The organism is Collinsella aerofaciens (assembly GCF_028207065.1).
In the GTDB taxonomy this organism is placed as follows: Bacteria; Actinomycetota; Coriobacteriia; order Coriobacteriales; family Coriobacteriaceae; genus Collinsella; species Collinsella aerofaciens_AR.
The window spans coordinates 1-41,765 of sequence record NZ_JAQLFP010000023.1; the positions used below are offsets into that span (position 1 = coordinate 1).

33 protein-coding genes are annotated in these 41,765 nt (G+C 59.0%); 5 read left to right on the top strand and 28 right to left on the bottom strand.

The window, feature by feature from the left end:
* Positions 1 to 193, top strand: a 193-nt coding sequence (locus PMX72_RS07385; RefSeq protein ID WP_271746195.1) for a hypothetical protein, incomplete at its 5' end; no start/stop codon positions are given.
* Positions 194 to 312: 119 nt separating this feature from the next.
* Here PMX72_RS07385 and PMX72_RS07390 read toward each other — a convergent pair.
* The 25 genes from PMX72_RS07390 to uvrA form a co-directional block, all read right to left on the bottom strand.
* Positions 313 to 1,341 (bottom strand): ABC transporter ATP-binding protein, encoded by a 1,029-nt coding sequence (locus PMX72_RS07390; protein ID WP_006236139.1) that lies wholly within the window; start codon positions 1,339 to 1,341, stop codon positions 313 to 315.
* A complete protein-coding gene (locus PMX72_RS07395; protein ID WP_117564867.1) occupies positions 1,342 to 2,433 on the bottom strand; it encodes an ABC transporter ATP-binding protein in 1,092 nt (363 codons plus the stop codon).
* 2 nt (positions 2,434 to 2,435) lie between these two features.
* Complete coding sequence (locus tag PMX72_RS07400; RefSeq protein WP_089572954.1) at positions 2,436 to 3,371, bottom strand: ABC transporter permease; 936 nt, start codon at positions 3,369 to 3,371, stop codon at positions 2,436 to 2,438.
* A gap of 14 nt (positions 3,372 to 3,385) precedes the next feature.
* The gene (locus tag PMX72_RS07405; protein WP_089572952.1) at positions 3,386 to 4,423 is read right to left on the bottom strand and encodes an ABC transporter permease; all 1,038 of its coding nucleotides are present in this window, start codon (positions 4,421 to 4,423) and stop codon (positions 3,386 to 3,388) included.
* Between the two features lie 156 nt (positions 4,424 to 4,579).
* Entirely contained in the window at positions 4,580 to 6,256 is a 1,677-nt protein-coding gene (locus PMX72_RS07410; RefSeq protein WP_117564868.1) for a peptide ABC transporter substrate-binding protein, read from the bottom strand.
* Between the two features lie 290 nt (positions 6,257 to 6,546).
* Positions 6,547 to 6,801, bottom strand: coding sequence for a preprotein translocase subunit SecG (secG, locus tag PMX72_RS07415; RefSeq protein ID WP_006236144.1), 255 nt, complete (start codon positions 6,799 to 6,801; stop codon positions 6,547 to 6,549).
* Positions 6,802 to 6,965: 164 nt separating this feature from the next.
* Positions 6,966 to 8,519, bottom strand: a complete 1,554-nt coding sequence (gpmI, locus tag PMX72_RS07420) for a 2,3-bisphosphoglycerate-independent phosphoglycerate mutase (protein WP_117564869.1) — start codon at positions 8,517 to 8,519, stop codon at positions 6,966 to 6,968.
* A 5-nt stretch (positions 8,520 to 8,524) separates the two neighbouring features.
* Positions 8,525 to 9,292: a triose-phosphate isomerase gene (gene tpiA, locus PMX72_RS07425; protein ID WP_022094882.1), complete on the bottom strand. Its 768-nt coding sequence runs from the start codon at positions 9,290 to 9,292 to the stop codon at positions 8,525 to 8,527.
* The gene (locus PMX72_RS07430) at positions 9,285 to 10,475 is read right to left on the bottom strand and encodes a phosphoglycerate kinase (protein ID WP_117564871.1); all 1,191 of its coding nucleotides are present in this window, start codon (positions 10,473 to 10,475) and stop codon (positions 9,285 to 9,287) included. The genes tpiA and PMX72_RS07430 overlap by 8 nt, the downstream gene beginning before the upstream one ends.
* Before the next feature lie 141 nt (positions 10,476 to 10,616).
* Entirely contained in the window at positions 10,617 to 11,642 is a 1,026-nt protein-coding gene (gap, locus tag PMX72_RS07435; protein ID WP_099431436.1) for a type I glyceraldehyde-3-phosphate dehydrogenase, read from the bottom strand.
* Between the two features lie 193 nt (positions 11,643 to 11,835).
* Entirely contained in the window at positions 11,836 to 12,765 is a 930-nt protein-coding gene (whiA, locus tag PMX72_RS07440; protein WP_099431435.1) for a DNA-binding protein WhiA, read from the bottom strand.
* 6 nt (positions 12,766 to 12,771) lie between these two features.
* Positions 12,772 to 13,692, bottom strand: a complete 921-nt coding sequence (gene rapZ / locus PMX72_RS07445) for an RNase adapter RapZ (protein WP_118227153.1) — start codon at positions 13,690 to 13,692, stop codon at positions 12,772 to 12,774.
* A gap of 101 nt (positions 13,693 to 13,793) precedes the next feature.
* Positions 13,794 to 14,480, bottom strand: coding sequence for an N-acetylmannosamine-6-phosphate 2-epimerase (locus PMX72_RS07450; RefSeq protein ID WP_022094877.1), 687 nt, complete (start codon positions 14,478 to 14,480; stop codon positions 13,794 to 13,796).
* Positions 14,481 to 14,550: 70 nt separating this feature from the next.
* Positions 14,551 to 15,516, bottom strand: a complete 966-nt coding sequence (locus PMX72_RS07455) for an ROK family protein (RefSeq protein ID WP_118227155.1) — start codon at positions 15,514 to 15,516, stop codon at positions 14,551 to 14,553.
* Between the two features lie 172 nt (positions 15,517 to 15,688).
* Complete coding sequence (locus PMX72_RS07460) at positions 15,689 to 16,609, bottom strand: dihydrodipicolinate synthase family protein (protein WP_117647503.1); 921 nt, start codon at positions 16,607 to 16,609, stop codon at positions 15,689 to 15,691.
* A 68-nt stretch (positions 16,610 to 16,677) separates the two neighbouring features.
* Entirely contained in the window at positions 16,678 to 17,529 is an 852-nt protein-coding gene (locus tag PMX72_RS07465) for an acetylxylan esterase (RefSeq protein WP_117776107.1), read from the bottom strand.
* A complete protein-coding gene (locus PMX72_RS07470) occupies positions 17,522 to 18,499 on the bottom strand; it encodes an acetylxylan esterase (RefSeq protein WP_118227157.1) in 978 nt (325 codons plus the stop codon). The genes PMX72_RS07465 and PMX72_RS07470 overlap by 8 nt, the downstream gene beginning before the upstream one ends.
* 80 nt (positions 18,500 to 18,579) lie before the next feature.
* A complete protein-coding gene (locus tag PMX72_RS07475) occupies positions 18,580 to 19,407 on the bottom strand; it encodes an ABC transporter ATP-binding protein (RefSeq protein WP_006236159.1) in 828 nt (275 codons plus the stop codon).
* The gene (locus PMX72_RS07480) at positions 19,408 to 21,423 is read right to left on the bottom strand and encodes a dipeptide/oligopeptide/nickel ABC transporter permease/ATP-binding protein (RefSeq protein ID WP_035138893.1); all 2,016 of its coding nucleotides are present in this window, start codon (positions 21,421 to 21,423) and stop codon (positions 19,408 to 19,410) included. It lies immediately after the preceding gene.
* A 3-nt stretch (positions 21,424 to 21,426) separates the two neighbouring features.
* A complete protein-coding gene (locus tag PMX72_RS07485) occupies positions 21,427 to 22,383 on the bottom strand; it encodes an ABC transporter permease (RefSeq protein ID WP_055251823.1) in 957 nt (318 codons plus the stop codon).
* A gap of 157 nt (positions 22,384 to 22,540) precedes the next feature.
* Complete coding sequence (locus PMX72_RS07490) at positions 22,541 to 24,154, bottom strand: ABC transporter substrate-binding protein (RefSeq protein ID WP_117655648.1); 1,614 nt, start codon at positions 24,152 to 24,154, stop codon at positions 22,541 to 22,543.
* A 365-nt stretch (positions 24,155 to 24,519) separates the two neighbouring features.
* Positions 24,520 to 26,460 carry an excinuclease ABC subunit UvrC gene (gene uvrC / locus PMX72_RS07495; protein WP_311774759.1) on the bottom strand — a complete coding sequence of 647 codons (1,941 nt, stop codon included), beginning with the start codon at positions 26,458 to 26,460 and terminating at the stop codon, positions 24,520 to 24,522.
* 6 nt (positions 26,461 to 26,466) lie between these two features.
* On the bottom strand, positions 26,467 to 28,047 hold the full coding sequence (gene murJ / locus PMX72_RS07500; RefSeq protein ID WP_117655647.1) for a murein biosynthesis integral membrane protein MurJ: 1,581 nt from the start codon (positions 28,045 to 28,047) through the stop codon (positions 26,467 to 26,469).
* A gap of 105 nt (positions 28,048 to 28,152) precedes the next feature.
* Entirely contained in the window at positions 28,153 to 28,653 is a 501-nt protein-coding gene (gene ybaK / locus PMX72_RS07505; protein ID WP_089573609.1) for a Cys-tRNA(Pro) deacylase, read from the bottom strand.
* A gap of 132 nt (positions 28,654 to 28,785) precedes the next feature.
* A complete protein-coding gene (uvrA, locus tag PMX72_RS07510) occupies positions 28,786 to 31,665 on the bottom strand; it encodes an excinuclease ABC subunit UvrA (RefSeq protein WP_117635941.1) in 2,880 nt (959 codons plus the stop codon).
* A gap of 193 nt (positions 31,666 to 31,858) precedes the next feature.
* Between uvrA and PMX72_RS07515 the strand changes: the two genes are divergently transcribed.
* The 4 genes from PMX72_RS07515 (at position 31,859) to PMX72_RS07530 (ending at position 37,981) form a co-directional block, all read left to right on the top strand.
* Positions 31,859 to 34,012: an LTA synthase family protein gene (locus PMX72_RS07515; protein ID WP_271729583.1), complete on the top strand. Its 2,154-nt coding sequence runs from the start codon at positions 31,859 to 31,861 to the stop codon at positions 34,010 to 34,012.
* A gap of 145 nt (positions 34,013 to 34,157) precedes the next feature.
* Entirely contained in the window at positions 34,158 to 34,988 is an 831-nt protein-coding gene (locus PMX72_RS07520; RefSeq protein ID WP_022094864.1) for an Mrp/NBP35 family ATP-binding protein, read from the top strand.
* Complete coding sequence (locus PMX72_RS07525) at positions 34,989 to 36,260, top strand: NAD(P)/FAD-dependent oxidoreductase (protein ID WP_118227166.1); 1,272 nt, start codon at positions 34,989 to 34,991, stop codon at positions 36,258 to 36,260.
* An 80-nt stretch (positions 36,261 to 36,340) separates the two neighbouring features.
* Positions 36,341 to 37,981 carry an NAD(P)/FAD-dependent oxidoreductase gene (locus PMX72_RS07530; protein WP_271729584.1) on the top strand — a complete coding sequence of 547 codons (1,641 nt, stop codon included), beginning with the start codon at positions 36,341 to 36,343 and terminating at the stop codon, positions 37,979 to 37,981.
* A gap of 65 nt (positions 37,982 to 38,046) precedes the next feature.
* Here PMX72_RS07530 and uvrB read toward each other — a convergent pair whose 3' ends face one another.
* The 3 genes from uvrB to coaE are packed head-to-tail and all read right to left on the bottom strand — an operon-like array spanning position 38,047 to position 41,554.
* Entirely contained in the window at positions 38,047 to 40,287 is a 2,241-nt protein-coding gene (uvrB, locus tag PMX72_RS07535) for an excinuclease ABC subunit UvrB (protein ID WP_271729585.1), read from the bottom strand.
* A 51-nt stretch (positions 40,288 to 40,338) separates the two neighbouring features.
* A complete protein-coding gene (locus tag PMX72_RS07540; RefSeq protein ID WP_271729586.1) occupies positions 40,339 to 40,920 on the bottom strand; it encodes a lytic transglycosylase domain-containing protein in 582 nt (193 codons plus the stop codon).
* Positions 40,913 to 41,554 (bottom strand): dephospho-CoA kinase, encoded by a 642-nt coding sequence (coaE, locus tag PMX72_RS07545; RefSeq protein ID WP_271729587.1) that lies wholly within the window; start codon positions 41,552 to 41,554, stop codon positions 40,913 to 40,915. Before coaE ends, PMX72_RS07540 begins: the two co-directional genes overlap by 8 nt.
* Positions 41,555 to 41,765: the final 211 nt, after the last annotated feature.

Sequence of the window (41,765 nt, forward strand, 5' to 3'; positions counted from 1 at the left end):
CCAGGTGAGGGCGGCGTCCATATTGGGAACCAGCGAGAAGTACATCTCGATGCTGGAGAGGGGCCAAAGGGAGCTCAAGCCCATAAGGAGGGCCTACGAGGCATGGGTCGAGGCCGGACTTCCGCTCGATTGGGACAGGCGGGCCTTCGAGGCCGAGCGCAAAATGGATTCTAAAAAACACCTTGCCAAATAGGAGCGTCAGACCAGGAAACCCCCTTATCCGCAGCTCCGAAGGAGCAGGATAAGGGGGTTTCCATGGTCGAGGACGTTCTAAAAACTAAGTCCAGCACGGGCCCGGACGATAACAACCGGCTACAGGTCGATGTGCGATTCCTTGATCGGGAACGGCTCCGCGAAGTGACAGGCGCAGCAGTGGCCCGGGGCAACTTCCTTAAACTCAGGAAGCTTCTCGGAGCAGATGCCCTGCGCGATCGGGCAGCGCGTGTGGAAACGGCAGCCGGTCGGCGGATCCAGCGGCGACGGCGGGTCGCCAGCGAGGATGATGCGTTTGCGGGTCTTCTGGATATCCGGATCGGGCACCGGCACGGCAGACAGCAGCGACTGCGTGTACGGATGGTGAGGCTCGCTATAGAGCGTCTTCCAATCCGAAACCTCGACCATCTTACCCAGATACATAACGGCAACGCGATCGGAGATGTGCTGCACGACGGACAGGTCGTGGGCGATAAAGAGATACGCCGTACCAAACTTGTCCTGCAGTTCCTTAAGCAGGTTCAGAACCTGGGCCTGAATGGAAACATCCAGAGCGGATACCGGCTCGTCACAGATAATCAGCTTGGGCTTCAGCGCAAAAGCGCGGGCGATGCCGACACGCTGACGCTGGCCGCCCGAGAACTCATGCGGATAGCGGTTGATGTGCTCGGGGTTCAGACCGACGACATCCAGCAGCTCACGGACGCGCTCGATACGCTCTTCCTTGGTGCCCACACCATGAATGGTCATGGGCTCGGAGACGATCTCACCAATCGTCATACGAGGGTTGAGCGAAGCATAAGGATCCTGGAAGATAAACTGCATCTCACGACGCATATCCTTGATCTCATGCTTGCTCATCTCGGCAACATCTTTGCCCTGGAAGAACACCTTACCTGCCGTCGGCTTGGTCAGACGCATGATGGTGCGGCCCGTGGTGGACTTACCGCAACCAGACTCGCCGACCAGGCCAAAGGTCTCGCCCGGATAAATCTCGAACGAAATGTCATTCACAGCAGAGACGACACGCTTAGAGAAGCGCTTGGCGAACATGCCGGACTCTGCAGGGAACTCCTTAGAGAGGTGCTCAACCTTCAGCAGCGGAGTACGCTCATTATTGTCTGCCATTTACGCCTCGCCTCCCTTCTTGGAATCCTTGCGCGTACGGGACGTCTCAGGAGCGTTCTTGAGGAACTCGGGGTCACCGGAATAATGGCACGCAGAATAGTGGCCGGACTCGGTAACAACGCGCTCGGGGCGCTGCTTGCGGCACTTGTCCGTCGCATAGGGGCAGCGAGGAGAGAAGACGCAGCCCTCGGGCAGGTTCATGAGCGAAGGCGGGTTGCCGTGAATCGGCGTCAGCGGCTTCTTCTCATCGATGGCCTGCTCCGGGATGGAGCGAATAAGACCCCAGGTGTAGGGATGGCGGCTCTCGTAGAAGATTTCCTCAGCAGTACCGAACTCGACGGGACGGCCGGCGTACATAACCATGATTTTGTCGGCCATATCGGCGACAACGCCCAGGTCATGGGTAATCATGATAATGGCGTTGCCGTTCTTCTCCTGCATCTCCTGCATAAGCTCAATAATCTGAGCCTGAATGGTAACGTCCAGGGCAGTCGTGGGCTCGTCGGCAATCAGGATATCGGGGTCGCAGGCAAGAGCCATAGCGATCATGACACGCTGACGCATTCCGCCGGAGAACTGGTGCGGATATTCATTGACGCGCTTCTCGGGCTCGGGGATACCCACGAGGTCCAAAAGCTCGGTAGCGCGCTTGAGCGCCTCCTGCTTGGAATAGCCACGGTGCAGACGAAGGCCCTCGCCCACCTGCTTGCCGATCTTATAGACCGGGTTCAAGGAGGTCATAGGATCCTGGAAGATCATCGCGATATCGTTACCGCGAATGTGCTGCATCTCTTCCTCGGTCATTTCGAGGATAGAACGACCGCGATAGCGAACGTCGCCGCCCTCGATCTTTCCCGGAGGCATCGAAATGAGGCCCATGATGGTCATGGCGGTCACGGACTTACCGGAGCCGGACTCACCGACGACGCCCAAGGTCTCGCCGCGATCGAGCGTGTAGGAGACACCGTCGACAGCGCGAACGACGCCATCCTCGGTGTGGAAATACATCTTAAGGTCATCGACCTCGAGCAAATGCTGGCCCTCGGGAACCGGCTGGTCCTTCAGGTCCACATAGTTCTTGTTCTTCTTCATCCTTATGCGTCCTTCATCTTGACGTCGAGGGCGTCGCGCAGACCGTCACCCAGCAGGGTGAAGGCGAGCACCGTCGAGAGAATTGCCAGACCGGGCATGATCATCATCCAGGGAGCAGTCAGAAGATACTGCTGACCGTCCTGAATCATGGAGCCCCACGAAGGCGTAGGCGGGATAACGCCCATGCCGAGGAAGGACAGAGCGGACTCGGTCAAAATGGCACCACCAATGTTCATGGTCGCGTAGACCACGATGGAGGCGACGGAGTTCGGGAAGATGTGACGCACGACGATACGAGCATCGGATGCGCCCATCGCGCGCGCAGCGTCAACATAGTCGTTTTCCTTGACCGTCAGGATCGCGGATCGGAAGACGCGCGCAATCGAAGGCCAGCCGAGAATACCGATGGCGATAAAGACGTTCTGAAGACCACGGCCGATAACGGCGATCATGGCGACGACGAACAGCACGTACGGGAACGCCAGGAAGATGTCCGCGCAGCGCATGATAATCGTATCCCAGATGCCGCCATAGAAACCGGCAAGGGCGCCCATGACCAGACCGATCACCGTGGAGATGGCGGTGGCCATAATACCGACGGAAAGCGAAACACGTGCACCGTAGATAACACGAACGAGAATGTCGCGGCCAAGGGCGTCGGTGCCAAACGGGTGCTCGGCACACGGAGCCAGCAGCGACGTCTCGGCCATGGTGGTCGAGTCGGAAGCCGTCGGCGAACCGAGCCAGGGCTTAGCCCACAGATCTGCGGTCAGGGCAACCAAAACGACGACGATGATCCAGCAGACACCGATAACGGCGAGCTTGTTCTTGCGAAGACGCTTAAAAGCGTCGCCCCACAGCGTGCGGGACTTGGCGGGAGCAGATGCGGCCTTGGTGGCGGTAGCCTGCTCCTGAGACTGAGAATCAGTTTCCTGCATGAGACGTACCTCCCTTAGGCCTTATCCGACGGACCGCCAAGGCGGATGCGCGGGTCGAGGAATGCATAGCTAATGTCGACGAGCAGGTTGATCACCATGACGACGACGACGATGAGCGTAACGCCGCCCATAACGATGGGCCAGTCACGCATGCTAATGGCGCGATAGACCTCATAGCCGATACCGGGCCAGTTAAAGACCGTTTCGGTCAGGATGGCACCCGAAAGCATGCCGCCAAAGTCGACACCAATATAGGTAACGACGGGGATGAGTGCATTCTTAAGCGCATGCTTGATGATGATCGCGCGATTGGAGAGACCCTTGGCCTTTGCCGTACGGATGTAATCTTGGTTCATGACGTCAAGCAGCTGCGAACGCATAATGCGGGCAGCATAAGCGGTCGAAACCGAAGCCAGCGTAATGGTCGGAAGCACATAGTGCATCCAATCCTGATACTGAGAGCTGGAACCGCCGGCACCCGAAATCGGCATGGAGAATGCGCCGCCGGTGAGGTCCTTAAGGATGACGCCGAAGAACAGCTGCAGCAGCATGCCGAGCCAGAAGGCGGGAACGGCAACGAGGATCGACGTGGTCAGCGTTACCAAAATATCCCAGAAGGAATAACGCTTTACCGCCGAAATGATACCCGCACCGATACCCATGATCGCCTCGAGCACGATGGCGCACGCGGCGAGTTTGACCGTATACGGATACTTCTGGGCAAAGATTTCCGTAACCGGCAGCTTGCGCTGGTACGAATTACCCAGATCGCCATGAAGCAGACCGTTCATGTAATACAGATAACGGTCTACAAGCGACGTCTGAACGGGATCGCCGTTCTCGTCAAGGATCGCGTTACCGTCCTCGTCCGTCTGGACCAGGTGATAGCGTACGCGAAGCTGAAGCTCTACCTCGGGGGACAGAGCCTTGTCTCCACCGATCAGCTTGATCGGATCTCCCGGCACGATATTCTGGAGGGCGAACAGAATCAGCGTGACGCCCAAAAACACCGGGATGAACTGAAGCACACGTTTAACGATGTACTTACCCATACCACTCCCCTATCTAGGGATTAACCTAAATGGGATGCCGATCGCCAGACCGGCATCCCAAAATTACCATCAGCCAGTTTACCCCAGGTTAGGGGGAACTGTATGTTTCCCATGAGGTCTACGTAAATACTTGACCCTCACGGAAGCTGCAAACTCTTAGGCGAGCTCAGCGGTACCCAGATCGGCGTGCTTCTGCGGATCAACGTAGAGGTACTTGACGCGGTCGGAGCCAGCGATGGTGTGCGTGTAGAACATCACCGGGATGACCGGGCAGTCGGCGGCGACCATGGCGTCGGCCTCCTGCATCTTGGCGATACGCTCGTCGTCGTCAACCGTGGCACGGGCCTCGTCAACCTTGGCGTCAAAGTCGGGGTTGCTGTAACCGGAGCGGTTGTCGCCACCCAGGGAGTCGGAGTGGAACAGCGGATACAGGAAGTTGTCCATGATCGGGTAATCGGCGATCCAGCCCAGACGGCCGAACTGATAGTTGAAGTTCTGATACTGCTCGAGCAGGGCAGACCACTCAGGGGTATCGGAGACGGCGGTGACGCCCACCTTGGCGAGGTCGCCGATGATGGACTCCATGATCTCCTTGTGACCACCGTCCTGGTTGTAGGAAAGGGTCACGTTGATACCGCGGTCGCCGTTAGCGCCGGCAGGAGCGACCTTGTCGAGGTACTCATTGGCCTTATCAACGTTGTACTCGCAGAACTCCCATGCACCCTCCTTGTAGCCGGCGATTCCCGGAGGAACGATGCCGTCAGCGGGGGTACGGGTACCCTTGAAGATGGTCTTGCAGATGGCCTCACGGTTGATAGCCAAGGAAATGCCCCTGCGCAGGTCAGCGTTGTTGAACGGCTCGGCCGTGGTGTTGCACGTCAGATAGTACGTGGAAGGCTCGGAACCGAGTAGCATGCGCGCACCATCACTCATGGTGTAGCCATCCTTGGACTCGCCGCGGTCCTTCTTGGCGGCGTCGATCTGAGCAACGGGAACGTCGCAGACATCAAGGTTACCGGCCTGGAACTCCTTGTAAGCGGTCTCCACGTCCTTGATGACCTGGAAGTGGATGGCGTCGATCTTGGCCTTGTCGCCATAATAATCGTCGAACTTCTTGAGGTTGATCTCCTGACCATCCTCCCACTTACCGTCCATCATGAACGGGCCGTTGCCGACCGGGGCAAGATAGAAGCTCTTGACATCGGTCTCGGCGCACTCGGGAACCGGGGACAGAGCCGGGTGAGAGGCGACGAAGGGGAAGTCGGCGTAGGCAGAAGTCAGCTTGACGACGAGGGTCTCGTCATCCGGGCAGGTGACACCGGTCAGCTCGGTAGCCTTACCGGCAACCAGATCGTCATAGCCCTCGACCATGGAAAGGTGATAGGAGACCTCGGAAGGACCATACTCGGTAGCGATGGCCGACTTGGTGTTGACCAGGCGCTCCCAACCGAGCTTGAAGGACTTGGAGGTAACGTCGTCACCGTTATGGAACTTGGCCTTCTTGATCTTGAAGGTGAACTCGGTGGCGTCGTCGTTAGCCTCAAAGGACTCGCAAGCCAGCGGAACGATCTCGCCCTTCTCGTTATCGTACTCCGTCAGAGCGTCGAAGAGCTGGTATTCGACCTGAGTGCCCTGATCCTCCTGGACGTTGTAGGGGTCGATGCAGACCGGGTTGTTGATGTAGAAGTTCAGCGTCGAACCGGACTCAGAACCGGAAGCGTCGCCGCCCTTCTTGCCGCATGCGGCAAGAAAAGCCATGGAGCTCGCAGCGAGGGTGCCGCCAACAAAGGCGCGACGACCCATAACGGGCTGGTGGAACATAGAATCAGCCATGCCATCCTCCTTATGAGATAGGACAAAGTGAATTCGGCCGGGCAACGTCGAGACAGCCCAATCGAACCATTCAAACGCGGTCCGCTGTTATGGCTGGTTATGCAATGCGGGCCAACGTTTTGCAATACAGTAGCGCATTTTATGCACAATTTGGCGCTGATTCCGGTTAACGGTCGAGAATTTCTTTAGTTGGGCGAAGTATGTGGGGATATTTTGGCTCTGTTACAAGTCTGTAAACAAAAAGGGCCCCGCACATGCGGGACCCTTTACAAACGTATATACGCCGATGCTTAGTAGCCGACGATGCCCTGCGGGAAGAAGAACATGCACAGAACGACACACACGGCAAAAACGACGGCCATAATTACCGTCAGGCGATCGAGGTTCTGCTCCATGACGCCCGTGGCAGAGCTGGAGTTATACAGCGAGCTAGCGATCATATCCGAAACGCCGGTGCCCTTACCGGAATGCATCAGAACGAGAATCGTCAGCGCCACGGCAGAAACAGCCCAAACGACAAACAGAAGAATCTGAAACGGACCCATAGATAAGCTCCTTAATAGAACGATTCAAACTCCAGTACTGTACCACAACCTCCAACACTCCCCCACCTGCCATTTAGGGACGGGGCAGAAATGGCAGAAATACCAAAAAGGGGGTCGTCCGGTTGTGGACAACCCCCTTACTAGAAAACGGTATTTGTTTTCTATTAGGCCTCGGTGGCGAGCACGCGACCCGTCATCTCGGCGGAAGGCTCAATACCAGCCATGATGAGCATGGTCGGAGCGATATCGGAAAGACGGCCGTCCTCGATACCGGTGAGCTTGGCCTTATCATCAACGATGATGAACGGCACGCGGTTGGTGGTGTGAGCCGTAAACGGATGCTTGGAACCGTCGGAAGCAACGTCAAACATGTGATCGGCGTTGCCATGGTCGGCGGTAATCAGCGCAAAGCCGCCCTTGGCGAGAATCGCCGGGACAACCTTGGACAGAGCATCGTCAACAGCCTCGACGGCCTTAACGGCGGCGTCGAAGACACCGGTGTGACCAACCATGTCGCAATTTGCGAAGTTCACGATGTAGAAATCAGCGCGATCCTCGTTGATAGCGGCGACAAGCTTCTCGGTAACCTCGGGAGCGCTCATCTCGGGCTGCAGATCGTAGGTAGCGACCTTGGGGGAAGCGACGAGCACGCGCTCCTCGCCCTCCTTGGGCTCCTCGATGCCGCCGTTGAGGAAGAACGTCACGTGAGCGTACTTCTCGGTCTCGGCGGTGTGCAGCTGCTTCAGGCCATTGGCGGCGATAACGTCGGCCAGGACGTTCTCGGGGAACGTCTTGGGGAAGGCGACCTCGACGTCAAACGTCGGATCGTACTCGGTCATCGTCACAAAGTGCGAGAGCTTAATCTGCTCGCGCTCAAAGCCATCGAACTCCTTGTCCGTGAACACGCGGGTCATCTGACGAGCGCGGTCGGGACGGAAGTTGAAGAAGATGGCCGCGTCGCCCTCGTGGATGCCCTCGTTGTGGGCCGCGAAAGGCTCGACGAACTCGTCGCCGCGCGGATCCTTCTCGTAGTAGGCCTTGATACCGGCAACGGGGTCGGTATCGGCATCGGACGCGTTGACCATGACGTCGTAGGCGCGCTGGATGCGCTCCCAACGGTTGTCGCGGTCCATGGCCCAATAGCGGCCCGAAACGGTGGCAACGCGAGCGTCGCAACCGGTCTCCTCGGAGATCTTAGCCAGGAAAGCGCAGAACTCGCTCATGTAGCCGGCACCGGACTGCGGGTCGACGTCGCGGCCATCCATGAAGGCGTGGACGCGAACGGTCTTGACGCCATGCTGGGCAGCCATCTTGACCAGAGCCTCGACGTGGTTCATGTGAGAATGAACACCGCCAGGGCTCATAAGGCCCATGAGGTGCAGGGTCTTGCCTTCGGCCTTGACGTCGTCCATAGCTTTGACGAAAACCTCGTTCTTGGCGATGGAGCCGTCCTTGATGGCGTTGTTGATGCGCGAAAGCTCCTGGAACACGATGCGGCCGGCACCGATGTTGAGGTGGCCTACCTCGGAGTTGCCCATCTGACCGTCGGGAAGGCCCACGTCCTCGCCCGAAGCACCGAGCGTGGTGTGAGGATACTTCTCGTACAGGCTATCAAGGAAGGGCGTCTTGGCAGCGGCGACGGCGTTCTCGCCATCGGCCGGAGCAAGGCCGCAGCCATCCATGATGATCAGGAGTGCAGGAAGATGACGCTGTGCCATATGTCCTACTCGCCTGCCTTGACGACCATAGAGGCGAAGTCGGCAGCCTTGAGCGAAGCGCCGCCCACGAGGGCGCCGTCAACGTCAGGCTTAGCGACGAGCTCGGCGATGTTGCCGGGCTTGGCAGAGCCACCATAGAGAACGCGGATGCCGTTAGCGAGCTCCTCGCCAAACATCTCCTTGAGGGTCTCACGGATAGCGCCGCAGACCTCCTGGGCGTCCTCAGCGGTAGCGGTCTTGCCGGTGCCGATGGCCCAGATGGGCTCGTAGGCGACGACGACCTGCTTGGGGCAGGTGATCTCAAGACCGGCAAGGCCAGCCTTGACCTGGTTCACGACGTGCTCGACATAGGTGCCAGCCTCGCGGACCTCGAGGGACTCGCCGCAGCAGAAGACGGGAACAAGACCGGCGGCAACGAGGGCCTTGGCCTTCTTGTTCTGATCCTCGTCGGTCTCGTGGAAGTAGTCGCGACGCTCGGAGTGACCGATGATGCAGTAGGTGCAGCCAGCGGACTTGAGCATGTCGCAAGAGGACTCACCGGTGAAGGCACCCTTGGCCTCCCAGTACACGTTCTGTGCACCGAGGGCGATGGGGGCAGCCTGAATGCGGTCATGAACCGTGGTGATGTCAATGGTCGGAGGGCAGACGAGCACCTCGACGCCAGCCGGAACCTCGGGCAGAGCCTGAGCCAGCTCATCGGCGAGCTTGGCGGCCTCGGCGACGTCGTTGTTCATCTTCCAGTTACCAGCGATAAGAAGGGTGCGATTAGGCATCGAGAAGCGCCTCCACTCCGGGCAGGGCCTTACCCTCGACGAGCTCCATGGAAGCGCCACCACCGGTGGAGATCCAGCTCATCTTGTCGGCCAGGTTGAACTTGTTGACAGCCGCGACAGAGTCGCCACCGCCGATGATCGAGGTGCAGTCGGCCTCGGCGACGGCCTCGGCGATAGCCTGGGTGCCGTGAGCGAAGTTGTCGAACTCGAATACACCCATGGGGCCGTTCCAGAACACGGTCTTGGCGCCCTTGACGGCCTCGGCGTAGAGCTCCTCGGTCTTGGGGCCGATGTCCATGCCCTCACGATCGTCGGGGATAGCGTCGGAAGCGACAACCTCGGGGACAGCGTCCTCGCCAAAGTGATCGGCAACGCGGTTGTCGATGGGGAGCAGGATCTTGACGCCCTTCTCCTCGGCCTTCTTGAGCATCTCGCCGGCGCGCTCGACCCAGTCCTCTTCCTTGAGGGACTGACCGACGGTCAGGCCCTGAGCCAGGAAGAAGGTGTAGGCCATGCCGCCACCGATGATCAGGGTGTCAGCGGAGTCGATGAGGTGATCGAGAACGCCGATCTTGGAGGAAACCTTGGAACCGCCGACGATAGCAACGAAGGGGCGCTCGGGCTCGGCGAAGATGCCGGTCAGCGTGTCGACCTCCTTCTCGAGCAGGAAGCCGGCGACGGCAGGCAGGTAAGCGGCGGGACCCACGACGGAACCCTGGGCGCGGTGAGCGGTACCGAAAGCATCGAGAACGAAGACGTCACCATAGGAAGCGAGCTTCTTGGCGATCTCGGGATCGTTCTTCTTCTCGCGCTTGTCAAAACGGACGTTCTCGAGAACGAGGACCTTGCCCGGCTCGACGGCGGCAACAGCCTCAGCAGCCTTCTCGCCGTAGGTGTCGGCGACAAAGGCAACATCGAGACCAGAGAGCTCAGCGAGCTTCTTGGCGACAGGCTCAAGGGAGAGCTCGGGCTGGAAGCCGGTGCCATCGGGACGGCCGAGGTGGCTCATGAGGATGACGCGAGCGTTGTGCTCAACGAGGTAGTTGATGGTGGGCAGGGCAGCCTTGATGCGGGTGGTATCGCCAACGACGCCATCCTTGATAGGCACGTTGAAGTCAACGCGGACGAGAACGCGCTTGCCGTCGACATCGATGTCGCGGACGGTCTTCTTGGTAAAGGCCATGTTTGCTTCTACCTTTCGTACGTGTCTGCCTCCCATTACGGGCAGACGATTTCCTATAAAAAGGGCGCGACCCTAGGGTGTAAGCCCTATGAGGCCGCGCCCTTCTTTAGACGCTCAACGAGCTATTCGCTAAAAGCTAAATTAAGCAACGAACTTCTCGAAGTACTTGATGGTGCGGACCATCTGAGAGGTGTAGGAGTTCTCGTTGTCGTACCAAGAGGTGACCTGAACGAGGGTCTGGCCGTTGCCGAGGTCAGAGCACATGGTCTGAGTGGCGTCGAAGATGGAGCCGTGGGTCTCGCCGATGATGTCGGTGGAGACGATGTCGTCCTCGTTGTAACCGAAGGTCTCGGAGATGGTGGAAGCGTAGGCCTTCATAGCGGCGTTGACCTCGTCGACGGTGACCTTCTTGTCAACAACAGCGTAGAGGTTGGTGATGGAGCCGGTCGGCGTCGGGACGCGCTGGGCGGCACCGATGAGCTTACCGTTGAGCTCGGGGAGAACCAGGCCGATAGCCTTGGCAGCACCGGTGGTGTTGGGGACGATGTTGACGGCGCAGGCGCGGCTACGACGCTTGTTGCCCTTGCGCTGCGGGCCGTCGAGCGGCATCTGGTCGCCGGTCCAGGCGTGAATGGTGGTCATGATGCCGGACACGATGGGAGCGAAGTCGTTCAGACCCTTGGCCATCGGGGCGAGGCAGTTGGTGGTGCAGGAAGCAGCGGAGATGATGTTGTCCTCAGCGGTCAGCGTCTCGTGGTTGACGTTGTACACGATGGTGGGCAGATCGCTGCCGGCCGGAGCGGAGATGACGACCTTCTTGGCGCCAGCGTTGATGTGGGCCTGAGCCTTAGCCTTGCTGGTGTAGAAGCCGGTGCACTCGAGAACGACGTCGACGTCGAGGTCGCCCCAAGGCAGGTTGTTGGCGTCGGCCTCCTTGTAGATCTTGATCTCCTTGCCGTCAACGGTGATGGAATCCTCGCCAGCAACGACCTCGTGATCGCGAGCGTAGTTGCCCTGCGTGGAGTCGTACTTCAGCAGGTAAGCGAGCATATCGGGAGAGGTGAGGTCGTTGATAGCGACGATCTCGGAGCCCTCATGACCGAACATCTGACGGAAAGCCAGACGACCGATGCGACCGAAGCCGTTAATAGCAACCTTTACTGCCATTGTGTCTCCTTTCGTAAGGCCCCCGCAAGCTACAGCGCCCGCCGTTGAGGCCCACAAACTAACCACTCGCCTAATATACCTTTTTTTTGACTTGAATTTCACGAGAATGCTCGAAATTGAAAATCAAATTTACGTTAAAACGTTTTAAAGAATAAAATAGCAGCTAAATCCGTATATACGCCGATGCTTTAAACTACCTGTTTGCTTCAATGAGCTTTTCAAGCCTCAAAACTCGATGGTAGAGGGCTGACTTCGACAAGGGAGGGTCAGCCATCTCCCCCAAATCACGCAGCGACAGATCGGGATAGCGCTCGCGCAGGTCGCAAAAGACCGCCAAGGCATCCGGAAGCGCATCGCGAAGGCCACGCTGCTCGAGCTCATCGATAAGCGCAAGCTGATGTTGGGCAGCACCGGCGCTTCTGGTCTGGTTGGCGAGCTCGGCGTTCACGCGACGGTTCACATCGTTCTTAACCAACTTGACCGCGCGCGCCTCCTCAATCTCGGCAACGCTGCGCTTGGCACCAATCAGCTTTAATAAATGCTCGATTTCCTCGGCGCTCTTAATGTATACGGCATATGACCCCCGCCGTGCATTAACACGAGCATGGACCCCAATCTGCCCCAACAGGTCGCAAAGCCCCTTAGCATATTGCTCGCCCTGCACCGCGATCTCCAAATGAAAATCGCCGCGTGGATCGGCCACGAAGCCGCCCGCGATGAGCGCGCCGCGGATGTAGGCAAGCCTGCAGCAGGGACGGGCAACGATGTGTCGGGGAACACCAGCGACGAGCCCTCCCCTGCGGTCTAGAATGCCCAGCAGCACCAGAGCCTTGTCCAGGTCGGGTTGATCGGGCAGGGTAATGAGATAGTTACGGACCTTATGCAAGACCGATTTACGAACGGTGAATTCCGTTTTGAGCTTAAGGATGCGATGCGTCAGCGTGATCATCGTGCGCGCGACGGCTCCCGTCTCGGTCGCGACCGTCAAACGATACCGCCCGGAGCCGGCCAACGAAAGCGTACCGCTCACACGCGTCAGGGCGGCAAGCGTCGACAAATCGCAGTATTCACATTCGGGTTCGCAGCGCGCAAGCTCGTCGCGCACCTCAGCGGTAAACGACATGCAGGCCTATGCCTTCGTGTTGGCGCGCGACAGGTCGCGGTGGGAGATGCTCACGTGATACTGGGTGCCTTCCAGGTAACGGGCCGTGGCCTCGGCAATGGCGACGCTACGGTGCTGTCCGCCCGTGCAGCCGATGGCGATAGAAAGCTGCGGTTTACCCTCCGCGATATAGCCCGGCATCACCGTATCGAGCAGCTGTGTCCAAGCCTTCCAAAACTCCTGCGTCTTGGGATGGTCCAGAACAAAATCGGAGACCTTTTTATCGAGACCGGTCATCGTGCGCATCTCGGGATCGTAGAACGGATTGGGCAGGAAGCGGACGTCGATCATAATGTCCGCCTCGACGGGCATGCCGTGCTTAAAGCCAAACGAGAACACATGGACGTCCATGAGCTGTTGGTCGGACAGTTCGGAAAATGCCATACGTAGCTTGTTGCGCAGCGCAGAGGTGCGCAGACGGCTCGTGTCGATAATCATATCGGCTCGATCGCGCACGCCCTGCAGCTGAAGGCGCTCGCGCTGAATGGCATCGGCCGTAGTCTCCCCCGGCTTGGCAATGGGATGACGGCGGCGATTTTCGCTGTAGCGACGAATCAGCACCTCGTCAGAAGCCTCCAGGAACACGATGTCGCAGCTCATCTCGCGCTCTTCGAGCGCGGCGACCGCATCGAGCAACTCGTCAAACAGTCCCTGGCTACGCAAATCGCAGGTGACGGCGAGATGCCTGCCCACGCCCGTATTGATGCCGACGAGCTCGGCAAGCTGGGCGATGAGACGCGGAGGCAGGTTATCAATGCAAAAATAGCCCATGTCCTCGAACACGTGCATGGCCTGTGTGCGGCCCGATCCGGACATTCCGGTGATGATGACGATATCGGGGATGCGCTCCGAGCGCTCCGCCGCATCCATGGCATCTCCCTTTTGCATGTGCTGCCTCCCAAAAACAAGCGCGGGACCCAGCAACCCGGATCCCGCGCGGTCAATTGCCTATATTGAGTATACCGCCCCGAGCGGATACGAGGCCTGTCTTACGCCTCAAGCGCAGCCTTGAACCAACTCGTAATACTCGTGGGGTGCGTGATGGCGGTGCCGACGACAACGGCCCAGGCGCCAGCATCGATCGCAGCGCGAGCCTCCTCGGGCGTGTGCACGCGGCCCTCGCAGATGATGGGAAGACCGGGGAATTCCTCGGTCGCCTGACGCAGGAGTGGCAGGTCGGGGCCATCGGCCATGGTGCAGTCGATGGCGGCGACGCCGTGAGAAAGCGTGGTGGATACCAGGTCAAAGCCCATATCAACCGCACGGCGAATGTCCTCGATGGTGGCACAATCCGCCATCAGGAGCACACCCTCCTCGTGCAGCGGGCGGAAGGTATCCTCGACGGTCTTGCCATCGGGACGCGGACGATCAGTGGCGTCGATCGCCACGATATCGGCACCGGCAGCAACGCAGGCGCGAGCGTGACGCAGCGTCGGCGTGATGTAAACGCCCTCGTGTCCATCCTTCCACAGGCCGATGACGGGAACCTCACAGCGACCCTTAATGGCGGCAATGTCGGCAAGGCCCTGACAGCGAATGGCGGCGGCGCCGCCAAGCTCGCAAGCGCGAGACATTTGAGCCATGGTCTCGGGCGTACGAAGCGGCTCGCCCATATACGCCTGAACGCTCACGACGAGCTTGCCCTTCAGGGATTGAATCAAAGGATCGACGGTCATAAGGCTGCAACCTTTCTCAGAACAGCCTCCCGAGGCGTGTTGTCTCGGGAGGCTCCTACAGCAGATACGTTTACTTCAACGAGGCAAGAAGATGCTCAGCGGCACCGATGAGCGGAGCATCGCCCTCCAGAGAACCGATGAGGATCGGCGTGTCCTGAAGCGGATCGAGCGCCTGGCTGGCATAGCCCTCGTGCACCGAATCCTTCCACGTCTGCGAACGCCAATCGGGACCTTGGTGAATCACGCCGCCCGAAAGCACGATGACCTCAGGGTCCAGGATGTTAGCGAGCGAGCCCAAGCTGGCACCCAGCGCAAAGCCGGCATCATGGATGACCTCGGTCGCCTTTGCGTCGCCTGCACGGCACAGGTCGTTCACATCGCGACCGACCGAAGGACGGCTGGGGTCGACGCGGCCAAAGCGCTCATCGTACATACGACCAATGGAAGTGCCCGAAGCAACCGACTCCAGATGGCCGGAACGCCCGCAGGCGCAGGGAATGCCGGCGGCAGCCGAGCACTCGATGTGGCCCATATGGCCAGCAGCACCATGGAAGCCCTGCATCACGCGGCCGTTCTCGACATATGCGCCGCCGATACCCGTACCGATGCCAAGACACAAGACGGAGAACTTGCCCTTGCCGACACCCCAGTGGGCCTCGCCCAGAGCATGAGCCTGCACGTCGCCCACAACGGCAACGGGAAGACCAAGGTCCTCGCGCAGACGCGGCCCCAACTGAACGCCGGACCAGCCGGGCATGATCTCATTGGCATACGCAATGGCGCCCGTCTTGGGATCGACGACGCCTGCGGCGCCAATGCCGACACCAAGAACCTCGACATCGGGGTTCGCTTCGATGGCGGCCTTAATAGACGCCTCGATGCGCTGGAAAACTGCCTCGCCGCCTTCTTGGGCCTCGGTGGGAACCTCGGCTTCAAAGACCGGATGGGGCACGCTGCCATCAGCCGGGTACTCCATGATGGCAGTCGCAATTTTAGTTCCGCCGATATCGACAGAGCAGACGTACTTGTTCTCCATGTCGCTCTCCTTCGGAGATAAAAACAACTACAGGAAATGCGCCGTCAGGCTAGCCGTCACAGCGCAGTAAAGGTTTTCCAGGTGTCTGAGATCGCCGAGAAACCGTGTGGCCATTGACCTAATGGGTCATGGCCACACGGTTGAACGGCGAGGTCGGGTGCCTGGGGAAGCTTTACAGGAGACCGTTGTCCTGGAGGACCTTCCTAATCGCCTCGACGTTCTCGCCGGTCATGGCCTTCACCGGGCGCGGCATGGTCGGGCTGTCGAAGATACCCATGAGGTTCATAGCGGTCTTGAAGGCGCCGACGCCACCGGCATAGCCCTGGACGCCCGAGGTGACGTCCCAGATGTGCGAAATCTCATTGAGGCGATCCTGCTCGGCCTTGACGGTAGCCCAGTCGCCGGCCTGAGCGGCCTTCCACTGGCGCACGTAGCCCTCGGGCTCAACGTTGGCAAGGCCCGGGACAGAGCCGTCGGCGCCACCGAGGTAAGCGCCGTCGACAACGACCTCGTGACCGGTGAGGATGCTCATCGGATGGCCATTCTTCTCGTTCTCCTGAACGAGGTAGCGGAACGAGATGTCATCACCCGAGGAATCCTTGACGCCAGCAAGGACGCCCTCGGCGCCGAGCTTGGCAAGGAGCTTCCAGGGGAGCTTGGTGTGAACGCACACGGGAATGTCATAGGCAAAGATGGGCAGATCGAGCTCCTCGTGCAGAATGCGGAAGTGCTCCTCGACCTCGGTCATGCCCTGCAGGGCATAGAACGGGCAGGTGGCGACGAGGGCATCGGCACCCAGCTCCTGAGCGACCTTACCGTGCTCAATCATGCGCTCGGTCTCGGTATCGATGATGCCGACCAGAACAGGCACGCGGTGATCGACGATGCGCACGGCCTCGGCGATAATCTGGCGACGGCGCTCGTCGGTGGAGAAGACGACCTCGCCCGAGGATCCCAGGAAGAACAGGCCATCGACGCCGGCATCGATCATGCGGTTGATGCTGCGCTCAAAGGAGACAACATCGAGCTGGTGATCTTCGGTATCGGGAACAACGACGGGAGGGATAACGCCGGTGAATTTCTGAGTTGCCACAAGAATCTCCTTAGTTGTCTGGCGGGCGGCCCTATGCCACCCACTCTTCTTGGCAGTGTCCAGGCCGTCTAGGCCAAAGAACACGGGTAGAACGTTTGGTTAAAAAAGTCGATGACTTCGTTTTCGAACGCATTGATGCGCTCATGAGCGTATTTGGCATAGATGATATGCCTCCGGTCACACTCAAGACCGTTGAATACGGCAAACTGGCCCTTGGGATCGCTCACGGCATCCATGAGCGATGTGCCCATGAGCACCGATCCACGCACCCGAGACGACAACGCCTCGAGGCCACCGGGAATTGGATTGGCAACCGCCGTGCAGGCGAGGCCCCGCTCGTCCAGAGCAGAAACCGCCAGCGCGACTCCGCCGCCAAGGCCCTCGCCCCATGCAAAGATGCGGTCGGGGTCCACGCCATCAAGATTGCGCGCCACCTTCGCCATCGCGCAACCCCAACGGACGCGCTTGACAAAAGCAGGAGAGGCAATCCCCTGCTGCAGCTCGCTGGATCCAATCGCCTCATCGTCCAGCGCAAGCACGGCATATCCCATGGCGGCAAACCTCGTCATGTGATGCCATCCACGCACGGGTCGGTCGATGTCGTGAAACATCAGACAGAGCGGCACAAGCTCGGATGCCCGGGCGTGACCTAAGGGCTCAATCAAACGGCCGTGTACGACATACCCGCCGAGTTCAAAGGAAACCTCGGAGTAACGCGCGCACGGATTGACGAAATCAATCGCCGTAACAGTCAGGCCGCAAACCTCAAAGTCCGAGGCGGCTGTCTCTAATTTGGAAACATCCGCAGAAGCATCGCCGCGCCAACCCCGGAAATCAGAGAGCCTTGACGAAACCGTTCCAGGCATCCCCGCGAGCCTGGGGACAATCAGCTCGTCGACATTGCTCTCGCACTTAGACATGAGCCTCCCCTCCCTCGCAGAAAAACGGAATGATCATGTCGTCAAAGTCCTGAATCTCCTCGTGGCCAAAGCCCTCAAAGAACTCGTGTCGCTTCTCACAGGCCAGGTTGTTGTAGACCGCAAACTGCGTCGCCGGCGGGCAGACGATATCGGCTGTGCCCGCGCCAAACAGCACGGGGCATTTGACCATGGGGGCAAAGTTCTTGGAATCGAAGTACGCCAGTTTGGCATAGGCCTCTTCAATACGAGTCGAGTCCTCGTCAAACCAACGCGACCAATAACGCAGGCCCTCATAAGCGATATCGTCGGCATCCAGATCCCAAACAAGGCGGAAATCCGACAGGAAGGGATAGAGGATGGCGGCACGATTGATAAGCTCGCTATTAAGCGCGCAGGTCGCAATGCCCAAACCGCCGCCCTGTGATGCGCCGTTCACAAATACGCGGGAAAAATCGATGCCCTCGAGCTCGCGAACAATACGGCACAGAATGCGGATATCCTGGTGCAAGCGGACATAGTAGAGGTTGGCCGGGTCGCCATCGATACCGGCGACGATATGGCCCGCGACCGTTGTGCCTTCAAATCCACCAATATCCTCGGAGGGGCCACCCTGGCCGGGGCAGTCGAGGGCAATGAGCGCCATGCCCATGCCCGCAAACGACGCCTGCTCGAACCAGCTGCGGCTTGCACCCGGATAGCCGTGGAACTGTAACACCAGCGGCACGGGCTCGTCCGAAACCGGCTTGAGATACTTGGCATGCAGGCGGGCGCCGCACATGCCGGTATACCAGAGGTCAAAAAACTGGCAGGTCGCAGTATCGGCAATCGATGCCGCCTCGACCGCATAGTCGATCTTGACGGCGTCAGCCTCGGCCATGCGGTCGTTCCAAAAGAGATCGAAATCGGATGGACGGGGCATGGCGCCCCGATAACCACCAAATTGCTGTTGTAGCTCCTGAGCGCTTGGCATGGCCCGTGAACCCAACCTTTCGAAATCGCAACGGAGGTGCGCCCGGCAAGGGAACCGGGCGCACGGGAGGGAAAGCGAACCTACTCGCCGAGCTTGGGATGAAGCAGCGACGGCGCAGCGCCGAGCAGCATCTTGGTGTAGGGGTCCTGAGGGTGCTGGAAGACCTGCTTGGCCTCGCCCTGCTCGACGATCTTGCCGCCATTCATAACGATGATGTCGTCAGAGATATAGCGGACCGTCTGGATGTCATGGCTGATGAACACCATGGCCAGGCCGAGCTCCTTCTTAAGGTCGGTCAGCAGGTTCAGAATCTGCGCGCGGACCGAAACGTCCAGAGCCGAGGTGGGCTCGTCGGCGATGATGGCATCGGGGTTCAGCGACAGAGCACGGGCAATTGCGACGCGCTGGCGCTGGCCGCCCGAAAGCTGGCCGGGAAGAACCTCGGCGGCGGAGCTGGGCAGACCGGTGAGCTCCAAGAGCTCCTTGACGCGCTTCTCCTGCTCGGCCTCGGTACCCAGGTTGTGGACGCGCATGGGGTCGAGCAGCTGCTCGCGAACGACCATGCGGGGGTTGAGCGCCGTGGCCGGGTTCTGGAACACGACCGAGATGACACGGCCCATGTGGCGACGGTCCTCGGCGGTACGCTTGGTTACGTCCTTGCCCTTAAAGTAGACCTTGCCGCTCGTGGGGGCCTGCAGGCCGCACATGACGTTGGCGGTGGTGGACTTACCGCAACCGGACTCGCCGACGATGCCGATCGTCTGACCGGGCATGAGCTTAATCGTTACACCCTGGACGGCGTGAACCAGGTTAGGGTGCAGAATCGAGCCGGTACGGGTCCTAAAGGTGACGTGGACGTCATCAAGGAAGATGATCGGCTCGACGCCGTTGACTGCGGTCTCGCTCATCTACATCACCTCCGCGTGAGGGGTCAAACCATTTGCCTTGAGCACCTCGTCGGGGAGCTCGGAATAGAAGTGCTCGGTGCCGGGCACGCGCTTGAAGACCGGACGGGTGTCCAGGCCAATGCGCGGATGGCTCGAGCGGGGCGCGAAGCGATCGCCCTTGGGGAAATCGCGCGGGCTCGGAACGGCGCCGGGCACCTGGTGCAGACGACCCGAACCGCTCTCGATGGACAGAACGGAGCCCAGAAGACCGCGGGTGTACTCGTGGATCGGGTTAGTGAGCAGCTCCTTGGTGGGCGCCTGCTCGATAACCTGACCGGCGTACATAACCGTGATGTTATGGGCGACCTCGGCGACCAGCGCCAGGTCATGCGAGACGAAGATCATGGCAAAGCCGAGCTTGGCCTGAAGGTCGTTGAGCAGCTTGATGACCTGCTTCTGGACGGTAACGTCCAGAGCGGTCGTGGGCTCGTCGCAGATGACCAGCTTGGGGTCGCGGGTAAGGGCCATAGCGATCAGAACACGCTGACGCTGGCCACCGGAAAGCTCATGCGGGTAGCTCTCGAGCGTACGCTTGGGGTCGAGGCCCACGAGCTCCAGGAGTTCCTCGGCGCTGCGGGTGCCGCCGCGCTTGGTGAGCTGCTTCATCTGGGCAGAGATGAGCATGGAGGGGTTGAGCGAGGACAGGGCGTCCTGATAGACCATAGCGATATCGGTACCGCGCAGGCCGAACCACTCCTTCTTGCTCATCTTGAGCAGGTCGCGGCCCTCCCAGAGGACCTCGCCGGAAAGGTGCTCGTCATCGTCGGTCAGGCCCATGATGGCCAGCGTGGTGATGGACTTACCGCAACCGGACTCGCCCACCAGGCCCATGGTCTGACCAGGACGGACGTCAAAGTTGACATGGTCGACGACGTTGATATCACCGTGATGCTCAAACTGAATGCAGAAATCGCGGACCGAAAGGATCGGCTCAACAGACTCGTCGGGCACATGGCGATCGTCACGCTTGAGCTCGACATCGCGCAGGGCGCCAAGGCGAGCGGAGAGGGACTGGGCCTGCTCCTTGTAGGCGCGAACGGGGTCGGAGACCAGCAGGTCGGCCTCGCGACGCTTGGAGGAATCGGTCGGATCCAGGGCGGCGGAGGGAGCAGCGGCCATGGCGTCGGTAATGCCCTCGGAGAGGATGTTGAGCGCCAGGCAGGTGATCATGATGGCCAGGCCCGGGAACAGCGCCTGCCACCAACGGCCGGCGAGCACGCCGCCGCGGGCGTCGGCGAGGATGTTGCCCCAGGTAGCGGTGGGCTCCTGGATACCAGCGCCGATGAAGGTCAGCGAGGCCTCGAAGATGATGGCGTCGGCGACCAGGGTAACGGTGAAGACCATGATCGGGGCGATGCAGTTACGCAGAACATGCTTGATCAAAATCCACGGAGCCTTGGCGCCGGAAACGATGACCGCGCGGACATAGTCCTCGCCGTACTCGGACACGATGTTGGCGCGCACGATACGGGCAATCTGCGGAGTGTACATAAAGCCGATGGCGAAGATGATCGACGGCACGGAGTTGCCCAGGATGGAGACGAAGACGGCCGCGAGGGCGATGCCCGGGATGGACATGATGATGTCCAGGATACGCATGATCGTCTCGGAAACGGCCTTGCGCGAAACCGCCGCAAGGGCGCCCACGACCGAGCCGCAGACCAGAGCCATGGCAGTGGCGCCAAAGCCGATAATCAGCGAGTAACGACCACCGTAGAGCATGCGCGACAGAATGTCGCGACCCTTATCGTCGGTACCGAAGATAAATCCGTTGCCGGGAGCCTGGCGAGCCGTAAAAATCTCGACCGGGCTATAGGGGGCAAGAAGGGGCGCCAGAATCGCAGTCAGGGCGACCAGCACCAACACGACGGCGGCAATCTTAGAAGACAGCGTCATCTTCTTCCAGCCACCGAGCTTGAGCCCCTTGGAGGCAGCCTTCTCGAGCTGCTCGGTTTGCTTCTCTCGAATCTTTACCATAATCTACACCGTCCTGATGCGCGGGTTGATGAGCAGGTAGAGCATGTCAACCACGATGTTGATGATGATGAAGGCAAGAGCAACGACGATAACGACGCCCTGAACCAGGTTCGCCTCGTTGCCCTGAACGCCCTGCAGAATCGCGGTGCCCATGCCGGGGAGGTTGAAGATAACCTCGATGACGACGGCGCCGCCCATGAGGTAACCGATCTTAAGACCGAGGGTGGTGACCGGGGTGATCAGCGCATTGCGAAGAACGTTGATGCCGACGACGACCTTCTCGGGAACGCCGGCGCCGCGAGCCATACGGACATAATCCTTATCGAGCTCCTCGACCATGGCGGTACGCACGATACGAGTCATCTGGCCCGTCAGCGGAAATGCCAAGGCGATAGCGGGCATGATCATACGTCCCAGATAGCCAGCCGGATTCGTGGTGAAGTGAGGCAGAGCACCCGATGCCGGAAGCACCTTAAGGTAGGAAGAGAACAGCAGGATCAACAGAACGGCAAGCCAGAACGACGGGGTTGCCAAGCCGGCGATGGAAAAGACGCGGATCACTTGGTCCGGCCATTTGTCGCGATACAGTGCCGCGATGACGCCGAGTAAAAACGAAACGACCGCACCGATGGCAAGGCCGATGAAGGTCAGCTGCATCGTGACGGGCAGGGCCGTGGAGATGCGCTTGGCAACGGAGTTGCGAGCAGCACCATAGGTGCCCATGTCGCCATGGATCAAATCGCCCATATAGCGCACGTAGCGCACAGGCCAGGGGTCGTCCAGACCATACTTCTCATGGTACTCGGCAACCGCCTCGGGCGAGGCACCGTCACCCAACGCCGTGTAGGCGGGGTCGGTCTTGGAGAACGACATAAGGAAGAACACCAGGACGGTGACGCCCAATGCCATGATCGGCAGCGCCACAAGACGCCTTCCAATCAAACGTAGCAAGTTGTTCACGTTCTCTCCCCTTTCTTTTGTCGGTAGGACCAACTGGTATATGAGTACGGATACTCATTACAAGACCCGAGCGACATCGAGGTCGCCCGGGTCTTTGTTTCAACTATGAGGATACGGTCCCAACGACCGACATCCTGCATACAGACTCAAGCGAGTCTTACGCCTTGACGGTCGCAACGCCCCTGAAGGACATGCTCGTCGTGCCGATGCCCTTGAAGCCATCGAGGGCCTCGCCGTTGGGCGCAGTGGACGGATCGTCCCAGGAAGCGGAGACGGTCTTGACGTGGACAACGGGGTACAGAACGGCGTTGTCGGCAATGATGTCGAAGCACTCGTTCCACTTCTTCTGCTGCTCATCGCCCTCAGCGGCAAGAGCCTCGTCCATGAGACCGTGGAGCTTCTGCCACTCAGCGGACTCCTTCCACGGGCAACGGGTCTGCATCCAGACGTTGTCGCCGTACCACCAGTTGAGCAGCAGGTCGGGGTCGGCGCCGAAGCAGGAAGGATCGCCAGGGGCAAGGAGGATATCGTAGGCCTCGCCGCCGTCGATGGCAGCGTAGGTGGCCGGCGAGGTATCGGTCTGGATGGTCACATCGAAGCCGAGAGCGTCGAGGTCATTCTTGACCTGGGCGGCCATGCCCTTAATCTGCTCGTTGTCGGTGGTGCGCAGGGTAATGGCACCCGGGGTGATGCCAGACTCCTCGATGAGCTTCTTAGCCTTCTTGGCGTCGGTCTTGTACACCGTGGAAGCCTCATGATAGTTGGTGAAGCTCTTGGGCAGGTAGCAGCTGGCAGCGGTGGCAAGGCCGGCGAAGGTGTTGCTGACCATCTTCTCGGTGTCGAGCGCATACATGACAGCCTGACGGACCTTGACGTTGTTCCAAGGCTCCTTGGCGACGTTGAACATGATGAAGCGGGTGCCGAAACCCTGAACGTTATCGATCTTGCAGCCGGCGCTCTCGAGCTGGTCGACGGCGTCAGCGGTAACGAGCTCCATAACGAGCGTGGAGCCCTCCTGCTGAGCGGTAACGCGAGCGGTGGGGTCGGTCAGGATGCTGTACTGGATCTTCTTATCCTCGGCAGCATACTCACCGTTGTACTCGGGGTTGGGAACCAGGGTGATCTCGGTATCGGAGATAGAGTCGTACATCCAGGGGCCGGAGCCGATCGGCTGCTTGGCGCGATCCTCCTCGGTCTGGGTGGCCGGGGTAACGCGGACGATGGCCAGACGATCCTTGAGCAGGGAGAAGTTGGGGACCTTGGTCTTGACCGTCACGGTGCTGGCGTCCTTGGCCTCGATGGACTCGAAGGGCTGGAAGAACGGAGCATAGGTAGCGGAAGCGGCGCAAGCGGTGTAGGAGGCAACGACATCGTCAGCGGTGACCTCGGTGCCATCGGAGAACTTGGCGCCCTTGCGGATGGTGACCTCGAAAGTGGTGTCGTCCACAGACTTGGGATCGTCGGTGGCGAGCTCTTTGAAGGTGCTGTAGTCGTGGTAATCGATGCCGTAGAGGCCCTCGACGACGTGCCAGTTAGCACCCAGGCCCACAGCGGAGCCGGTGCTGGCGGGATCGAAGCTGGACGGAGCGTAAGCGGAACCAGCGGTGATCACGCCGCCGCCACGGTTGGCGGAATCGGTGGAACCGGAAGCGGAACCCTCGTCGCTAGAGCTGCCACCGCAGCCGGTGAGACCAAGCCCTGCGACAGCAGCGACGCTGCCGGTGAGGCCGAGGAACGAACGCCTGGACATACCCTTGTTGATGATGGCCATGTCTTCTCCTATCAATAGAGAATCTTACCCGGGAGCGCCTAGACGTGCCCCCGCGCAACTTGCGGACGATATATACCTTACCTACCGACGAACCCAACTGAGGTGCCGCGCTCGGCGACCGATACATACATACGCTTGAACGGTATTTGCTACCGTTCACCGAATTCATTGACAAACGATTCGCCAGACAGTATGTATCGACGAGGTGAGATATCAGTCTTCGTCAACCCGCAGGATAGCAGGGTTGTTCACCATGGCTAGTCAAACGTTTTAGCGTCAATTAAACCCGAAATCGGCTGGTAATCGCCGTGAAATAAATGATTGAAAATCACGCAATCATGTATATCAGTTGTTTAGAGGCGTGTTTAGTTTTCGGATTGCTTTGCCGCCGCCTCGGCGCGCTCGGCATTCCATGCAACGAGCGCCTCGTGAACCGCTTTGGCGACATCGGCAGGAATGCCTCGAACTTCCGCGATCTCTTGCTCGCTCGCCGCGCGCAAACGCTTCATCGAGCCAAAATGGCGCATAAGGGCACGTTTTCTGGTGGGTCCCACGCCTGGAACGTCATCGAGTACCGAAACCGTCATGGCTTTATCGCGCAATTCGCGATGGAACGTGATGGCAAAACGGTGCGATTCATCGCGCACCTGTTTAATTAGATAGAGCGACGCGGACCCGGTCGGCAGCACGACGGGAGTCTCGTCCCAAGGCACGAAAACCTCCTCATCGGCCTTTGCCAAGCCACAAACTGGTATATCGAGCCCAAGAGCCTCAAGTTGCTTGATCGCAGCGGTCAATTGCGGCTTACCGCCATCGACAACGAGCAAATCGGGGCGCGAGCCAAAGCGCTCGTCGGCCATGCGCTCGGGAGCATAACGTCGTCCCAAAACCTCGGACATCGACACGAAGTCGTTTGCCTCGTCCAATTCGGCCTGAATTTTAAAACGACGATACTGACTCTTGTCGGCGCGCCCGTTGGTAAACACCACCATCGAGGCGACCGTAAAGGTGCCATGCAGTGTAGAGATATCGAAGCACTCGATACGCAACGGCGGCGATGGCAGCGCCAACGCACTTTCGAGCTCCAGGAGCGCTTGATTGGTGCGGTCGTCAGCGTACCCCGTTCGCATCATGTAGCGCATGAGGGCATGGCGCGCATTTTTGGATGCCATATCGAGCAGACGGTGCTTTTCGCCACGCTGCGGCCTATGGAGATGGCAGGAACGCTCACGCTTGCCCGCAAGCCACTCCCCCAGCGCTTCCGCATCCTCAAGCTCGACGGAAAGGTTGACCTCAGCTGGAATATCAGCCGTCTCGTCGTAATAGCGCTTAAGAAAGCCCGACTGGAGCTCTTCCTCGTCAACATCAAGACCCTTGTCGAGAATGAACTCGCAGGTGCGAACTGTTCGGCCCTCGCGAACGACGAAGACGCAAGCGGCGGAGATGGTCTCCTCGCGATAGAAACCGATGACATCTATATCGACACTGGAGGGAAAAACGACTTGCTGACGATCGTCCAGACCCCTGATGACCTCCAAACGACGTTTGACGCGTGCCGCGCGCTCAAAGTCGAGCGCCTCAGCGGCATCCGTCATCTCGGAGGTCAGCTCATCGACGACATCCTTGCGATGGCCCGACAAAAAGCGCTCGACACGCTTGACGTTCTTGGCATAGTCTGCCGGGGAAATCACGCCGACACACGCACCCGGGCCGCGCCCGACATGGTAGTCAAAGCAGGGGCGCCCGTTTTGCGCGCAAATCATATTGACGATGTCTTCCTCGCCCTTGTGGGACTCGACGATACGGCGACAACGACGCCACTCCGCACAGGATGCGGAGCAGATGGGGATAACCTTGCGCAGCGTATCTATCGTCTCACGTGCCGCGCGGCTATCGGTATAAGGTCCAAAATAGCGCGTTCCCGGCTTATGACGCTCACGCGTGTATTTGATAGCGGGATACAGGTCGCCCTTTGTAATGGCGATAAAGGGGTAGCTCTTGTCATCCTTGAGGTCGACGTTAAAGTACGGATGGTACTGACCAATCAAATTGCGCTCGAGCACCAACGCCTCGTGCTCGGTCTCCACCACGATATAGTCAAAGCTCGCCACCAGCTGCATCATCAGCGGGATCTTCTGGCGCTCGTCCTGCAGCGTCACGTACTGACGCATACGGGCGCGCAGGTTTTTCGCCTTGCCCACGTAGATGACATCGCCCTTGGCGTCTTTCCAAAGGTAGCAGCCGGGCTGCGTGGGAACGCGCGAAACCTGCTCGGCAAGCGTTGGAATGTTGTCGTGACCGGCCACGCGCACCTACTTGCGACGAATCAGCGCCGAGACCTCGGGCATCTTAAGGACGACGGCAAGGCCAAAGGTAACAGCAAGCGAGACGACACCCGCAACGCAAACGTAGCCAAGAGTAATCAGAATCGAGCCGCCAAGTGCCCCGACAAAGTGCTCAAGCGCCCACATGACGCCGGCGCCTGCGGCAGCACCCAGGCCACCGAGCAAAAGGCCAAAGAAACCGCCATGCAGGATAGATTTAACCTGAAGACCACGCAGACGACGACGCAGCCACCACAGCGAGCAACCGACCAAGATCACGTAGTCGACGACATACGAAAGCGCGATTGCCGGCATACCGAAGCCCAGTACAACGCCAAACAGCAGAACCGAGCCGGCCTGGCCGATGGCGGAATACAGGCAATAGCGGCTATAGGGCTTCATGTCGAGCAAGGCAGAGAAGCTCTTCTGCATCAGCACGACCACGCCGTAGAGCGGCAGCGAGAACGCCAGGTAGACAAGGAACTCGGACACCAGCGCCACGCCGGACTCATCGAACTTGCCAGCGCAGTAGATCATGTTGAGCGGACGCGCGAAGACAATCAGGTACAGCGCGAACGGAACCAGGAAGAACAGCATCTGGGCGACGCCACGCGAAATGCCCGTGCGAACGCTGTCGTAATCCTTCTCCTGTGCGTCGTGAGAGAGCTCGGTATAGAGCGCCGTCGAAAGCGAGGCGGCAATCAGCGCGTAGGGCAGCGTGTACCACAGGCGCGCATAGGCGATGACGGAAGGACCAGTCTCGGGCTGGACCACCAGCGCAGCAGCGTTGGTGATAGAAGTCGAGACAAACATGCACACCGTGGCGAGCAGCGTCGGGATACCGAGCGCAATCGTCTGGCGCAGTGCGGGGTCCTTAAAGTCGATATGGATATGGGGATGCACGCCGTGCTTGCCAAGCGCGGGGATCTGACAAGCCATCTGAACAAAGACACCGAGGGTCGTACCGGCCGCAATCAAGATGATGCCGGCACGTTCGCCAAACTGTGCGGACACGGGCGCAAAGCCCATAAAGCTCGCAATGACGATCACATTGTTGAGGACCGGGGCAAACGTCGACCAGAAGTAGTCGCGGTGTGCGTTGAGAACGCCCGAGAACACCGAGCCCAAACCATAAAACAGAATCTGGATGGCGAAGAAACGGAACATGAACGCAGCGGTATCCATGCTGCCGCCGTCACCCGAAAGGAACGATTGCGTCCAAATAAAGCCCGGAGCGAACACGGTCCCCAGCAACGAAATGCCACCCAGCACCAATAGCAGAATACCGAGCAGGTTGCCCACGTACTCGTTCGAGGCCTCGCGACCCTGCTCACGCCTCACGCCCATGTACACGGGCAAAAACGCCGTCACGAGCATGCCGCCCATCACGAGTTCGTAGAGCATATTGGGCAGGTTGTTGGCGACCTGATAGGAGGACGAGAGCAGCGACATGCCGATAGCGGCCGCCATTGCCCATGTGCGGATAAAGCCGGTGACGCGAGACACGATGGTCAGGATGGTCATAAGCCCGGCGGAACGACCAACCGTGGAGTAGTCCGACGAGCCCATGTCGTCAGTGTCGTCTCGCGACGAAGAAGCTTCGGATGAGGGTGTCTGAGGCGCAGATTCTTTTGCAAAATGAGCTCCGCACTTCAATTCTTCCTGCGGCATCGCTCAGTCCTCTCTCGTAATCGGGGCGACCGTCGCCCCGCAAAATGCAATTAAATCATCGGGTGCAAGCTCAAGCTGATAACCACGCTTGCCTCCCGAAATAAAAATGGTATCCCAAAGGACACATGTCTCATCAATGAGCGTCCGGTAGCGTTTTTTCATACCGACCGGACTGCAGCCGCCGCGAACGTAGCCAGTCGCCGCAAGCAAATCCTTCACATGCATCATGGCCAAGGACTTCTCCCCCGCGGCACGCGCGGCGGACTTTAGATCGAGCTCGTCGGCAACAGGGATGCAGCACACGACGTGGTCGTTGGACGGCGTCACGCAGACCAAGGTCTTAAATCCTTGTCCGGGCTCCTCGCCAAGCTGCTCCGAAATCGCGACCCCCAGGCCCGCCGACTCATCACCATCGTCTTCGTACGTATGTAGAACATAGGAAATGCCGGCGCTTTCCAGCTCGCGCATCGCATTGGTTTTTGGCGTCTTTACAGCCTTTGCCATGGCATATCCTTTCCCTCGCATTCGGACGCAAGGATTAAGTATATGTCCAATTCGGCTGCATACGTCACTTCGACACAGCAAGCGCCATCGAATCACAAGGAGTCGATGGCGCCCATAAACTGAATCGCCTATTTATTGAGCATCAAGTTGAGCCTGACGCTCCCGGTCACGCCTGAGCAACGGCGCCAAAAACTTGCCCGTATAACTCTGCGGACAGTCCGCAACCTGCTCCGGTGTGCCCGAAACCACGACGGTTCCGCCGCCGTTACCGCCCTCGGGGCCCATATCGATCAGGCGGTCGGCAACCTTGATGACATCAAGGTTGTGTTCAATCACCAGCACCGTGTTGCCCGCATCGACCAAGCGCTGCAGCACATCGAGCAGCTGGCGGACGTCCTCAAAATGAAGGCCGGTCGTCGGCTCATCCAAAATATAGAACGTCTTGCCCGTCTGGCGTCGATGAAGCTCCTTGGCGAGCTTCACACGCTGCGCCTCGCCGCCCGAGAGCGTCGTAGCGGGCTGGCCCAGGCTCACGTAGCCCAAGCCTACATCGTACAGCGTCTGGAGCTTGCGCTTAATCTGCGGGATATTCCCAAAGAAGGCCAGTGCCTCGGTGACGCTCATGTCGAGCACGTCCGAGATGGTCTTACCACGGTAGGTGACCTCAAGCGTCTCGCGGTTATAGCGTTTGCCGCCGCAGACCTCACAGGGGACATAGATATCGGGAAGGAAGTGCATCTCGATCTTAATTTGTCCGTCGCCCTTGCATGCTTCGCAGCGACCGCCGCTCACGTTAAAGGAGAAACGTCCCGGCGAGTAGCCGCGCGCCTTCGACTCCGGCGTACTCGCAAACAGCGCGCGAAGATCATCCCACAGGCCAATGTACGTAGCAGGGTTGGAACGCGGCGTGCGGCCAATCGGCGACTGGTCGATATCGATAACCTTATCGATACACTCGATGCCCTCGATTTTCTTATACGGACCCACAGGGCGCGTCGAACGGTGAATGGCATTCGTAAGGGCAGGTGCGATAGTGTCGGTAACCAGGGAGCTCTTACCCGATCCCGACACGCCGGTAACGACCGTAAGCGTACCAAACTCGATCTTGGCGGTAACGTTTTTGAGGTTGTTGGCGCGGGCGCCCGTGATCTTAAGGCAGCCGCGACCGGGCTTGCGGCGCTCATCGGGAACCCGGATCATTCGTTTGCCGGTCAGATAAGCGCCCGTCATCGACTCGGGACACGCCATGATATCGGCAGGCGTTCCCGCCGCGACTACGTGTCCGCCGTTCACGCCCGCGCCGGGGCCCATGTCGATCACATAGTCGGCAGCACGAATCGTATCCTCATCATGCTCGACGACGATGACGGTATTGCCGATATCGCGTAGGCGCTCAAGCGTCTTGATCAGGCGCTCGTTATCGCGCTGATGGAGGCCAATCGATGGCTCGTCCAAAATGTACAGGACACCCATGAGGCCGGCGCCGATCTGCGTTGCCAGGCGAATACGCTGGGCCTCGCCTCCGGAAAGCGTCGCCGAGGCACGATCGAGGGTCAGATAGTCGAGTCCGACATCGACCAGAAAACGCAGGCGCTCCAGGATTTCCTTGACGATGCGTCCGCCGATAAACTGTTGGCGCTCGGTGAGTTCCAGGCCCTCAAAAAACTCGAGCGACTCACGGCACGACAGACAACAAACCTCGTAAATGGACTTGCCGCCCACGGTGACGGCGAGCATCTCGGGGCGCAAACGAGCGCCGTGGCAGCTCGAGCACGGCTCCTCGCGGATGTACTTCTCCAAGCGCGCCTTGGTGTTCTCATTCGTCGTCTCGGTATAGCGCTCGTACAGGATATTGCGCACACCCGAGAACTTGGTGTCCCACTGGCTGCGGCGCCCATCGAGCTTTTGATAGTCGACCGAAATCTTCTGGTCGCCCATGCCGTCTAAAAACGCACGACACACCCGCGGAGGCAGATCCTCCCACGGCGTATCGACGCTCACCTTAAAGTGTTTGCAGACCGCAGCGAAAATCTGCGGATAGTAGTTAGAGTTGCCAAACAGGCTGCCAAAGACCCCGTCGGCGATCGACTTCGAGGGGTCTTCGATTAGGGCCTCGGCATCGACCGTCTTCTTAAAGCCCAGGCCATCGCACTCGGGGCACGCGCCATAGGGCGCGTTGAACGAGAAATCACGCGGCTGCAGGTCATCGATGGAGTGTCCATGCTCCGGGCACGCTAACGCCAGCGAATACTCCAGCAACTCGCCTTCGGTCCCCTCGGGAGCGTCGCGGTCGGGCAGCAAGTATACGTTCACATTGCCGTGCGCCAGCGCAGTCGCCTGTTCAACGGACTCGGCAATACGGCCCAGCGAGTTCTCGCGAATCACGATGCGGTCGACCACGACCTCGATATCGTGCTTGAATTTCTTATCCAAATCGATAGGGTCATCAAGCGAGCGAACCTCGCCGTCGACACGCACGCGGCTAAAGCCCTCGGCGCGAAGGTCCTCAAACAGCTTGGTGTACTCGCCTTTTCGCCCGCGCACCACCGGTGCCAGCACAAACGCGCGGCGGCCCTCCCCCGCCGCCAGGACCTTATCGGCGACCTGGTCGGTCGTCTGGCGCTCAATGACGCGGCCGCATTCGGGACAGTGCGGGGTGCCCACACGGGCGAACAGCAGACGCAGATAGTCATAAATCTCGGTTACGGTGCCAACCGTCGAGCGAGGGTTTTTAGATGTCGTCTTTTGGTCGATCGACACCGCCGGCGAAAGGCCGTCGATTGAATCCAAGTCGGGTTTGTCCATCTGGCCCAAGAACTGGCGCGCATAACTCGAAAGGCTCTCGACGTATCGACGCTGGCCCTCGGCATAGATAGTGTCGAATGCCAGCGAACTCTTGCCCGAGCCAGAAAGACCGGTAATGACCACGAGTTGGTCACGCGGAATGGAAACATCGATATCACGGAGGTTGTGCTCACGAGCGCCGCGAATAACGATAGAGGAATCAGACATGGAAGCTCCTTGCCTCCTATTGCATCGAATCATACTGCCGATGAGTTTAGCGCACTCGACGCGCACAGATGTTCGTAATACAAGATTCGCAGACCTTTAGCTTTGCGTATCGGGCGCTTTGTTTCTCGAAATGCCGTGGAAAGGTTACAGTAATCTAATACTGAACTTAATTTGCTGTACCAGAGGAACGTCCATGACCGAAGATATCCCCCTTGAAATCACTTCGAGCGACATGGCCAATCTGCCCATATTCATCGCCGTCCTTATCGTGGCCGCCGTCGTCGTGCGCGTGTATTTTTCAATCAAACGCAACGAAAAGCCACCCATTGCCCGCGTCTTTTGGTGCGCGACGCTCCTCATCCCGCTCGGCGTGGTAGCTGCATGGATTACGAATCAATCGCTCGTAAATGAGGGCAGCTCCCTATGGGTCCTTTCTTATTCGGCGCTCGGTGCTGCCGCCGTCATGCTTCTTGTCGAGCCCTTGGTTTCGGGACTTATCGACCAAACCGACCTTGCGACGGGAACGGTTGCCTGTATTTGCCGCGACATCCTTGTCATCGCCGCTGTTTCAGCGCTCTCGTTCGTTTCAATCGAAATTGCCTGCAACGAAACGTTCTATCGCATTCCCGCCAACTCATTCGGGTTTTCCGTCGGGTTGCTCGCGACGGTTCTGCTCTCCCTTTATTTGCTGGGACAGCGTCATGGAGGCGTCATGGTCCTCGTGCCCGTCGTCTGTTGCGTCCTTGGCATTGCCGAGCACTTCGTCATAACGTTTAAAGGCGAAGCCATCCTGCCAAGCGATATCTTGGCCCTTGGCACCGCAATGGAAGTGAGCGAGGGATACGAGTTTACCTTTACCGCCGGAATCGTAACCTCTCTCGCCCTGCTGGAGATTTCCCTGGGGCTTCTTTCGCTCATCCGACCGCGAAAGCTCCGTACGCCCACCCATGTCTTCCCCGCTATCGCCGCTAACCTCTGTGCTTTTCTGCTAGTGACCGTTGTGGGGCTCTCAGGCTTTTCCAACATCGACTTGGAGCAGGCGCTGGATTTTGGATTTGACCGTTGGCAGCCCATCACCACGTATGCGTCTCAGGGTTTTATCACTTCGTTCACCGAAATGGTCAACGAGTTGCCCATTGAGAAGCCCGAAGACTATACGCCCGATAAGGCGCAGAGCATCGAGCAGGAGCTCGCCGCCGTCTACGACAGCACATATGGCTCGAGCGAACAGCGCGCGGCGGCCGTTGCCCAGTTCAATGAAATCAAGCCGACGATTGTTGCCATCATGAACGAGAGTTTTAGCGACCTTTCGTGCTTTGAGCAGCTCCAGGCGGCCGGGTACTCCGGCCCCGCATTCTACAACTCGCTTCCCGACACACTTGTTCGCGGCACCATGCTCGCTTCGGTCGCCGGTGGCGGAACGGCGAACTCCGAATTCGAATTTTTGACCGGAGCGACAACGGTCTTTGTCGGATTAGGCAAGATCCCCTATCAGCTGTATCAGATGAATGGCGTAAACAGCCTGGCAAAGGACCTTAAAGAGCTTGGGTATACCACTACCGCTATGCACCCGCAAAACCCCGTCAACTACCATCGAGATAAAATCTATCAGCAGCTGGGCTTTGGAGACTTTCTTTCAATCGGCGATTTCGAAGGTGCGCCCTATTACCATGCCGGCGTATGCGACTACGCCACCTACGACAAGATACTCGACCTGCTTAGAACCGACGAAGCGCCGCAGTTCATCTTTGACGTCACGATGCAAAATCACGGCGGCTACGACTATGGCACCGTTCCCGCCGAAGAGCTGACAAACTATTGGGTCGAGGGAGCCAGCGAAGGCGCCAACAGCGCGCTCAACACCTATCTCACCTGCATCAACGCATCCGACCGGGACCTCGAGTACTTTATCAACGAGCTCCGCAACATCGGCAGACCGGTTGTTCTTGTCTTTTTTGGCGACCATCAGCCGAGCGCCGCAACGACTCTCAACGACGAGCTGTACCCTCAGGAAGATACGGCAAGCCACGCTTTCCGTATCTATCAGTCGACATATCTCGTCTGGGCTAACTATGAGATCGCCGGCAATACCGAGCTCAACGTCTACGACACCGTCGGGGCAAACGAGATTGCAGCCATTACCCTTAATAAGATCGGCGCCCCGCTCACCAATTACCAAAAGGCCCTGCTTGCGACAAGGTCAGATGTGCCCACCATCAATGTCGCCGGCTATCTCGGTGCCGACGGGCTGCGCTACGACTTGGAATCGGAAGACAGCCCCTACGCCTCGACGATCGACAAGCTGCAGCGCATGCAATACCTCGAGTTCGCCAGCAAAGTTCAGTAAGCCCGCCCATTCGCTTGGGCCCATCGTATTGCAAGCACGCTCGGCCCAAACGCATCGCAAATGACTCCCGCTCGCAAACGAGGGTACAATGACGCTCGTGTCACATCGCGGGGCCCCGGCCCCAGCATATACAAAGGAGTCATACATGGGTTGCGAACACGCACAGGCCGCCGGCGGACAAACGTCGCCGTCGCAATTTGAGGAGAACACGCTGTCCGAGGTCAAGCGCGTCATCGCCGTGCTTTCCGGCAAGGGCGGTGTCGGCAAGTCATTTGTCACCGGTGCCATCGCCACCGAGCTTGCCCGTCACGGCCACAAGGTCGGCGTCCTCGATGCCGACATCACCGGTCCCTCTATCCCCAAGATGTTCGGTATGAGTGGACGCCACGTCCATGCCCTTGGCAACCTTATGCTGCCCGAAATCTCCGAGCACGGCGTCAAGGTCATGAGCTCCAACCTGCTGCTCCAAAACGAGACCGACCCCGTCCTTTGGCGCGGTCCGGTCATCGCAGGCGCCATTAGGCAGTTCTGGAGCGAGACCTCGTGGGGCCCCATCGACTACCTGCTGGTCGACATGCCTCCGGGAACAGGCGACGTCGCGCTCACCGTCTTCCAGTCGCTGCCGGTCGACGGCATCGTCATCGTCACGAGCCCGCAGGATCTGGTCTCGATGATCGTCGCCAAGGCGGTCAACATGGCCGAGAAGATGAACGTCCCCATTCTGGGCATTGTCGAGAACATGAGCTATATTGAGTGCCCCGACTGCGGCAAGAAGATCGAGGTCTTTGGCAAGAGCAAGCTCCCCGAGGTCGCAGAGCGCTATAACCTCGACATCTTGGGCCAGCTTCCCATTAATCCGGCACTCGCCGAGGCCTGCGATAAGGGCGAGGTCGAGACCGCGCTGCCCGATGGCATGTTGCCCAAGGCAGTCTCTGCCGTCGAGGCTATTACCCCGCACGAGACCGACGAGGCCTAAGTGAACGCGAGCGCCCTCTATGACGTCTTGGTAATCGGCGGCGGGGCTTCAGGCCTCGCCGCCGCCATTACGGCCGCACGCGCCGGCAAAAGCGTCTGCATCGTTGAGCGCGATGTCGCCTGCGGCCTCAAGCTCCTTGCGACCGGTAACGGCCGTTGCAACCTCTCCAACGAATCGATTGATCCTCAGCGGTATAACCACCCCGCATTCGTCGAATCCGTCATGGTCCCCCAGCCCGAACAAGAGCTTATGGGTTTCTTCTCCTCGCTGGGCATCATGACAACCTCCGAGGAAGGCCGGCTGTACCCGCGCTCCCTTCGCGCCGAATCGGTGCGCGACGCACTTCTCAACGCTTGCGACCGCCTAGGTATCACCTTAATCTGCGGGGCCAACGTTGCCTCGGCGCGCAAAGCTTCCGAAGGCTGGGCACTCCAAATAGACCGTCCAGCGCGGGCGCTCAAGGCAAAAAAGCACGACGACCGAAAATCGGAGCTCCGCTCGCTTCGGAAGGCGCTCGCCGATGTCCCTCGCAAGAACGAGGCCCTGCAGGCACATGCCGTAATTATCGCCACGGGCGGCAACCCCACCGGTATCGCCGATATGTTTCGCTTCCCCCTCACTTCGCTACGCCCCGTCCTCTGCCCCGTATCGGCAACGGTCGTTGGCGATCGGGCAGCGCTCAAGACGTTGGATGGCCTGCGCGTCCGCGCCCGCTTGACGCTCGCCCGCAATCATAATGAGCTCTGGCACGAAGACGGTGAAGTGCTGTTTCGAACCTTCGGTATCTCGGGCGTCGCTGTCTTCAACCTCTCTCGTCGTATCCAGCACGGCGATACGATCCTGCTCGACGTTTTCCCCGACCTCTCCAAAGACGAGTTGCTCGATATGCTCAACCGGCGTGTTGAGCTGCTCGGCGGCTTTTCGCCCCGTGATCCCCGTTGGCTCGACGGCATGCTCGCCCCGCAACTCTCCCGCGTCGTCTGCACAGCGTTCGAGCAGTGCCATCCAGGCTCCAACGATGTCATCCACCTGGTCTCGATCCTCAAACACTTTAAGTTGCTCGTCGAGGGAACAGCCGAGGAGCGCTCAGCACAGGTCACGCGTGGTGGCATATCTGTCGAGAGCATCTCAACACCCAGCCTGCGCGCGCGCAGCGTTGTCGACGCCCCGCTTTACGTCTGCGGTGAAGCGCTCGACATCGACGCCGATTGCGGAGGCTTTAACCTTGCGTGGGCCTGGATCTCGGGCATTCGCGCTGCAAGCAGCCTGTAGCCGCGCAGTCTATAATCAAAAACGCATTCGGGCCGTCTGGGATACCGGACGGCCTCTTTCTTGCCTCTAAGGAGACCTCGATGATTGAAATCACCCAAGTCAACGCGTCGCTCGATGAAGCCGGCGATGAAAATGCCTGTCTCATTGTTGGCAAGCGAGTCGCCAAGCGCGTCCTACGTTGCAAGGACTCCGAGATCAAGTCCATCGAGCTCCACCGCAAGTCAATCGACGCTCGCAAAAAACGAGACGTCCATTTTATCCTGAGCTTTCGTGTTGAGCTGACTAGTCCCCACCTCGAGCGAGAAGCGGTCGACAGCGTTGCCGAGCGTGACCGCTCGCGCGTACGCGCGATAGAAGACGATGAGCCTTCATTCCCCTCCCCCGCCTCCGACGCACCTCAAGAACGCCCTGTCGTTGTCGGCGCCGGATGCGCCGGCCTTTTCGCTGCGCTTACGCTCGCCGAAGCAGGTCTTAAGCCCTTGCTCATCGAGCGCGGCGACCCGGCATTTCGCCGCTCGCAGGCGATCGACCTCTTTCTAAAGGAGCGCATCCTCGACCCCGAGAGCAATATCCAGTTTGGCCTGGGCGGCGCGGGGACTTTCTCGGACGGCAAGCTCAATACGGGAACCAAAAATCCCGCCCATCGCCTTATCCTCGAAACCTTCGTCGAGGCGGGTGCGCCCCGCGATATTCTGTGGGATGCCAAGCCGCACATTGGCTCCGACATCCTTCCCACGGTTGTCACCGCTATATCCCAGCGCATCGAGCAGCTCGGAGGTGTCGTCCGTTATCGAACGAAGCTCGTCGACATTCGCATCGACGCGTCTGGCGCCATCACCGGTATTGATGTCCAATCGTCCCAAGACGCCGCTTACGAGCCAATTGAGACAAAGCACCTCATCCTCGCCTGCGGGCATTCTGCTCGCGATATTTTTAAGCTCCTTAAGGACCACAACGTGGCCCTCGCACAAAAGACCTTTGCCATGGGCGTTCGCATCGAGCATCCGCAGCGCGACATCGACCGAGCCCAATATGGAGCCTCGGCGGGACATCCAGCGCTCGGGGCGGCCCCCTACAAACTTGTTGCCCATCTTCCCAACGGCCGCAGCGTGTTCTCGTTTTGCATGTGCCCCGGCGGGCAGGTTGTCGCCGCCTCTTCCGAGCAGGGCCACCTGTGCGTCAACGGCGCCAGTCTCAATGCCCGCGACGGACGCAACGCAAATGCCGCCCTGCTCGTTAACGTCACACCCGAGGACCTTCCCAACGATGACCCGCTCGCCGGCATCGAGCTCCAGCGTGCCTGCGAGGCGGCCGCCTATCGCCTGGGCGGTTCCAACTGGAACGCACCGGCACAGCTCGTCGGAGATTTCCTCGCAGGACGTGCCAGCAAGGCGCCCGGAAAGGTAAAGCCCACCTATCCGCTCGGTGTGACCTGGACGGCAATTGACGAAGCCCTGCCGCAGCATATCGTCGAGTCGCTCCGCCTGGGACTTCCCCTACTCGGGAAAAAGCTACGCGGCTACGACCGCCCCGACGCCGTTCTTACCGGCGTGGAGACCCGCTCGAGCTCACCGGTCACCGTCGCCCGAGGCCGAACATGCCATGCCGTGTCGACCCCGGGCCTCTACCCTTGTGGTGAGGGAGCTGGATATGCCGGCGGCATCATGAGCGCGGCCACCGACGGCATCCGTTGTGCCGAAGCCCTGATCGCAGACCTCTAACGCACGAATTCCAGCGCGCAAAAGACATAGGCTCCGAGCTCCACAGGGAACTCGGGGCCTGTTCGCTATTTCTTAAACCGTGCACCCTGGCGCTTTCTGCCCGATGCGAACGTGGAACCCTTGCGGGCCTGCGAACGTAAGCGCTCGATCGTCTCGTCCTCAGACGCACCCTCAAGCATCGCCCGAATCTGAACGACGGCATCGCGCAGGCGCGCCGCCTCCTCAAAGTCCATGGCGGCAGAAGCGTTGCGCATATCCTCTTCCATGGTTTCGACAATCCGCACAAGCTCGTCATGCGGCAGTTCTTCCAACTGCTCCGCAAGTGTCTGCTCGGGCGCCACCGTTTCCGGTATGCCGCCCTCGCCCGACTCATCGGGCGTATAGAATGCGCCATGGCCAAGAGAGTCGCCCTTCGAGCGTCCCTTGGAACCCACGGTTTTTTCGGCCTCGGCAATAAAACTTGAGATGTCGTTGATGGCCTTGCGCACCGTCTTGGGCACGATGCCATGCTCTTCGTTATATGCCATCTGAATCTCGCGACGGCGCTGTGTCTCCTCGATGGCCTCTTTCATCGAATCGGTCACAACGTCCGCATACATGATGACTTCGCCATCGGCGTTACGGGCCGCGCGGCCAATCGTCTGAATCAGCGAACGGCGGTTGCGCAAGAAGCCTTCCTTATCGGCATCGAGAATTGCCACCAGTGAGACCTCGGGAAGATCCAAGCCCTCGCGAAGCAGGTTGATGCCAACGAGAACATCGATCTTGCCCTCGCGCAGCGTTCGCAGGATCTCGACACGGTCCATTGTCGCCGTATCAGAATGCATGTAATTGACCTTAATGCCGGCATCAAGCAGATGGTCGGTCAGGTCCTCGGCCATGCGCTTGGTGAGCGTGGTCACCAGTACGCGCTCCTTGCGCACCACGCGCTCGCGAATCTCGTCCTCAAGATCGTCAATCTGTCCACGAACCGGACGCACATCAATCTTGGGGTCGAGCAGACCGGTCGGACGAATAATCTGCTCAACGTCGTTTTGGCTCACCCGCAGCTCATAGTCGCCCGGCGTGGCCGAAACATAGATGAACTGGGGAATCCTCGCCTCAAACTCATCGAAACGAAGTGGGCGGTTATCGAGCGCCGAGGGCAGGCGAAAACCGTGTTCCACCAGCGTCACCTTACGCGAGCGGTCGCCTTCGTGCATGCCGCGAATCTGCGGCACCGTCACATGGCTCTCATCGATGATGCAGAGCATGTCCTTGGGAAAGTAATCGATCAGGGTAAACGGCGGCTCACCCGGCTTGCGACCGTCCAGATGACGCGAGTAGTTCTCGATGCCGTTGCAAAAGCCCATCGTCTCGAGCATCTCAAGATCATAATCGGTGCGCTGCTGCAGACGCTGCGCCTCGAGCAACTTGTCGGTCGCCTTGAGCTCCGCCACGCGCTTCTCGCACTCTTCGCTGATCGATTTCAGAGCTGCCTTGACCTTCGGCTTCTCGGTCACGTAGTGCGATGCCGGCCATACGGGGATGGCCTCGTACTCACGAACCATCTCTCCGGTGACCTCATCGATCTCGGCAATCAGCTCGACCTCGTCGCCAAAGAACTCAAACCGCAACGGATGCTCGGCATAAGGCGGATACACGTCGACAACATCGCCGCGCACGCGGAACGTGCCGCGCGCCAGGTCATAGTCATTGCGATCATATTGAATGTCGATAAGTGCATGGATAAAGTCATCGCGCTCGAGCGGCACCTTCTTGTCGACGTTTGGAGCCAGACCCGCATAGTCCTCAGGAGAGCCAATGCCATAGATACACGAGACCGATGCGACAACGATCACATCGCGTCGAGAGAGCAGTGACGCGGTCGCCTGATGGCGCAGCATCTCGACCTCTTCGTTAATCGAGGAGTCTTTCTCGATATATGTATCGCTTTGCGGCACATACGCCTCGGGCTGATAGTAGTCGTAGTACGAGACAAAGTAGACCACAGCGTTGTTGGGAAAGAACTCTTTGAGCTCGCTCGCAAGCTGAGCGGCGAGCGTTTTATTGGGAGCCATGACCAGCGTCGGCTTCCCCAGGGCCTCAATAGTCTTAGCCATCGTGAAGGTCTTGCCCGAACCAGTCACGCCCAGCAAAACCTGATAGCGATCTCCGTCCCTCACACCCTGCACAAGCGACTCAATGGCCTTAGGCTGGGAACCAGCGGGCTCGTATGGAGACACGACCTCAAACGGCACCTCAGAGCCCTCAACGCCAAAACGTTTGAGCTCTCCTCCAACACGCTCAACTTCAAATTCCGCCATGGATACTCCTAACTCATATATCTGCAGTATACGCAGGCGGCAGGCATAGTCCTATACGAACCGATCGGGATAGAGGGTCTTGTAGCGAACCCAGGCATTATTGACACGAATCAGATACGCCTGCGTCTCGGGAAAGGTGATTGCATTATGAAGCGACGTGCTCTGCTGCGCCCATCCGTCGACATTGCCCATGCCGGCGTTATAGACGGCAATGGCGCTGTCAGTCGACCCGTTAAAATACGTTAGAAGATACGAAAGATACGCACAGCCAAACTCGATGTTCGTAGCGGGATCGTTAAGGTTGTCGGCGGAATACTCGCTACCATCGACAAGACCCTTGGCAATCATATCCTGGGCAGTCTCGGGCATCAGCTGCATCAATCCCTGAGCACCCTGATTCGACTCAGCCTTGGGATCCCAATTCGATTCCGACTTAATGACAGCGCACACCAGATACGGATCCAGATTATGCGAAATACTCGATTGCTTTACATACGCCTCGTAGTCAATTGGATACAAAGGCTTAAAGAAGGCGGCAGGAGCATACGAGTAGACGAGCGAAATAAGGCCGAAGGCAAAAACGGCAGCCAGCGGTATAAGGCGATACCACGCAAAGAAACGTGTCTTAGGCATCGGCATCCTCCTGATTCGCAGTGTCTATAAACCCATGGCATGCAAGCCATGAGTCAAGCTGCTCAAAGAGCGAATTATCACCTGCGGTATTATCAATCACCGTTGTAGCGAGATTGCACAGCTCAGACTCATCGGGCTGGCAAGCAGAACGGGCATCGAAATCAGATGGCTCCATGCCACGCTGAATAGCACGCTTGCGACGAACTGACAAAGGGGCGCTGATGACCAGAATTTCATCAGCCAAGCCAAATGCATCCTCAAAACCAGTCGGGGCAGAAACCTCGACCACCGCAAAGGGGTAACGGGGAGACGAAACCGTACAACAAACCGGATCGAGAATCCTAAGCGAAAGCTGTTCAATGAGAACGGGATGCACAAGGCCATTGAGCCGTGCGACCGAATCAGGAGAAGCGAAAGCTCGAGAAGCGAGGATGCTGCGGCGAATGCCGCCTTCCACATCCAAAATGTCCCAACCGAATTCATCCGCGAGAGCATTGACGATATCAGAGCCCGGTACATACAGCGATTTTGCAAGCTCATCCAGATCGATAAGCATAGCGCCACGAGATTCGAAATAGCGGCAGGCAGTAGACTTACCCGAAGCAATATTGCCCAAGACAAATACGGTAAACATCAAGCCCTCCCTAACGCCAATGGGAGTTATTATCGCGCAAATACAAAAGAAGGACTCAAAATACAGCCAAACAGTAAGACAAGCTAAAAGAAGGCGAGTTCTTGTATTACAGCTCTCTATAAAACGCAAAAAAAGGGGAGGCCGCGAGGCCTCCCCCTTCTTCAAGTCTTGCGACGGCTCGGTGCCGTCCACCGGTCAGCGGCGCCCTGGC

What these genes read in the sequence shown, in the direction of transcription:
- PMX72_RS07515 (WP_271729583.1), top strand. Translation starts at nt 31,859, where the DNA reads ATGACCGAAGATATCCCCCTTGAAATCACTTCGAGCGACATGGCCAAT.
- PMX72_RS07530 (WP_271729584.1), top strand. Translation starts at nt 36,341, where the DNA reads ATGATTGAAATCACCCAAGTCAACGCGTCGCTCGATGAAGCCGGCGAT.
- murJ (WP_117655647.1), bottom strand. Translation starts at nt 28,047, where the DNA reads ATGGGCTCGTCGGACTACTCCACGGTTGGTCGTTCCGCCGGGCTTATG.
- PMX72_RS07480 (WP_035138893.1), bottom strand. Translation starts at nt 21,423, where the DNA reads ATGGTAAAGATTCGAGAGAAGCAAACCGAGCAGCTCGAGAAGGCTGCC.
- uvrA (WP_117635941.1), bottom strand. Translation starts at nt 31,665, where the DNA reads ATGTCTGATTCCTCTATCGTTATTCGCGGCGCTCGTGAGCACAACCTC.
- secG (WP_006236144.1), bottom strand. Translation starts at nt 6,801, where the DNA reads ATGGGTCCGTTTCAGATTCTTCTGTTTGTCGTTTGGGCTGTTTCTGCC.
- gap (WP_099431436.1), bottom strand. Translation starts at nt 11,642, where the DNA reads ATGGCAGTAAAGGTTGCTATTAACGGCTTCGGTCGCATCGGTCGTCTG.
- PMX72_RS07450 (WP_022094877.1), bottom strand. Translation starts at nt 14,480, where the DNA reads ATGACCGTCGATCCTTTGATTCAATCCCTGAAGGGCAAGCTCGTCGTG.
- PMX72_RS07410 (WP_117564868.1), bottom strand. Translation starts at nt 6,256, where the DNA reads ATGGCTGATTCTATGTTCCACCAGCCCGTTATGGGTCGTCGCGCCTTT.
- rapZ (WP_118227153.1), bottom strand. Translation starts at nt 13,692, where the DNA reads ATGCAAAAGGGAGATGCCATGGATGCGGCGGAGCGCTCGGAGCGCATC.
- coaE (WP_271729587.1), bottom strand. Translation starts at nt 41,554, where the DNA reads ATGTTTACCGTATTTGTCTTGGGCAATATTGCTTCGGGTAAGTCTACT.
- PMX72_RS07465 (WP_117776107.1), bottom strand. Translation starts at nt 17,529, where the DNA reads ATGTCTAAGTGCGAGAGCAATGTCGACGAGCTGATTGTCCCCAGGCTC.
- gpmI (WP_117564869.1), bottom strand. Translation starts at nt 8,519, where the DNA reads ATGGCACAGCGTCATCTTCCTGCACTCCTGATCATCATGGATGGCTGC.
- PMX72_RS07455 (WP_118227155.1), bottom strand. Translation starts at nt 15,516, where the DNA reads ATGGAGAACAAGTACGTCTGCTCTGTCGATATCGGCGGAACTAAAATT.
- tpiA (WP_022094882.1), bottom strand. Translation starts at nt 9,292, where the DNA reads ATGCCTAATCGCACCCTTCTTATCGCTGGTAACTGGAAGATGAACAAC.
- PMX72_RS07475 (WP_006236159.1), bottom strand. Translation starts at nt 19,407, where the DNA reads ATGAGCGAGACCGCAGTCAACGGCGTCGAGCCGATCATCTTCCTTGAT.
- PMX72_RS07490 (WP_117655648.1), bottom strand. Translation starts at nt 24,154, where the DNA reads ATGGCCATCATCAACAAGGGTATGTCCAGGCGTTCGTTCCTCGGCCTC.
- PMX72_RS07470 (WP_118227157.1), bottom strand. Translation starts at nt 18,499, where the DNA reads ATGCCAAGCGCTCAGGAGCTACAACAGCAATTTGGTGGTTATCGGGGC.
- PMX72_RS07540 (WP_271729586.1), bottom strand. Translation starts at nt 40,920, where the DNA reads ATGCCTAAGACACGTTTCTTTGCGTGGTATCGCCTTATACCGCTGGCT.
- PMX72_RS07405 (WP_089572952.1), bottom strand. Translation starts at nt 4,423, where the DNA reads ATGGGTAAGTACATCGTTAAACGTGTGCTTCAGTTCATCCCGGTGTTT.
- uvrB (WP_271729585.1), bottom strand. Translation starts at nt 40,287, where the DNA reads ATGGCGGAATTTGAAGTTGAGCGTGTTGGAGGAGAGCTCAAACGTTTT.
- PMX72_RS07400 (WP_089572954.1), bottom strand. Translation starts at nt 3,371, where the DNA reads ATGCAGGAAACTGATTCTCAGTCTCAGGAGCAGGCTACCGCCACCAAG.
- ybaK (WP_089573609.1), bottom strand. Translation starts at nt 28,653, where the DNA reads ATGGCAAAGGCTGTAAAGACGCCAAAAACCAATGCGATGCGCGAGCTG.
- PMX72_RS07390 (WP_006236139.1), bottom strand. Translation starts at nt 1,341, where the DNA reads ATGGCAGACAATAATGAGCGTACTCCGCTGCTGAAGGTTGAGCACCTC.
- PMX72_RS07430 (WP_117564871.1), bottom strand. Translation starts at nt 10,475, where the DNA reads ATGGCCTTTACCAAGAAGACCGTCCGCGACATCGATGTCGACGGCAAG.
- whiA (WP_099431435.1), bottom strand. Translation starts at nt 12,765, where the DNA reads ATGTCGTTTACCGCTGAGGTGCGCGACGAGCTTGCGCGCTGCGAACCC.
- PMX72_RS07520 (WP_022094864.1), top strand. Translation starts at nt 34,158, where the DNA reads ATGGGTTGCGAACACGCACAGGCCGCCGGCGGACAAACGTCGCCGTCG.
- PMX72_RS07395 (WP_117564867.1), bottom strand. Translation starts at nt 2,433, where the DNA reads ATGAAGAAGAACAAGAACTATGTGGACCTGAAGGACCAGCCGGTTCCC.